The 56704-nt window shown below is 71.5% G+C and carries 56 protein-coding genes (1 of these 56 cut by a window edge); 33 read left to right on the top strand and 23 right to left on the bottom strand.

Annotated features, from left to right (window positions below; genetic code table 11):
- On the bottom strand, positions 1 to 205 hold the start of the coding sequence (locus tag IL992_RS08290) for a DUF1648 domain-containing protein (RefSeq protein ID WP_193202743.1). It extends 809 nt beyond the left edge of the window; the window shows 205 of its 1014 coding nt (coding positions 1–205); its start codon is at positions 203 to 205; the stop codon falls past the left edge of the window.
- Complete coding sequence (locus IL992_RS08285; protein ID WP_193202742.1) at positions 202 to 597, bottom strand: GntR family transcriptional regulator; 396 nt, start codon at positions 595 to 597, stop codon at positions 202 to 204. Before IL992_RS08285 ends, IL992_RS08290 begins: the two co-directional genes overlap by 4 nt.
- 136 nt (positions 598 to 733) lie before the next feature.
- Here IL992_RS08285 and IL992_RS08280 point away from each other — a divergent pair, with 136 nt between their 5' ends.
- The 5 genes from IL992_RS08280 to IL992_RS08260 all read left to right on the top strand — a co-directional run bounded on the left by IL992_RS08280 (position 734) and on the right by IL992_RS08260 (position 7137).
- Entirely contained in the window at positions 734 to 2254 is a 1521-nt protein-coding gene (locus tag IL992_RS08280) for a leucyl aminopeptidase (RefSeq protein ID WP_193202741.1), read from the top strand.
- Between the two features lie 153 nt (positions 2255 to 2407).
- On the top strand, positions 2408 to 3787 hold the full coding sequence (gene lpdA / locus IL992_RS08275; RefSeq protein WP_193202740.1) for a dihydrolipoyl dehydrogenase: 1380 nt from the start codon (positions 2408 to 2410) through the stop codon (positions 3785 to 3787).
- 33 nt (positions 3788 to 3820) lie between these two features.
- Positions 3821 to 5344: a 2-oxoglutarate dehydrogenase, E2 component, dihydrolipoamide succinyltransferase gene (gene sucB / locus IL992_RS08270; protein ID WP_193202739.1), complete on the top strand. Its 1524-nt coding sequence runs from the start codon at positions 3821 to 3823 to the stop codon at positions 5342 to 5344.
- 112 nt (positions 5345 to 5456) lie between these two features.
- Positions 5457 to 6347 (top strand): TIGR01777 family oxidoreductase, encoded by an 891-nt coding sequence (locus IL992_RS08265; RefSeq protein WP_193202738.1) that lies wholly within the window; start codon positions 5457 to 5459, stop codon positions 6345 to 6347.
- A gap of 34 nt (positions 6348 to 6381) precedes the next feature.
- The gene (locus IL992_RS08260; protein ID WP_193202737.1) at positions 6382 to 7137 is read left to right on the top strand and encodes a Type 1 glutamine amidotransferase-like domain-containing protein; all 756 of its coding nucleotides are present in this window, start codon (positions 6382 to 6384) and stop codon (positions 7135 to 7137) included.
- Here the strand turns inward: IL992_RS08260 and IL992_RS08255 are convergent.
- A complete protein-coding gene (locus IL992_RS08255; RefSeq protein WP_319018423.1) occupies positions 7047 to 8057 on the bottom strand; it encodes a transposase in 1011 nt (336 codons plus the stop codon). The genes IL992_RS08260 and IL992_RS08255 overlap by 91 nt on opposite strands.
- 146 nt (positions 8058 to 8203) lie before the next feature.
- Between IL992_RS08255 and lipB the strand changes: the two genes are divergently transcribed.
- The gene (gene lipB, locus IL992_RS08250) at positions 8204 to 8857 is read left to right on the top strand and encodes a lipoyl(octanoyl) transferase LipB (protein WP_079317754.1); all 654 of its coding nucleotides are present in this window, start codon (positions 8204 to 8206) and stop codon (positions 8855 to 8857) included.
- A gap of 3 nt (positions 8858 to 8860) precedes the next feature.
- Here the strand turns inward: lipB and IL992_RS08245 are convergent, their stop codons facing one another.
- Positions 8861 to 9148 carry a DUF6204 family protein gene (locus IL992_RS08245; RefSeq protein ID WP_319018422.1) on the bottom strand — a complete coding sequence of 96 codons (288 nt, stop codon included), beginning with the start codon at positions 9146 to 9148 and terminating at the stop codon, positions 8861 to 8863.
- Positions 9145 to 9798 (bottom strand): TetR/AcrR family transcriptional regulator, encoded by a 654-nt coding sequence (locus IL992_RS08240; protein ID WP_193202735.1) that lies wholly within the window; start codon positions 9796 to 9798, stop codon positions 9145 to 9147. The genes IL992_RS08245 and IL992_RS08240 overlap by 4 nt, the downstream gene beginning before the upstream one ends.
- A gap of 82 nt (positions 9799 to 9880) precedes the next feature.
- On the opposite strand from IL992_RS08240, the gene IL992_RS08235 reads away from it, so the two are divergent.
- The 4 genes from IL992_RS08235 to IL992_RS08220 all read left to right on the top strand — a co-directional run bounded on the left by IL992_RS08235 (position 9881) and on the right by IL992_RS08220 (position 13634).
- Positions 9881 to 11056 carry a M48 family metalloprotease gene (locus tag IL992_RS08235; protein WP_193202734.1) on the top strand — a complete coding sequence of 392 codons (1176 nt, stop codon included), beginning with the start codon at positions 9881 to 9883 and terminating at the stop codon, positions 11054 to 11056.
- A gap of 135 nt (positions 11057 to 11191) precedes the next feature.
- Positions 11192 to 12133, top strand: a complete 942-nt coding sequence (gene lipA, locus IL992_RS08230; protein ID WP_193202733.1) for a lipoyl synthase — start codon at positions 11192 to 11194, stop codon at positions 12131 to 12133.
- 29 nt (positions 12134 to 12162) lie between these two features.
- Complete coding sequence (locus IL992_RS08225; RefSeq protein WP_193202732.1) at positions 12163 to 12834, top strand: DUF4191 domain-containing protein; 672 nt, start codon at positions 12163 to 12165, stop codon at positions 12832 to 12834.
- Between the two features lie 5 nt (positions 12835 to 12839).
- A complete protein-coding gene (locus tag IL992_RS08220; protein ID WP_193202731.1) occupies positions 12840 to 13634 on the top strand; it encodes a class I SAM-dependent methyltransferase in 795 nt (264 codons plus the stop codon).
- A gap of 18 nt (positions 13635 to 13652) precedes the next feature.
- Here the strand turns inward: IL992_RS08220 and IL992_RS08215 are convergent, their stop codons facing one another.
- The 3 genes from IL992_RS08215 to IL992_RS08205 form a co-directional block, all read right to left on the bottom strand.
- The gene (locus IL992_RS08215) at positions 13653 to 14939 is read right to left on the bottom strand and encodes an ArsB/NhaD family transporter (RefSeq protein WP_193202730.1); all 1287 of its coding nucleotides are present in this window, start codon (positions 14937 to 14939) and stop codon (positions 13653 to 13655) included.
- A gap of 213 nt (positions 14940 to 15152) precedes the next feature.
- A complete protein-coding gene (locus IL992_RS08210; RefSeq protein ID WP_193202729.1) occupies positions 15153 to 15611 on the bottom strand; it encodes a CBS domain-containing protein in 459 nt (152 codons plus the stop codon).
- Between the two features lie 44 nt (positions 15612 to 15655).
- Positions 15656 to 15931 (bottom strand): hypothetical protein, encoded by a 276-nt coding sequence (locus tag IL992_RS08205; RefSeq protein WP_193202728.1) that lies wholly within the window; start codon positions 15929 to 15931, stop codon positions 15656 to 15658.
- 227 nt (positions 15932 to 16158) lie between these two features.
- Here IL992_RS08205 and IL992_RS08200 point away from each other — a divergent pair, with 227 nt between their 5' ends.
- A complete protein-coding gene (locus IL992_RS08200; protein WP_193202727.1) occupies positions 16159 to 17178 on the top strand; it encodes a HAMP domain-containing sensor histidine kinase in 1020 nt (339 codons plus the stop codon).
- 3 nt (positions 17179 to 17181) lie between these two features.
- Positions 17182 to 17838 carry a response regulator gene (locus tag IL992_RS08195; protein WP_193202726.1) on the top strand — a complete coding sequence of 219 codons (657 nt, stop codon included), beginning with the start codon at positions 17182 to 17184 and terminating at the stop codon, positions 17836 to 17838.
- A gap of 19 nt (positions 17839 to 17857) precedes the next feature.
- On the opposite strand, the gene IL992_RS08190 is transcribed toward IL992_RS08195, so the two are convergent.
- Positions 17858 to 18319 (bottom strand): RDD family protein, encoded by a 462-nt coding sequence (locus IL992_RS08190; RefSeq protein WP_193202725.1) that lies wholly within the window; start codon positions 18317 to 18319, stop codon positions 17858 to 17860.
- Positions 18320 to 18449: 130 nt separating this feature from the next.
- Between IL992_RS08190 and IL992_RS08185 the strand changes: the two genes are divergently transcribed.
- From IL992_RS08185 to IL992_RS08175, 3 genes are all read left to right on the top strand, one after another.
- Positions 18450 to 19484 carry a hypothetical protein gene (locus tag IL992_RS08185; protein WP_193202724.1) on the top strand — a complete coding sequence of 345 codons (1035 nt, stop codon included), beginning with the start codon at positions 18450 to 18452 and terminating at the stop codon, positions 19482 to 19484.
- Between the two features lie 169 nt (positions 19485 to 19653).
- Entirely contained in the window at positions 19654 to 21078 is a 1425-nt protein-coding gene (glnA, locus tag IL992_RS08180) for a type I glutamate--ammonia ligase (protein WP_193202723.1), read from the top strand.
- Between the two features lie 103 nt (positions 21079 to 21181).
- Positions 21182 to 21574 (top strand): hypothetical protein, encoded by a 393-nt coding sequence (locus IL992_RS08175; RefSeq protein WP_193202722.1) that lies wholly within the window; start codon positions 21182 to 21184, stop codon positions 21572 to 21574.
- 5 nt (positions 21575 to 21579) lie between these two features.
- On the opposite strand, the gene IL992_RS08170 is transcribed toward IL992_RS08175, so the two are convergent.
- On the bottom strand, positions 21580 to 22119 hold the full coding sequence (locus IL992_RS08170; RefSeq protein WP_193202721.1) for a winged helix-turn-helix transcriptional regulator: 540 nt from the start codon (positions 22117 to 22119) through the stop codon (positions 21580 to 21582).
- 122 nt (positions 22120 to 22241) lie between these two features.
- Between IL992_RS08170 and IL992_RS08165 the strand changes: the two genes are divergently transcribed.
- The 4 genes from IL992_RS08165 to IL992_RS08150 all read left to right on the top strand — a co-directional run bounded on the left by IL992_RS08165 (position 22242) and on the right by IL992_RS08150 (position 25216).
- On the top strand, positions 22242 to 23159 hold the full coding sequence (locus tag IL992_RS08165; RefSeq protein WP_319018421.1) for an NADP-dependent oxidoreductase: 918 nt from the start codon (positions 22242 to 22244) through the stop codon (positions 23157 to 23159).
- A gap of 85 nt (positions 23160 to 23244) precedes the next feature.
- Complete coding sequence (locus tag IL992_RS08160) at positions 23245 to 24363, top strand: SGNH/GDSL hydrolase family protein (RefSeq protein ID WP_226872560.1); 1119 nt, start codon at positions 23245 to 23247, stop codon at positions 24361 to 24363.
- 116 nt (positions 24364 to 24479) lie between these two features.
- The gene (locus IL992_RS08155; RefSeq protein WP_193202718.1) at positions 24480 to 24782 is read left to right on the top strand and encodes a hypothetical protein; all 303 of its coding nucleotides are present in this window, start codon (positions 24480 to 24482) and stop codon (positions 24780 to 24782) included.
- A gap of 35 nt (positions 24783 to 24817) precedes the next feature.
- Positions 24818 to 25216 (top strand): hypothetical protein, encoded by a 399-nt coding sequence (locus IL992_RS08150; protein WP_226872559.1) that lies wholly within the window; start codon positions 24818 to 24820, stop codon positions 25214 to 25216.
- On the opposite strand, the gene IL992_RS08145 is transcribed toward IL992_RS08150, so the two are convergent.
- Positions 25201 to 26547, bottom strand: a complete 1347-nt coding sequence (locus IL992_RS08145; RefSeq protein WP_319018420.1) for an MFS transporter — start codon at positions 26545 to 26547, stop codon at positions 25201 to 25203. The two genes, IL992_RS08150 and IL992_RS08145, sit on opposite strands and share 16 nt — an antisense overlap.
- A gap of 83 nt (positions 26548 to 26630) precedes the next feature.
- On the opposite strand from IL992_RS08145, the gene IL992_RS08140 reads away from it, so the two are divergent.
- Genes IL992_RS08140 through IL992_RS08130 form a run of 3 tightly spaced genes read left to right on the top strand, consistent with a single transcriptional unit; the run spans position 26631 to position 28734 of the window.
- A complete protein-coding gene (locus IL992_RS08140; protein ID WP_193202716.1) occupies positions 26631 to 27503 on the top strand; it encodes a LysR family transcriptional regulator in 873 nt (290 codons plus the stop codon).
- A gap of 4 nt (positions 27504 to 27507) precedes the next feature.
- Positions 27508 to 28122: a class I SAM-dependent methyltransferase gene (locus IL992_RS08135; RefSeq protein WP_193202715.1), complete on the top strand. Its 615-nt coding sequence runs from the start codon at positions 27508 to 27510 to the stop codon at positions 28120 to 28122.
- Between the two features lie 60 nt (positions 28123 to 28182).
- Positions 28183 to 28734, top strand: a complete 552-nt coding sequence (locus IL992_RS08130; protein ID WP_226872557.1) for a hypothetical protein — start codon at positions 28183 to 28185, stop codon at positions 28732 to 28734.
- A gap of 80 nt (positions 28735 to 28814) precedes the next feature.
- Here IL992_RS08130 and IL992_RS08125 read toward each other — a convergent pair whose 3' ends face one another.
- Positions 28815 to 29102, bottom strand: a complete 288-nt coding sequence (locus tag IL992_RS08125; protein ID WP_193202713.1) for a GNAT family N-acetyltransferase — start codon at positions 29100 to 29102, stop codon at positions 28815 to 28817.
- Between the two features lie 127 nt (positions 29103 to 29229).
- Here IL992_RS08125 and IL992_RS08120 point away from each other — a divergent pair, with 127 nt between their 5' ends.
- Positions 29230 to 30000 (top strand): neutral zinc metallopeptidase, encoded by a 771-nt coding sequence (locus IL992_RS08120; RefSeq protein ID WP_193202712.1) that lies wholly within the window; start codon positions 29230 to 29232, stop codon positions 29998 to 30000.
- A 50-nt stretch (positions 30001 to 30050) separates the two neighbouring features.
- On the opposite strand, the gene IL992_RS08115 is transcribed toward IL992_RS08120, so the two are convergent.
- Together IL992_RS08115 and IL992_RS08110 are read right to left on the bottom strand one after the other, a co-directional pair.
- Positions 30051 to 31646, bottom strand: a complete 1596-nt coding sequence (locus tag IL992_RS08115; RefSeq protein WP_193202711.1) for a multicopper oxidase family protein — start codon at positions 31644 to 31646, stop codon at positions 30051 to 30053.
- Positions 31639 to 32046, bottom strand: coding sequence for a hypothetical protein (locus IL992_RS08110; protein ID WP_193202710.1), 408 nt, complete (start codon positions 32044 to 32046; stop codon positions 31639 to 31641). Before IL992_RS08110 ends, IL992_RS08115 begins: the two co-directional genes overlap by 8 nt.
- Positions 32047 to 32154: 108 nt before the next feature.
- Between IL992_RS08110 and IL992_RS08105 the strand changes: the two genes are divergently transcribed.
- Positions 32155 to 33036: a LysR substrate-binding domain-containing protein gene (locus IL992_RS08105; RefSeq protein WP_226872556.1), complete on the top strand. Its 882-nt coding sequence runs from the start codon at positions 32155 to 32157 to the stop codon at positions 33034 to 33036.
- 79 nt (positions 33037 to 33115) lie between these two features.
- Complete coding sequence (locus tag IL992_RS08100) at positions 33116 to 33556, top strand: YybH family protein (RefSeq protein WP_193202709.1); 441 nt, start codon at positions 33116 to 33118, stop codon at positions 33554 to 33556.
- Between the two features lie 42 nt (positions 33557 to 33598).
- On the opposite strand, the gene IL992_RS08095 is transcribed toward IL992_RS08100, so the two are convergent.
- The 5 genes from IL992_RS08095 to IL992_RS08075 form a co-directional block, all read right to left on the bottom strand.
- Complete coding sequence (locus tag IL992_RS08095) at positions 33599 to 33961, bottom strand: ester cyclase (protein WP_193202708.1); 363 nt, start codon at positions 33959 to 33961, stop codon at positions 33599 to 33601.
- On the bottom strand, positions 33958 to 35196 hold the full coding sequence (locus tag IL992_RS08090; RefSeq protein WP_193202707.1) for an MFS transporter: 1239 nt from the start codon (positions 35194 to 35196) through the stop codon (positions 33958 to 33960). Before IL992_RS08090 ends, IL992_RS08095 begins: the two co-directional genes overlap by 4 nt.
- 79 nt (positions 35197 to 35275) lie before the next feature.
- On the bottom strand, positions 35276 to 36604 hold the full coding sequence (locus IL992_RS08085; RefSeq protein ID WP_193203091.1) for a hypothetical protein: 1329 nt from the start codon (positions 36602 to 36604) through the stop codon (positions 35276 to 35278).
- A gap of 133 nt (positions 36605 to 36737) precedes the next feature.
- On the bottom strand, positions 36738 to 39734 hold the full coding sequence (locus tag IL992_RS08080) for a bifunctional [glutamine synthetase] adenylyltransferase/[glutamine synthetase]-adenylyl-L-tyrosine phosphorylase (RefSeq protein ID WP_193202706.1): 2997 nt from the start codon (positions 39732 to 39734) through the stop codon (positions 36738 to 36740).
- Between the two features lie 269 nt (positions 39735 to 40003).
- Positions 40004 to 40705 (bottom strand): type 1 glutamine amidotransferase, encoded by a 702-nt coding sequence (locus IL992_RS08075; protein WP_193202705.1) that lies wholly within the window; start codon positions 40703 to 40705, stop codon positions 40004 to 40006.
- A 69-nt stretch (positions 40706 to 40774) separates the two neighbouring features.
- On the opposite strand from IL992_RS08075, the gene IL992_RS08070 reads away from it, so the two are divergent.
- Positions 40775 to 41632 (top strand): alpha/beta hydrolase, encoded by an 858-nt coding sequence (locus tag IL992_RS08070; protein ID WP_193202704.1) that lies wholly within the window; start codon positions 40775 to 40777, stop codon positions 41630 to 41632.
- 4 nt (positions 41633 to 41636) lie between these two features.
- On the opposite strand, the gene IL992_RS08065 is transcribed toward IL992_RS08070, so the two are convergent.
- Complete coding sequence (locus IL992_RS08065; protein WP_193202703.1) at positions 41637 to 42209, bottom strand: CGNR zinc finger domain-containing protein; 573 nt, start codon at positions 42207 to 42209, stop codon at positions 41637 to 41639.
- 83 nt (positions 42210 to 42292) lie between these two features.
- Here IL992_RS08065 and IL992_RS08060 point away from each other — a divergent pair, with 83 nt between their 5' ends.
- Both IL992_RS08060 and IL992_RS08055 read left to right on the top strand, forming a co-directional pair.
- Complete coding sequence (locus tag IL992_RS08060; RefSeq protein WP_193202702.1) at positions 42293 to 42817, top strand: DinB family protein; 525 nt, start codon at positions 42293 to 42295, stop codon at positions 42815 to 42817.
- On the top strand, positions 42814 to 44007 hold the full coding sequence (locus tag IL992_RS08055) for a MalY/PatB family protein (protein WP_226872555.1): 1194 nt from the start codon (positions 42814 to 42816) through the stop codon (positions 44005 to 44007). Before IL992_RS08060 ends, IL992_RS08055 begins: the two co-directional genes overlap by 4 nt.
- 125 nt (positions 44008 to 44132) lie before the next feature.
- Here the strand turns inward: IL992_RS08055 and IL992_RS08050 are convergent, their stop codons facing one another.
- Positions 44133 to 44915 (bottom strand): hypothetical protein, encoded by a 783-nt coding sequence (locus IL992_RS08050; protein ID WP_193202701.1) that lies wholly within the window; start codon positions 44913 to 44915, stop codon positions 44133 to 44135.
- 160 nt (positions 44916 to 45075) lie between these two features.
- Positions 45076 to 46437 carry a type I glutamate--ammonia ligase gene (gene glnA, locus IL992_RS08045; protein WP_193203042.1) on the bottom strand — a complete coding sequence of 454 codons (1362 nt, stop codon included), beginning with the start codon at positions 46435 to 46437 and terminating at the stop codon, positions 45076 to 45078.
- Positions 46438 to 46716: 279 nt separating this feature from the next.
- Here glnA (IL992_RS08045) and IL992_RS08040 point away from each other — a divergent pair, with 279 nt between their 5' ends.
- Positions 46717 to 48771 carry a sensor histidine kinase gene (locus IL992_RS08040; protein ID WP_319018419.1) on the top strand — a complete coding sequence of 685 codons (2055 nt, stop codon included), beginning with the start codon at positions 46717 to 46719 and terminating at the stop codon, positions 48769 to 48771.
- Here the strand turns inward: IL992_RS08040 and IL992_RS08035 are convergent, their stop codons facing one another.
- On the bottom strand, positions 48772 to 49734 hold the full coding sequence (locus tag IL992_RS08035) for an ArsR/SmtB family transcription factor (RefSeq protein ID WP_319018418.1): 963 nt from the start codon (positions 49732 to 49734) through the stop codon (positions 48772 to 48774).
- Between the two features lie 75 nt (positions 49735 to 49809).
- Between IL992_RS08035 and IL992_RS08030 the strand changes: the two genes are divergently transcribed.
- From IL992_RS08030 to IL992_RS08015, 4 genes are all read left to right on the top strand, one after another.
- Positions 49810 to 51015: an MDR family MFS transporter gene (locus IL992_RS08030; protein ID WP_319018417.1), complete on the top strand. Its 1206-nt coding sequence runs from the start codon at positions 49810 to 49812 to the stop codon at positions 51013 to 51015.
- Between the two features lie 173 nt (positions 51016 to 51188).
- On the top strand, positions 51189 to 53213 hold the full coding sequence (locus IL992_RS08025) for a sensor histidine kinase (RefSeq protein ID WP_226872554.1): 2025 nt from the start codon (positions 51189 to 51191) through the stop codon (positions 53211 to 53213).
- A gap of 83 nt (positions 53214 to 53296) precedes the next feature.
- Positions 53297 to 54787: a BTAD domain-containing putative transcriptional regulator gene (locus tag IL992_RS48250; protein WP_193202699.1), complete on the top strand. Its 1491-nt coding sequence runs from the start codon at positions 53297 to 53299 to the stop codon at positions 54785 to 54787.
- Between the two features lie 50 nt (positions 54788 to 54837).
- A complete protein-coding gene (locus IL992_RS08015) occupies positions 54838 to 56586 on the top strand; it encodes an NAD+ synthase (RefSeq protein WP_193202698.1) in 1749 nt (582 codons plus the stop codon).
- Positions 56587 to 56704: the final 118 nt, after the last annotated feature.

The raw sequence follows: 56704 nt of genomic DNA, 5'->3' as shown, positions 1-56704 counted from the left end.
GAAGGAGCACGAAGGCCGCGAACGGCATGGAGCCGTCGGGCCGCCCGGACTGCCCCCAGTGGGTGGCCAGCGGGTCGGGCAGGCGATCGGCGTACGCCAGCGGCACCGCCACGAGCACGACGCCGACCAGCACGGCCCAGGCCGAGGCCGCCACCAGGAAGCGGGTGCGGAAGCCGGTGACGGAGCGGTCGTGCGGGTCGGTCATGCCATCTCCTTGCCGGAGTCCTTGTCGAGGTCCTTGTCGAGGTCCTTGCTGACGTCCTCGATGAGGGCGACGACGTCGTCCGCCGTGAGGCCGTATTCGGCGGCCTCGTCGAGCAGGTCGCGCGCACGCGTCCTGAGCGCCTCGCGGCCGTCCGGCCGCCGCAGCACGGACACCCCGCGCCCGCGGCGGAACTCCAGCAGGCCCTCGTCCCGCAGGTCGCGCAGCGAGCGCAGCACGGTGTTCGCGTTGACACCCAGCGCGTGGGCCAGGTCGCGGGCCGGCGGCAGCCGATCGCCGGGCGCGACATCCCCGGCCCCGATCGCGCGCCTTATGGCGGCGGCCACCTGTTCGTGCAGGGGCCGCGGATCGTTGAGATCGAGCGTGAGCAACATGATGCTATTGACATTAGCACCATACGTCCGGAAGATCGCGATGGTGCTAGTTTCAATGGCATCATCGAGATTACCGATAGGTAGGATGAACCCTCGTTTATGCGTAGCCGAGTAAGCCCAGCTAGCATCGGCTCACGTGACCACAGTGCGCATAAACGCATCTGACGCGGTCTCCATCGAGACCAGTGCTCTCATAATCGGCGTCCACACGACCCCGGAGGGTCCACGCCCGGCTCCCGGAGGCGAAGGCCTCGACCAGGCCCTGGACGGACGACTCGCCGAAATCCTCACCACAATGGGGTTCACCGGCAAGGCCGAAGAGGTTGTCAAGTTCCCGACTCTCGGGGCGCTACCGGCGCCCGTCGCGGTCGCCGTGGGCCTCGGCGACGCTCCGCAGGACGGCTCCGAGAACGGCTACGACCTGGAAACCCTGCGCCGTGCGGCCGGAGCGGCCGTCCGCTCCCTCGCCGGCACGGCGTCCGCCGCGCTCGCGCTGCCCGCCCGTACGGCCGCCGAGGCGGAGGCCGTGGCGCTGGGCGGGTTGCTGGGCGCCTACGACTTCACCCGATACCGCACCGGCGGTGACCGCAAGCCGCCGGTCGGCGAGCTGACCGTCCTGTCCGGCGCGGCCGGCGCCGAGGATGCCGTCGCGCACGCGGAGACGCTCGCCGACGCCGTCATCCTCGTCCGCGACCTGGTGAACACGCCGCCGTCCGACCTGTGGCCCGCGCGCTTCGCCGAGATCGCCCAGGAGACCGGCGGCGAGGCCGGCCTGTCGGTCGAGGTGCTGGACGAGGTCAGGCTCAAGGAGGACGGCTACGGCGGCATCATCGGCGTCGGCCAGGGCTCGGTCAACCCGCCCCGCCTGGTCCGCGTCGCCTACAGCCACCCCGAGGCGTCCCAGAAGGTCGCGTTCGTCGGAAAGGGCATCACCTTCGACTCCGGCGGCCTGTCGCTCAAGCCCTCCGCCTCGATGGACTGGATGAAGTCGGACATGGGCGGCGCCGGAGCCGTGTTCGGCGCGCTCGTCGCGATCGCCCGGCTGGGCCTGCGCGTCAACGCGGTCGGCTACCTCTGCCTGGCCGAGAACATGCCCTCGGGCAGCGCCCAGCGCCCGTCCGACGTCCTGCACACCTACAGCGGCAAGACCGTCGAGGTGCTCGACACCGACGCCGAGGGCCGCCTGGTGCTGATCGACGGCATCGCCCGCGCCGCCGAGGACGAGCCCGACGTGATCATCGACGTCGCCACCCTGACCGGCGCCCAGATCGTGGCGCTCGGATGGCGTACGGCCGGCGTGATGGCCAACGACGACGCCCTGCGCGAGGAGATCGTCCGCATCGCCGGCGAGCAGGGCGAGGGCGCCTGGGGCATGCCGCTGCCCGCCGAACTGCGCAAGGGGCTCGACTCCGCGGTCGCCGACATCGCCAACCTCCAGCCCGAACGATGGGGCAGCATGCTCGCCGCGGGCATCTTCCTGCGGGAGTTCGTCCCCGCGGGCGTCCGCTGGGCGCACGTGGACATGGCCGGGCCCGCGTTCAACAAGGGCGAGCCGCACGGCTACACGCCCAAGGGCGGCACCGGCGCGCTGACCCGCACGCTCGTCGCCGTCGCCGAGCGCTACGCGGGGAACGGCACGTCCGCGCAGGCTGTTTAACCAGAAGAGCCCGTGCGGGCTGTTCGAAAACGGAAGACGGCTCCGCCGCGGCAGGCCCGCGCGGGCCCGGGCCGGGGCCACGATCTTCCGGGACAAGTGAAAAGATGCTGCCGGGTCCACCCGGCGGTGTGAATACGACCAAGGAGCATTCCAGTGGCTGATGGCAGCGGCCCCTACGACATCGTCGTCCTAGGTGGCGGTAGCGGTGGTTACGCCTGTGCCCTGCGGGCGGCCGAGCTCGGCATGAACGTCGTCCTCATCGAGAAGGACAAGGTCGGGGGCACCTGCCTGCACCGCGGCTGCATCCCCACCAAGGCGCTGCTGCACGCGGCCGAGCTCGCCGACCAGGCCCGCGAGGGCGAGTCGTTCGGCGTCCGCACCCGGCTGGAGGGCATCGACGTCCCCGGCGTCCACGCGTACAAGGACAAGGTGATCGGGGGCCTCTACAAGGGCCTGGCCGGGCTCATCAAGAGCAAGAAGATCACCGTGGTCGAGGGCGAGGGCCGCCTGGCCGGTCCCAACCGCGTCGTGGTCGGCGACCAGGTGTACGAGGGCCGCAACGTCGTGCTGGCGACCGGCTCGGTGCCGAAGTCGCTGCCCGGCCTCGACATCGACGGCGAGAAGGTGATCAGCAGCGACCACGCGCTGGTCCTCGACCGCGTCCCGTCCTCGGTCGTCATCCTGGGCGGCGGCGTCATCGGCGTCGAGTTCGCCAGCGTCTGGCGCTCGTTCGGCGCCGAGGTCACGATCGTCGAGGCGCTGCCGCACCTGCTGCCGCTTGAGGACGAGTCCAGCTCCAAGCTCCTGGAGCGCGCCTTCCGCCGCCGTGGCATCAAGTACGAGCTGGGCGCCCGCTTCGAGAGCGTCAAGACCACCGACACCGGGGTCGTCGTCTCCCTGGAGAACGGCAAGACCCTCGACGCCGAGATCATGCTCGTCGCCGTCGGCCGCGGTCCGGTCTCGGCCGGCCTCGGCTACGAGGAGAACGGCGTCGCGATGGAGCGCGGCTACGTGCTCGTCAACGAGTTCTGCCAGACCAGCGTGCCGGGCGTGTACGCCGTGGGCGACCTGATCCCCACGCTGCAGCTCGCCCACGTCGGCTTCGCCGAGGGCATCCTGGTCGCCGAGCACATCGCCGGGCTGAACCCGGTGCCGATCGACTACGACGGCGTTCCGCGCATCACCTACTCCGAGCCCGAGGTCGCGTCGGTGGGCATCGCCACGTCGGTCGCCCGCGAGCGCGGTCACGACGTCGTCGAGCTGAACTACAACCTCGCCGGCAACGGCAGGAGCAAGATCCTGCAGACCCAGGGCGAGGTCAAGGTCGTCGCCGAGCGCGACGGCCGGGTGCTCGGCGTCCACATGGTCGGCAGCCGGGTGGGCGAGCTGATCGCGGAGGCTCAGCTGATCTTCAACTGGGAGGCCACGGCCACCGACGTCGCCCAGCTCATCCACCCGCACCCGACCCAGTCCGAGGCCCTCGGCGAGGCCATGCTGGCCCTGGCCGGCAAGCCGCTGCACGTCCACAACTGAAGCCCTCCTAGCGAACGCGAGAGAAGACACACCATGCCGGTCTCCGTAACCATGCCCCAGCTCGGCGAGAGCGTTACCGAGGGCACCGTCACACGCTGGCTGAAGAAGGAAGGCGACCGCGTCGAGGCCGACGAGCCGCTCCTCGAGGTGTCGACCGACAAGGTCGACACCGAGATCCCTTCGCCGTCCGCCGGCTACCTGACCAAGATCATTGTTGCCGAGGACGAGACGGTCGAGGTCGGCGCCGAGCTGGCCCTGATCGACTCCGAGGCGGGCGCCGCTCCGGCCGCCGCCGAGCCGGCGGCGCCGGCTCCCGCTCCGCAGCCCGAGCCCGAGCCGGAGCCCGCTCCGGCCCCTTCTCAGGCAGCAGCGCAGGCGGCGGCGCCCGAGCCCGCCCCCGCGGCGCCGATCTCGTCGATCCCGCAGCCCGCGCCCGCCGTGGTGACGCCGCAGCCGGTGCCCCCGGCGCCCGCGCCGGCCCCGCAGGCTCCGGCCCAGCAGGCCCCGGCTCCGCAGCCGCAGGCGCCCGCCCCGGCCGCGCAGCCGAGCGAGCCGACCCCGCTGCCGTCGGCCGGCGAGAGCCCGTACGTCACGCCGCTGGTCCGCAAGCTCGCCGCCGAGCACGGCGTCGACCTCGACTCGCTGACCGGCACCGGCGTCGGCGGCCGGATCCGCAAGCAGGACGTGATCGAGGCCGCCCGCGTCCAGCGCGAGCAGGCCGCCGCCGCTGCCGCCGCGCCCGCGGCCCCGCAGGCGGCGCCCGCCCCGGCCCAGGCGCCCGCCGCCCCGGCCGCCGCCGCGCCCGCCGCGTCGGAGGTGCGGGTGGACACCACGCTGCGCGGCCGTACGGAGAAGATGTCGCGCCTGCGGCAGACCATCGCCAAGCGCATGGTGGAGTCGCTGCAGGTCTCGGCCCAGCTCACCACCGTGGTCGAGGTCGACGTCACCCGCATCGCGCAGCTCCGCAACCGGGCCAAGGACGAGTTCCAGCGGCGCGAGGGCGTGAAGCTGTCGTTCATGCCGTTCTTCGCCTTGGCCGCGGTCGAGGCGCTCAAGCAGCACCCGAAGCTGAACGCCACGATCAACAGCGAGACCAACGAGGTCACCTACTTCGACGTCGAGCACCTCGGCTTCGCGACCGACACCGAGCGCGGCCTGCTCGTCCCGGTGATCAAGAACGCCGGCGACCTCAACATCGCCGGGCTCGCCCGTAAGATCGCCGACCTGGCCGAGCGCACCCGCACCAACAAGGTGAGCCCGGACGAGATCACCGGCGGCACGTTCACGCTGACCAACACCGGCAGCCGGGGCGCGCTGTTCGACACGCCGATCCTCAACCAGCCGCAGGTCGGCATGCTGGGCACCGGCGCGGTCGTCAAGCGCCCGGTCGTCGTGGACACCCCGGAGGGCGAGGTCATCGCGGTCCGCTCGATGGTGTACCTCGCGCTCAGCTACGACCACCGCCTGGTCGACGGCGCCGACGCGGCCCGCTTCCTCACGACGATCAAGCACCGCCTCGAGGAGGGCCGCTTCGAGGCCCAGCTCGGCCTGGCGTAGCCGTACGCCCGGGGGCGGCGCGAGCCGTACCGCCCGGACGCCACTGGGGCCGTCCCGCGCTTCGCGGGGCGGCCTCCCTTCGTTTCCGGGTAGTGACCGGTGCGTGGAGACGATGACGACAGTGGTGACGGGCTCCTCGGGGCTGCTCGGAACGGCCCTGGTGCGCGCCCTGCGCGCCGACGGGCACGAGGTGCGCCGCCTCGTACGGCGCCCGCCCGCCGGGCCGGACGAGCGCTTCTGGGACCCGGCGGGCGGCGTGCTCGACCCCGGGGCGCTGGAGGGCGCGGACGCCGTCGTCCACCTGGCCGGCGCCGGGATCGGCGATCGCCGGTGGTCCGAGGCGTACAAGCGGGAACTGGTGAACAGCCGGGTCGGCGGCACGCGCACCCTCGCCGAGGCGCTGGCCCGCGCCGAGGGCGGACCGCGGGTGCTGCTGTCCTCCTCCGCGATCGGCTTCTACGGCGACACCGGCGACCGTGCGGTGGACGAGTCGGGGCCGGCCGGCGCGGGCTTCCTGGCCGATCTGGTACGCGGCTGGGAGGCCGCCACCGCGCCCGCGGGAGAGGCGGGCGTGCGGGTGACGCCGCTGCGCACGGGCGTCGTGCTCAGCGGCCGGGGCGGCGCGCTCGCCCGGATGCTGCCGATCTTCAAGATGGGCGCGGGCGCCGTGCTCGGCAGCGGCAGGCAGTACGTCTCGTGGATCTCCCTGCCCGACTGGGTGGACGCGGTCCGCTTCCTGCTCGCGCACGAACTGGCGGGGCCGGTGAACCTCACGGCTCCCGAGCCGGTGACCAACGCCGAGTACACCGCCGCGCTCGCGAAGGCGCTGCGACGCCCGACGATGCCGCTGCCGGCCCCGCGCCTCGCGCTGCGCCTGGCGCTCGGGGAGTTCGCGGAGGAGGCCCTGCTCGCCGGTCAGCGGGTGCTCCCCCGGCGGCTGCTCGACGCAGGTCACCGGTTCGCCCATCCCACCATCGGTGAGGCGCTGGCCGCCGTACTCTAAAGAGTCATTCGATCCGGGAACAGGAGTGATGCGCATGAGCCGCATCGGGCAGTCGCACATCGTCGCCATCGGAGGCGGATCATTCCGGCAGTCGGAGCGGTACGGGTTCATCGAGCCGACCGCGCTGCTGCGTTACGTCCTCGACCTGACCGGGCAAGACCGCCCCAAGCTCGGCCTGCTCGCCACGGCCACCGGCGACGACGCCGAGTGGCTGCTCAAGATGTACGGCGCGTTCGCCCGGTGGGACGTCGAGGTGAGCCACCTGACGGTCTTCCCGATGCCGAACGTCGAGGACCCCCGCGAGTGGATCCTGGAGCAGGACGCGATCTACGTCAGCGGCGGCAGCGTCGCCAACCTCGCCGCGCTGTGGCGGCTGCACGGCCTGGACGAGGCGTTCGCCGAGGCGTGGCGTGCGGGGGTCGTGCTGTCCGGGCAGAGCGCCGGCGCCCTGTGCTGGCACGTCGGCGGCAACACCGACTCGTTCGGGCCGAGGCTGCGGCCCTGGGCCGAGGGCCTGGGCCTGCTCCCCTACTCCTGTGGCGTCCACTACAACTCCGACCCTCAGCGCCGGGCGCTGCTGCACGAGTCGGTCGCGTCGGGCGAGCTGCCCGAGGGGTACGCCGCCGACGAGGGCGTGGCGCTGCACTACGTGGGCACGGAGTTCATCCAGGCCGTGACCACCGACCCCGAGGGATACGCCTACCGGATCGAGCGGGACGGGCCCGCCGTCAAGGAGCTGCGTATCGAGCCCCGGCTGCTGACCTCTACGCTGTCAGCCTCTCTTCCCTGAGGGGTCGAGCTTGCAGCTCCTCGCCGTGCATGGCGTGCACGGGTCAGGCCGCGTACGGCTGGCCGACGGCAGCCCTGCGGCCGATGTTGATCGCTCCACGAGTGGAGGTCGGCACGCTGAGCCTTGGTAACCGTGACCCGGTCGCGGATGCCTTCGAGGTCTTCGAGGGCGATCCCGGAGCGGGTGTCTTTGGCTTTGCCGACCAGATGCTTGCTGATGCGGTGATTGACGTCCCGGGCGAACCGGGCTTCCTTGCGGCGACGCTTCTTCAGCAGCCGCTTGGCGCTCTTGGTCCCCTTCGCCTGAAGACGGGCACGAAGGCGGGCGTTGCGTCGCCGTACGGCCCGCACACCCTTGCCACAGTGGACTTTCCCCTCGGAGTCGGTGGCCAGGTTGACGATGCCGAGGTCCACACCCAGCCACTCATCAGGCTCGTCCTCACGTGGAGGTTCAGGGACCTGGATCACTACGGCGAGGTAGAAGACCCCCTCGCGGTACATGAGATCAGCCTGTCCCCGCCTGGTCACCCCCGCGGTCACCGACCAGCGGCCCGGGTAGACCACAGGGATGATGACACGCCCACTCATCGTGAGCAGGCTGATCTGGTCGCGGCCCTTCCACGACAGAATCCGTTGGTCATAAGCGACCGCACCCAAGTCCCTGAAAGTGGGCTTGATGGTCTTGTCTCGCTTGTAGGCCTCACACGCCTTGGCGATGGCGCGGATGGCCATCTGCGCCGACAGGCCGAACTCGTGCCTCAGGTCGGTGTAGATGAGCTTTTGAACCGTCATCTTGTTGGCGGTGTGAAGGGCGAACGCGACCTCGGCGGCCCGGTTGGCGGCGGCGTTGCATGCCCGCATTGTCGCAAGCAGGCTCCTGGCCTGCTCGGCGCTGGGGGCGAGCTTCAGCACCTCCGTCACCAACACATTACTGAACGTAACAGTCGTTGGTTGCGAAAGGATCACAAGTGCAGGACCGTTCCGCGCTTCCTCCCGGCTTCAAAGGACTGGCCTTCCACGCTGTAGGTTCCTCCGTGAACGTGAAGGACGCGAAGGGGGCTGGGAACGTGAAGGGCGTGGCCATCGTCCGCCTGGGCGTCGACGTACCGTACGAGCAGGCGTGGACCCTGCAGCGGCGGCTGCACGCCCGGCGGGCGGCCGACGAGATCTCCGACCTGTGCCTCATGCTGGAGCACGCCCCCGTCTACACGGCGGGCAAGCGGACGCTGCCGCACGAGCGGCCGGTCGACGGCACACCGGTCATCGACGTGGACCGGGGCGGGAAGATCACCTGGCATGGTCCGGGGCAGCTCGTCTGCTACCCCATCATCCGCATCGGCGACGTGGTCTCCTACATCCGTCTGCTGGAAGAGGTCCTGATCCAGGTCTGCGCCGACTTCGGGCTGACGGCGCGCCGGGTCGAGGGCCGCGGCGGGGTGTGGGTGCCCGGCGACCCCGCGCACGGGCTGCCCGACCGCAGGCTCGGCACGATCGGCATCCGGGTCTCCGGCGGGGTCACCATGCACGGCTTCGCGCTCAACTGCGTCAACGACCTGAGCTGGTACACCCGCATCGCGGGTGACGACGCCGGGGTCACGTCGCTGGCGGCCGAGACCGGCCGGCGGATCACGGTCGACGAGGTCATCCCGTTCGCCGGCAAACGCCTCGCCGAGGCCCTCGGCGAGGAGCCGTACGACCTGTACGAGGAGGATCTCGCCTGACGGCTACGCGCCGCGGCCCTTCCGGCGGATCTTGATCTGGCGCATGTCGGTCACCGCGATCCGCAGGATCTCGTACGGGTGCCCGTGCGCGTCCAGCGCGGCCATCGCTCCCAGCGCGGCCTCGTCCTCGCCGTCGTCCGGCCCCGCGGGCACCTGGCAGCGGAAGGTGAAGGCGGACACGCTCGCGTCGTGGGTGAACGTGCCGTCCTCGGTGTAGGCGGCGCCGCCCGCCGCCGTCACGGCGGCCCGGCCGGCGTCGTCGAGACCCTTGAACTTTCCTCTGATCGTCACCCTGAACACGGTCGTCCCTCTCGTACGGCATAGGTGCGGACGCGCTCGCCCAGGAGGCTCTCGGCGACGTCGAGCAACTCCAGCACGGCGGCCGCGATGGCGTCCGGGCTCTCCCCCGCCGTCGTACGCCGCCCGATCTCGGCGTACACCAGCGAGTGGAGACAGCCGATGTGCCAGGCGACCACGCGCGGCAGCGGATCGCCGGCGTCGGCGCCGGTCTCCTCGGCCAGCACGACCGCCAGCGCGTCGGTCATCTGGCGGCCGAGGTCCTCCAGCCGGGCGGTCAGCGTGGGGGCGGCCCGCATCATCTCCAGCACGCGCCCGAATCCCGCGCTCAGCCCGACCGTGCGTTCGCGCCCGTGTATCTCCCGGCGCAGGCGCTCCAGCACCGCGACGGCCGCCGACCGGCCCGGCGGCCGCTCCCGCACGATGTCGGCCAGCCTCCGGGGCGACGCCTCCTCGGGCGGGAGCACCAGGTCCTCCTTGGCCTGGAAGTAGTTGTAGACGGTGTTCACGGAGACCTCGGCGGCCTGCGCGACCTCGGCCATCGTGACGTTGTCGAAGCCGCGCTCCACGAACAGCCCGACCGCCACCTCGGCGATGCGCTGCCGGGTCTGCCGCTTCTTGCGCTCCCGCAGTCCCTCGACCATTTCTGAACTCTACTGCAAACTTACAATCGATTGCAGTTTTTCGCGTCTCGCCAGCGGGTACGGCCTCGGACATACTCGCCGCATGAACCTCTCCTCACCCCCCGGCGAGGTCCGTGCCGCCCTGCTCCCCCGTGACGCCAGGAGGCGGTTCCTCCGGCTGCGGGGCCGGCGGCTGGACAGGCCCGGCCGGCCGGCCGCCAGGCTGGTCACCTTCGCCCTGTCGGCCGTCGTCCACGCGGTGACCGCCGCCATCCTGGCCGGCGGCGTCCTCATCGTCGTCAACTGGCACGGCAACGTGCTCGGCTGGCTGTTCGGCGGCGTGCTCGTCGCCATCGCGATCCTGACCAGGCCGCGGACGGTCCGGCTCCCGGACGGCGCACAGGAGGTCACCAGGGCGGAGGCGCCCACCCTGTTCGAGGCCGCAGACCGGATCGCCGGGTCCGTCGGCGCCGCGCCCCCGGCCGCGATCTACCTGCACGACCGGCTCTTCCGGTGTGCCCACCTGCGGGCGGGGATACGGCGACGGCCCGTACTGCTGGTCGGCCTTCCGCTGCTGCTCACCCTGACGCCACGCGAGCGGGCGGGCATGCTCGGCGCGGAGCTCGCGCGCGACGTGAGCGGCGACCCCGGCCGCGGCCTGCTCGTCCCGTCCGCACTCTCCACCACGGGAGAGTGGCGGCACGCCCTGATGGGCATGCGGGTGGACCGATACCGCGACTTCGGCGACCCCCATCTGGACGGGCACAGCGCCGTTCCGGGGGGCAGGATGGCGTCGCAGGCGATCGGCAAGGTCACCGGCTGGATTCTGGTGTGGCCGCTGTTCCTCACCGAGCTCGCACTGCGGCGGCTCGTCTCCGCCCAGTCGCAGTACGCCGTCTACTACGCCGACCAGGTCGCGGCCCGCGCCGTCTCGTCGCGGGCCGTCGTCGAGTACGCCGACGCGCTCACCATGGGGGAAAGCCGCCTCACCCCCGTGATGGCCGCCGCCAGGCGCGGGGAGACGGCCGAGGAGATCCGCCGTGCCGTGCTCTCCAGGGACGCCGACCCCGGCCTGCTGGCCACGCGCCGGGAGGACTCCCTCTCCGGGCAGGCCGCCTGGCAGGCGGAGCCGACGACGGCGCTGCGGGCCGTCCTCCTCGAGTCGGCCGGCGTCGACGAGGGCTCGGTGGGCCTCGGCTCCGGCGAGTCCGACCGGATCGACGCCGAGCTGTCGCGCCACCTCGCGCGGACGGTCCGGGAGCTGTCCCGGATCACCTGAAGGCAGGTAATAAGCTGGGCATGTGAACGAGCGTTCCGACAGGCACGCAGGCCCGCGTACGGCGCAGGGCCGCGTGCTCCCGCTCGGACCCCGGGCCCGCGGACCGCTGCCGCGGAGTGCTGTGAAGGAAGTCGCATGACCGTCGCTCCTGAAGGCCGAAAGCTCCTCCGCCTGGAGGTGCGCAACAGCCAGACCCCCATCGAGAAGAAGCCGCCGTGGATCAAGACGCGGCTGCGCAACGGCCCCAACTTCAACGAGATCAAGTCGTTGGTGAAGGGCGCGGGGCTGCACACCGTGTGCCAGGAGGCGGGCTGTCCCAACATCTCCGAATGCTGGGAGGACCGCGAGGCCACCTTCCTCATCGGCGGCGACCAGTGCACCCGGCGCTGCGACTTCTGTCAGATCGACACCGGCAAGCCGGCCGAGTACGACAGGGACGAGCCGCGCCGCGTCGCCGAGTCGGTGCGCCAGATGGGCCTGCGCTACGCCACGGTGACCGGCGTCGCCCGTGACGACCTGCCCGACGGCGGCTCCTGGCTGTACGCGGAGACCGCCCGGCAGATCCACGAGATGGTGCCCGGCTGCGGTGTCGAACTGCTCGTGCCGGACTTCAACGGCGACCGCGGCCAGCTCGAGGAGGTCTTCTCCAGCAGGCCCGAGGTCTTCGCGCACAACATCGAGACCGTGCCCAGGATCTTCAAGCGGATCCGGCCCGCGTTCCGCTACGAGCGATCGCTGGCGGTCATCGGTATGGCCCGCGAGGCGGGGCTGGTCACCAAGTCGAACCTCATCCTCGGCATGGGCGAGGAGCGCGAGGAGATCACCCAGGCGCTGCGCGACCTGCACGAGGCCGGATGCGACCTGGTGACCATCACGCAGTATCTGCGTCCCACCCCGCGTCACCACCCCGTGGACCGCTGGGTCAAGCCCGAGGAGTTCGTGGAGCTCCAGCGGGAGGCCGAGGAGATCGGTTTCGCCGGCGTCATGTCCGGCCCGCTCGTGCGCTCGTCCTACCGGGCCGGCCGCCTGTACCAGCAGGCGATCGCGGCCCGCGTGGGAGAGTCTCGTTTTCATTAAGTCAGCTCGGCGTTTGTATCCTTCAGACCATGGCGAAAGACGCAGCGGCTCCGGGACGCCTCAAGCAGCTCCGGATGGTCGCACAGATCATTCAGCAGGCGAACCCCAAGGGTATGCCGATCGTCTACGCGTCGGCTCTGGGCACGCTCGTCCTGTTCGTCGTCATCGGCGTGATCTTCAGCTGGACGTGGATCGTGTTCGGCGTCTTCGCCGCCGTACTGGTGGGGATGATCGTCTTCAGCCGGCTGGCGCAGAGGGCGCAGTATTCGATGCTCCACGGCCAGCCGGGGGCGACGTACGCGATCCTGCAGAGCCTGCGCGGCACCTGGTACGTCGAGGAGAAGCCGGTCGCGGTCAACCGCGACCAGGACCTCGTCTTCCGGGTCGTCGGATATCCGGGGGTCATCCTGGTCTCCGAGGGCCCGCCGAACCGGGTGCAGCGCATGCTCGTCGCGGAGAAGAAGCGCGTGCAGCGGGTCGCGGTCGACGTGCCCGTGTACGACGTCCAGTGCGGTGACGCGGAGGGCCAGATCCCTCTGGCCAAGCTCCAGCGGCACATGATGAAGCTGCCCCGCAACCTGAAGAAGGGCGCGGTGTCCGAGGTCAACAACCGGATGCGGGCCCTCACCCCGGCCATCCCGATGCCGAAGGGCCCCATCCCGAAGGGCGCCCGGATGCCGCGCGGCCCCAAGATGCGCTGATCGCGTTGGGCGTCGGAAGGCGGCCGGTCTCCCGGTCGCAGACCTCACGGGCCAACCGGGGCTGGTGGGACGGCGCGGCCGACGAATACCAGGCCGAGCACGGCGGCTTCCTGCGCGACGACGGCTTCGTGTGGTGCCCCGAGGGCCTGGACGAGGCCGAGGCCCGGCTGCTGGGCGACGTGGCGGGGCGCCGGATATTGGAGATCGGGTGCGGCGCCGGTCAGTGCGGCCGGTGGCTGCTGGCGCGGGGCGCGACGGTCGCCGGCCTCGACCTGTCCTACCGGCAGTTGCAGCACTCCCGGCGGATCGACATGTCCGCCGGGATGCGGCTGCCCGTCGTCCAGGCCGACGCCGAGACGCTGCCGTTCGCGGACGAGTCGTTCGACCTGGCGTGCTCGGCCTACGGCGCGCTGCCGTTCGTCGCGGACGCCGGGGCGGTGCTGGCCGAGGTGCGCCGGGTGCTGCGGCCGGGCGGCCGGTTCGTGTTCTCCGTCAGCCACCCCGTGCGGTGGGCCTTCCCCGACGATCCGGGCCCGGGCGGCCTGACCGCCGACCGGCCCTACTTCGACCGCTCGCCGTACGTCGAGTTCGGCGAGGACGGCGAGCCGTCGTACGTGGAGCACCACCGGACGATGGGCGACTGGGTGGGCCTGATCGCCGCCTCCGGCCTCGTCCTGACCGGCCTGACCGAGCCGGAGTGGCCGCCGGGCCACGACCGCACGTGGGGCGGCTGGAGCCCGTTGCGCGGCCGCCTGCTCCCCGGTACCGCGATCTTCCAGTGCGTCAGGGCCGCGTCGTAGGACCCGGCGGGGGCGGCGTCAGACGAAGTAACGCGCCCAGACGTACACCCAGGCCATCGTGATGCTCAGCGCGGTGACGAGGACGCCGTACTTGGTGAACTGCCAGAAGCCGATGCGGTGGCCGGTCCTGGCGGCGATGCCGACGGCCACGACGTTGGCGCTCGCCGCCACCGCGGTGCCGTTGCCGCTGAAGTCGGCCCCCAGGGCGAAGGACCACCACAGCGCCTGCCCCGTCCGCGGGTCCGGGGCCTGGGCGACCATCTCCTCGACGACGGGCACCATCGTGGCGACGTAGGGGATGTTGTCGAAGAACGCGCCGAGCACGCCGGAGCCGAACAGCAGCACCGTGGCCGCGAGGAAGTGGTCGTCGCCGAGCGCGCCGACGGCCCAGCCGCCGACCGTCGCGATGACACCCGTGTTCACCAGCCCGGCGACCATGACGAACAGGCCCATGAAGAAGACCAGGGTGCTCCACTCGACCTCGCGCAGGACCTCCGGCACGTCGGCGCGGGACACCAGCAGCATCACCCCGGCGCCCACCAGGGCGACGATCGACGGTTCCACGTGCACCACGGCGTGCAGGCAGAACCCGGCGACGACCCCGCCGAGCACGATCATGCACCGCGCGAGCAGGCGCGGGTCGGTGATCGCCCGCCGTTCCTGCAGCGCCATCACCGCGGCCACCCGCTCCGGCTGGTAGCGGAACGACTTGCGGAAGAGCATCCGGGTGAGCAGCACGAACACCACGAAGATGACGACCACGATCGGTGCCAGGTGGGCCAGGAAGTCGTTGAACGTCAGCCCGGCGCGGCTGCCGATGATGATGTTCGGCGGGTCGCCGATGAGCGTCGCCGCGCCACCGATGTTGGACGCGAGGACCTCGGCGATCAGATACGGCTGAGCCGGGATGCGAAGCCGGTCGCAGACCACCACGGTGACCGGCGCGACGAGCATGATCGTGGTGACGTTGTCGAGGAACGGCGAGGCGATCGCGGTGATGACCATGAGCATGACCATCAGCCGGTACGGCCGGCCCTTGGACTTCTTCGCCGCCCAGATGGCGAGGTAGTCGAAGACGCCGGTGTGCTTGACGACGCCGACGATGATCATCATGCCGAGCAGCAGGAAGACGACGTTCCAGTCGATGCCGGCGGTCTCGGAGAAGAACACCTCGTCGCCGGGGATCAGCCCCAGGACGGCCATCGCGCCCGCGGCGACGAGAACCACCTTGACCTTGTGCACCTTCTCCGACGCGATGAAGAGGAAGGCCACCAGGAAGATCGCGAAGGAGACGACCGCGCTCACGTGCGGCGCCCCGGGGGTCCGGCGGTGAGCGCACGGCGGCAGGAGTTCCGGTGCGGCGTCCCGGTGGGAAGGCGCCGCGACGACGACGGCATGGCGAAGCGGTGAATGATGAAACCTCCGGATCATGGACATGTCGCATGACGCGACGTGACAGACGCGACAGGGTCTGCGACCGAAGAGGGCGGGGGCGGCCCCGCGGCTCACTCGTGACGGTCAGTCGCCCGGCGGGAGAATCGCCAGGCTGGTGAGCAACCGCTCCAGCGTGATCGCCCCGGCCAGGGTTCCGTCGCGGCCGACGACCGCGACGATGGGGCTCCGGAGCCGGGTCATGACGGCGGCCACTTCGAGCAGGGTCGCGTCGAGGGGCGCCGTCACCGGCCTGGGCGGCTGGGACGGCAGGCAGTCTCCCACCGTTATGCCGGCCAGTTCCTGCCAGAAGCGGTCGGCGTGGGCCTCGTCGATGGCCCGGGCGAGCGCCGAATCCTCCTGATAGGCCCCGGGAACCGCGAGACGCAGAACCTGCGTGCCGGGAAGCACCCATCCCGGCCGCCTCCTGTCGTCCACCACGATCAACCCCGGCATCCGGTTCAGCACCATGATCCGTACGGCCCGGGCGACGGGGTCGTGGACGGTCACCGTCGGCAGGTTCACAACGACATCGCGCGCTCGCATCAGGTCATCACATCGATCGGGGAGACGTACGGTTCTCGGCATGGTCACCGGGCCGCTTCCGTGAACTCGGCGAAGCGGCGTTCGAGATGGGCGAGCCGATCGAGGACGGGCCTGCTGTGCAGGATGTCGGCGAGCTGGTCGGCCTCGCGCTGGTCCAGGTTGATCGCCTGCAGCAGTGTGTCGGGCTCCGCCGGGTCGTAGACGAGAAGCCGGCGACGGCCGGACTTCTCCACGAGCACGCCGAAGCGCCGGCCGTCGCGGGTGACACACTGGTGCACCACGGTGGCGATGCCGGGCAGGGTGGCGCGAGTCACGTCCATCTCAGGTCCCTCCGATCGGTGCCAGGGCCGGGATCAGGGTCCGTTCCGCCGCCATCGCGTCTCCCCTCCCGTCCGCCGTCGCCTCTGTTCCAGTCTTCGAGAGGGCGTGGGCCGGCACCATCGGGTCCGGCACCCATATCGGGAGAGGTATGACATGGAGGAACGCCCGCAAGATGGGGGGCACCCCGCATGGACATCCGCGTACGAGGACGAACAGGCTGTGAGCCGTGAACGAGCGCACCGACCCGCAGAGCGGCCGGCCCTCGAGGGCGCCGCGGTCGCGGCACCCGGGCAGGGCCCTGTTCTGGCGGCTGTTCGCGATCAACGGACTGGTCTTCACCGTCGGGACCTTCGTGCTCGCGATCTCCCCGGCCACGGTGTCCTCACCGGTCCTGCTGACCGAGATACCGGTCCTGACCGTGGGGCTGGCCCTGATCATCACGGCCAACGCGCTACTGATCCGCAAGAGCCTGGCCCCGCTCGACTCGCTCACCACCCTCATGCGGCGGGTCGACCTGCTGAGGACGGGCGACCGGCTCACCGACAGCGGCAACGGCGATCTCGCCCAACTGATCGGCACGTTCAACGAGATGCTCGAACGTCTCGAAGCCGAGCGCAGCGCCAGCAGCGCATACGCCCTGGCCGCGCAGGAGGGGGAACGGCGGCGGATCGCGCGCGAGCTGCACGACGAGATCGGCCAGAGCCTCACCGTGGCGCTGCTGGCGCTCAAGCGCGTCGTCGACCGGGCGCCGGAGGAGCTCCGGGAGGAGCTGTGCTCCGCCCAGGAGACGGTCCGTGCCAGCCTGGACGAGGTGCGGCAGGTCGCCAGACGGCTGCGGCCCGGTGTCCTGGAGGACCTCGGGCTGCACAGTGCGCTGAGCGCGCTCAGCAGCGACTTCTCGCAGGCGAGCGGGATCCCGGTCACCCGTGAGGTCGACACCGGCCTGCCCGCCCTCAGCGGAGAGGTCGAACTCGTGCTCTACCGGATCGCTCAGGAGGGGCTGACGAACGTGGCCAGGCACTCGCACGCCCGTCATGTGGAGCTGTCACTCAGGGAGGAGAGGGGACAGCTCACACTGCGCATCGCCGACGACGGGCGCGGGGGCGTCCACAAGGAGGGAGCGGGGATCCGCGGGATGCGCGAGCGCGCCCTTCTCATCGGCGCCCGGCTGACCGTCGACTCCCCGCCCGGCGGCGGCACGGACGTGCGTCTGGTCGTACCCCCGCACGCGGTGAAGGAGAGCTGAGCCGTGGAGAACCGCAGAACCCGCATCCTGCTGGCGGACGACCACGCGCTGGTCCGCCGCGGGCTGCGCCTGATCCTCGACGCGGAACCCGATCTCGTGGTGGTCGCGGAGGCCGCCGACGGCGCCGAGGCGGTCGAGGCGGCCCGCTCCGAGGAGATCGACCTCGCCATCCTGGACATCGCGATGCCCCGCATGACCGGAATCCAGGCGGCGCGGGAGATCTCGCGGCGCACACCCGGCATCCGCATACTCATCCTGTCGATGTACGACAACGAGCAGTACTTCTTCGAGGCGCTCAAGGCCGGCGCCTCGGGCTACGTGCTCAAGTCGGTCGCCGACCAGGATCTTCTGGAGGCCTGCCGGGCGGCGATGCGCGGGGAGCCCTTCCTCTACCCCGGCGCGGTCACCGCCCTCATCCGCGACTACCTCCAGCGCGCCCGGCAGGGCGAGCGCATGCCGGACAGCATCCTGACGCCCCGGGAGGAGGAGATCGTCAAACTCATCGCCGAGGGCAACTCGGCCAAGGAGATCGCGGAGACGCTCTTCATCAGCGTGAAGACCGTGGACAGGCACCGCGCGAACATCCTGCAGAAGCTGGGGATGCGCGACCGGCTCGAACTGACCCGCTACGCCATCCGCGCCGGCCTCGTCGAGCCATGACCGAGGCCGCCCCGCGGAGTCAGAGGTTGACGACCACCGTGCCACCGGCGCGGTCGTGCAGGCCGCGCCGGTCGCGGTCCCAGATGAGCGCGGGCACGGCGAGGCACAGCAGCAGCGTGCGCACCAGCACGCCGAAGAAGGACGGCCGCCCGCCGTCGAGCCCGGCCACGCGGATGCCGAACAGGCGCATCCCCAGCGTCATGCCGATCGTGCCGACCAGCAGGACGTACTCCGCGGCGAAGATCCCGAGGCCGACCGCACCGATGTCGTTCCCCTGGAAGTGCAGCAGGCCGCCGGCGATGGCCCAGGTGCACAGCAGCCAGTCGACGACGACGGCGCCGATCCTGCGCCCCCACCCCGCGACCGCTCCGGGACCCTGCTCGGGCAGGCCGAGGCGCTGCCCCGGATAGCCCAGGTCCACCCCGGCGGCCCGCGGGCCCCCCAACCAGGTCTGCGTCCAACGCGGCTGCCGGTCACTCATGGTTTCCCAGCGTATCGGGGAGGGTCACCGGTCTGGCGTCCGGCCGCGCAGCCGTACATCATGGGCAGGCTTATCGCATTAAATCCCGGTATCGTGAATCGTTTCCGACCTGAGCGCTTTGGAGGGAACCGTGCGGCCGGCGGACCCCGATGACATCGACGCGCGCTTCGAGGCGCTGGTCGCGCAGTTCGGCGAGGACGAGATCCGGCGGATGACCGCGGCGGCGGAGTCGGTCGCGTCACCGCCGGGACGGCGGCGCCGCCCGGCCGTGCTGGCGGTGATCGCGGGCCTGGTCGTGCTCGTGGGACTCGTCGTCGTCCTGCGGCCGGACGTCCTGGAGAGGCTCGGCATCGTCCGCCCGGCCTCCGGCGGTGAGGACCTGATGATCTCCGGTCCCGTGGTCGCCCGGCCCGGGCCCGTGCTGACGCCGATCCCCGACGGCGAGGAGGGCCTGTTCGACCATGGCCCCGTCCCGGCGCCGTCCGCCGGTCCTTTCGCCGGCACTCCCGCCGTCGACTACGCCGACGGGGAGCAGGGGCTGGCGATGCCCGCGGCCCGCGCGCTCGGCGGGCTCACGGACAAGGAGATCGGCCAGGCCCTGCAGCGCGTACGGCGGCTGCTGTCGGCCGCGCACCTCGATCCGGCCACCGTGCGGGGCGAGCGCCCGGAGGAGTTCGTCCGCCTGCTGCATCCCCGGCAGCGCGAGGAGTTCCTGCGCCACCTGGACGACAGCGGCCCCTCCGGCACCCGGTCGTGGCTGTTCAGCCTCGCCCCGGACGCGGCCGAGCCCTTGGGGGACGTCGTGAAGGTCTCCGGCGAGACGACGATCTCCGAGAGGGCCGGCGGAGGCGTCACGATCGAGACGGACTACCTGTTCGTCCACCCGGTCAGCCGCCCCGGCGCACCTCTGATCGTGACGAGGGTCGTCGAGCACCACAGGAGCAAGTTCTCGGCGTACCGGGAGGGCGGGAAGCTCGTCGTCTGGCTGGCCGCGGACAAGTCGGCGCTCTTCGGTGCGAATTGCGACCCGGATGACGGATTCGTTCACCCGCGCTTTCCCGGCGACCCGCGGGGAGCGCGGCCCTCCGGCGAGCCGGTCGACCCTTACGACCGCGCCTCCGGCGTTTCCGGCGGGCCGCGCTGCCCGGCCGCGTTGGGCACCTGACCTGGGAGAAGGCCGTACGATGGAGCCCGGGGAACGGCGGGCCGACGTTATCGCCGCGACCGCCCGGGTAGCGCTTTCCCTTAACACGCGCGAAACAATCGAGACATGGGGCGGAAACGGCATCGGCCTATTTTCGGGTTGCTAGCCCATGCCCCTGGGAGGTTCGAGAGTGTTCAACTCCGCCGATGACGTCCTCAAGTTCATCCGGGACGAGGGTGTGCAGTTCGTTGACGTCAGGTTCACGGACCTGCCGGGGACGACGCACCACTTCACCTTCCCGTCCGAGAACTTCGGTCCCAACGTCTTCACCGACGGCCTCATGTTCGACGGCTCGTCGATTCGCGGGTTCCAGGCCATCCACGAGTCGGACATGCTCCTGCTGCCCGACCCTTCCACGGCCGTGCTCGACCCGTTCCGTCAGCACAAGACGCTGAACATCAACTTCTTCGTGCACGACCCGCTGACCGGCGAGGCCTACAGCCGCGACCCGCGCAACGTCGCGCGCAAGGCCGAGGAGTACCTCAAGGGCACCGGCATCGCGGACACCGTGTTCTTCGGCCCCGAGGCCGAGTTCTACATCTTCGACGACGTCCGCTTCGAGACGAAGCAGAACGCCGGTTACTACTACATCGACTCCATCGAGGGCGCCTGGAACACCGGCAAGGCCTCCGAGGGCGGCAACCTGGGTTACAAGCCCCGCTACAAGGGCGGCTACTTCCCGGTCCCGCCGATGGACCACTTCACCGACCTGCGCTCCCAGATGGTGCGCAACCTCATCGAGGCCGGCATCGAGACCGAGATGCAGCACCACGAGGTGGGCACCGCAGGCCAGGCCGAGATCGACTTCAGGTTCGGCACGCTGCTCGAGACGGCCGACAAGCTGATGCTGTACAAGTACATCATCAAGAGCACGGCCATCCAGGCGGGCCGCACGGTCACGTTCATGCCCAAGCCGATCTTCGGTGACAACGGCTCCGGCATGCACTGCCACCAGTCCCTCTGGAAGGACGGCGAGCCGCTGTTCTACGACGAGGTCGGCTACGCCGGTCTGTCGGACATCGCGCGCTACTACATCGGCGGCCTGCTCAAGCACGCCCCGTCGCTGCTGGCCTTCACCAATCCGACGGTGAACTCCTACCACCGCCTGGTGCCCGGCTACGAGGCCCCGGTCAACCTGGTCTACTCGCAGCGCAACCGCTCGGCCTGCGTCCGCATCCCGATCACTGGCTCGAACCCGAAGGCCAAGCGCATCGAGTTCCGCGTACCGGACCCGTCCTGCAACCCGTACTTCGCCTTCGCCGCCATGCTCATGGCCGGCATCGACGGCATCCGCAACAAGATCGAGCCGCCGGAGCCCGTCGACAAGGACCTGTACGAGCTGCCGCCGGAGGAGGCCCGTAACATCCCGCAGGTGCCGGGCTCGCTGGAGAAGGTGCTCGACGCGCTCGAGGCCGACCACGACTACCTGCTGGAGGGCGGCGTGTTCACGCCGGACCTCATCGAGACCTGGATCTCCTACAAGCGCGAGAACGAGGTCGACCCGATCCGTCTCCGCCCGCACCCGCACGAGTTCGAGCTCTACTACGACGTGTGATCCGCTGACCTGGGCGGGGAACGCCCGCCCGGGACACGCGACGGCATCGTGACGAAAGGCCATCGGCCGCCCTCCACCAGGGCACGGCCGATGGCCTTTTCGCATGCGCGATCCCCCGCTCGCTACCGCCGCGGAGACGCTGTTGGATTGGAATGATGACTTCGTGGCTTATGACCTTTATTTCTGGAAGTCCACGACCGGCGAGGCAAGCGAGGTCTGCGATCGGCTGGCCGACGAAGACGTCCAGGGCGTAGACCCCAGTCCGGACACGCTCCTGTTCAGAGCCGAGGTATTACGACGCTGGCCAGACCTGGCGGACCACATCTCACCATGGGCTCCGGATCTGGGTTGGCGTCAGCCGTGGGGCCGGGAGGACCTTGGTGCGTACTTCGTTTCGCTCACCTTCCCCCACGACTGTGCCTCGCAGACACTCACCGATGTCGTGACTCTGGCCCATGAGCACTCTCTCGTGGTCTACGACCCGCAACACGTCTGAATGCCTCAGTGCAACCGCAGCGAGAGCGCGCCGACGACGCACTGCCGCCGACCCGGCAGGCCTGCGCGCCGCCGCACTGCTGCCCTGATGATGGCCGGCGTTCGGGCGAGGCGGGTGTCGTAGTCCCCGCGGTTGGCGAGCACTTCGTCCATGCGCGCCTCAGCCCACACGTTGATGCCGCGCACCACGTGGTGGAGGGAGAGACCGAGGTCGGTTAGCTCGTAAGTGACGGTGACCGGCACCGCCGGGGTCACAGCGCGGGTGAGCAGGCCGTCGCGCTCGAGGGAGCGCAGCGTCTGGGTGAGCGTCTTCTGGCCAACTCCAGCCAGTCGGCGCGACAGTTCGGAGTAGCGCATCGACCGCGGCTCACCGGAGCAGTCGACTCCGGGGCGATACGGGCCATCGCTGCCGAGCGCGGCCAGGATCAGCGCAACCCACTTGTCGGAGATCCGGTCGAGCAGCCGGCGGCTGGGGCAGTTCGCCAGGAACGCGTCGTAGTCCCCCTTCGCCTGTGCCCGCTTCTGGGCCCCCGTCCTCGTCGGCATCGACCGCTCCTTTCTACCGAGAGGTGACTTACACACTTCGAAGTGCGTACTTCCCATAGGAGAGTTACGCGCCCATAGTGATGCGGGTCAACAGTCGGACACAAGCCACGAGGAGCGAAACCGTGAGCACCGCCACCTTCCGCACCGCCGTCGTCCGCACCCCAAGCGGGCCCGACTCGATCGAGATCATCGACGTTCCCGTCGTTGAGCCCGGTCCCGGCGAGGTCCGGGTGAGGATCGCCGCCGCGGCGGTCAACCCCGTCGACCTCGGGGTCGCGCGTGGCCTCTTCCACTCCATGGGGCTGATCGACCAGCCCGAACGCACCGGCCTGGGCTGGGACTTCGCCGGCACCGTCGTCGCCACGGGCACCGGCGTGGACCTGACCGTCGGCACTAGGGTCGCCGGCCTGGTAGACAGCTTCGACCGCGACTTCGGCACCTACGCCGAGCAGCTCGTCGTGCCGGCCGCCGGCCTCGCCGTCGTTCCCGACGTGCTGGACCTGATCACGGCGTCGACGGTGCCGCTGAACGGGCTGGCCGCCGTCCAGATCGTCGACCTGCTCGGCGACGCGTCCACCGTCGGCAACCGGCTGCTGGTGACCGGGGCGGCCGGTGCGGTCGGCGGGTACGTCGTCTCGCTCGCGCAGGACCGCGGCTGGCAGGTGACCGGGCTGGCCAGGGCCGAGGACGAGGAGTTCGTCCGCGGCCTCGGCGCCGAGTTCACCACGCACGCCCACCCGGGCTGGGACGCGGTCGCCGACGCCGCGGCGCTGCAGGAGCAGGGTCTGGCCCTGGTCCGCGACGGCGGGGCCTTCGTCGGCGTCCAGCCGAGCGCCAAGCCGGCCACGGAGCGCGGGATCACCGTAGATGTCGTGGTAGCACGCCCCGACGGCGCTCGTCTGGGCGACCTGCTCGCCCGCACCGCCGCCGGCGAGCTGCCGGCCCGGGTCCACGCGGTTGTGCCGCTGGGCCAGGTCGCCGATGCCCACCGGGCCATGGCCAAGGGCGGGGTGCGCGGTCGGTACGTGCTCCAGCCCTGAGCAGCTTGTCCACCCAGGCGCATACGCGCTTCAGCTGTCCTTCGCCTGAGCGGCGCTATTCCTCATGACAACGAATGGAGCGAGCATGATCTGGACCGCCGGCTTCCGCACCGCGGTGATCAGTCCCTACGAGCAGATAAAGCTCACCGAACCGCGTGGCTTCGCCGACCAGACGGTACGTCAGGTAATCCACATGGCCGGCGGCGGAGAACTCCTTCGCGTACGCCTGACGAACCGGTATGGCCGTACCCCCTTGGTCATCGCCGCCGCGGGGGCCGCTACCGAGCACGGACAGGCCACCCTCACCTTCGACGGCGCCGAAAGGGTCACCGTCCCGCCGGGAGAAGAGGTAGCCAGTGACCCGATGGATCTGCCCGTCACCCCCGGCGCCGACCTGTTCCTCAGCCTCTATTTCCCTGAGGAGACAGGTCTGGCCACCTATTCCCACATGCCCATGGAGGCCGCTCACATAATCGGCGGCAACCATGTCACGTCTCCCAGGCTGCCTGGTGCCGAGCGGGTCGAAGCCAGGTTCTACCTCTCAGGCGTCGACGTGCTCACCTCGGACGACACCGCGATCGCCGTGGCGTTCGGCGACTCCTGGTTCGAAGGGGTCGGTTCCACGACTGGCGCGAACAACCGCTCCGTGGACTTCCTCAACCGGCGCCTCAAGCGCGGATGGGTCGTCAACCAGGGCATCGCCGGAAACCGCCTACTGCGGGACGAGGTGGGCGAGCACGGGCTGGCGCGCTTCGATCGTGATGTTCTCTCGATTCCCGGCGTGACCCATGTCCTGGTGCACTTCGGCATAAACGACCTCGGCATCCCCGGCATGTCCGGCGAGCCTCCCGTCACCTCCGGCGCCCTCATCGAGGGCTTCAAGGCCCTGGCCGACCGCGCGCACAAGGCCGGCCTGAAGATCCTCGCCGCCACCATCGGCCCCTTCGCAGGCGCCATCTACCCCGGGATCAGTACCCCTGAGGGCCTTGCCGCCCGACGCGAAGTGAACGACTGGATCCGTACCACCGACACCTTCGACGCCGTTTTCGACGTAGCCCGAGCTGTGGAAAACCCCGAAGCTCCCGACTACATCCACCCTGCTCTGGACAGCGGCGACGGCATGCACCTCAACGACAAAGGCGCCCAAGCCATGGCCGACGCCGTAGACCTGGAAACCCTCATCCTTGAGAAACCTCGTCCTTGACCGCCTTCATGACAGGTCCGAGCTGCCAAGCCCCGGATGCCGGATCCGCCCGGCTAACCTGAGCCGGGATCTCGCTCGGTACGACGGGATCTGTCGCGCGAGAGGTGGCTGGTGGAGTGCGGTACTTCCGGCGAGGGTGGGACGAAGATCGCGGGGACGAGTACGCGCACTGGGGCACCTGCACGTTCTATCTGGCGCTCGACCACGAGGGGTACGCTCACGTGCAGGTCGAGGCCTATGCCGACGGCACCGTGATCGCCTACGACGCGCATCACGACGAGGATGAGTACGGGGGCCTGACCTACGATCATTTGGATCTCGACGAGTTCACTCCGTACGAGATCGACGAGCGGGAGTTCCGCGAGGAACTGAGCCGCCTGCGACCGATGAACAGGCGGGCTCGTGAGGCACTCGACTGATCGCAGACGAACGACCGGATCGAAGGTGGTGGGTGATGGATCTTTCCGATCTGGAGGGCCTGCGTCTGGTCGCGGTGACCGCGGCCCTGTTCACCCACACGTCCGACGCCCCCGAACTCCTGCACGTGTGGCTCCATCTGGAGACGACGACCGTCGTGGTCCGTGACACCGCCGACTGGGCTCTGCACATCACGCCGGACGAGCCAGGAGAGAGCTACACGATGGAGGAGCTCGGCAGCCGTGTGGACATCGTGCCCGCCCCCGCCGAGGTGCCCTTCGTACGGCATGTCGGCGAGCGGCTTGTCCGCGTGACCAGGGGATTCGACGCCGAGGATCCCACCCAATGGGTGGAGGCGGAGTTCGTCTTCGAGACGGGACGCGTGATCGCGGAAGCCTTCGGAGGCGACCTCCGCCTGCGTCATGGGCTGCGGTGACGGCGAGACCTGGACAGCACGAGCCGACCTGAGATCAGGCCTGCCCGCCGGCCTTTGGCCACGGGCCCGGCGCGCTCGCTGTGAGCGGCGAGCCGGGCTGTTCTATCCGACGCGAGGGCGGGGGTCCTGCGCAGCAGGAGGGCGAGGGCGCCGGTGGCGGTGAGCAGGAGTACGGCGAGGGCGACCACGCCCGGCCAACCGGCGTCCGTCCAGGCGCGGCCCGCGAGGCTGCCGAAGACGGAGGACCCGAGGTAGTAGGTGAACAGGTAGAGCGACGCGGCCTGCCCTGTGGACACCCCTCCCGCGTACGCCCGGGCCGGGACCCATCCGCTGGCCACCCCGTGGACGGCGAAGAACCCCGCGGTGAGGAGCGCGAGTCCGAGGACCACGACCGGCAACGAGGACGGCAGCGTGACCAGCGCGCCGACGACGGCCAGCACGCAGCCCACCGGCGTCACGGTCCGGCGTCCGTAGCCGTCCGCCAGCCGCCCGAACACGGCGGAGCTGACGGAGCCGATGGGATAGACGAGGAACATCAGGCCGGCGGCTCCGACACCGAGGTGGAACGGCGCGCCCGCGAGCCGGAAGCCCAGGGTGTTGAACACCGCGACCAGGGCCCCCATCGAGCAGCCGCCGATGCCGTACAGCGCCAGCAGTCCGCGGTCCGACACCGCGCGCAGGCTGCCGCGGAGCAGGGCGCGTACGCCCGCCGGGGCCGCGGCGAAGCGACGGGAGGGCGGAAGCAGCACGCGTACGGTCAGGGCGCACAGCAGGCCGAGCAGGGCGGCCGCGGCCAGGGCCCAGCGCCAGCCCGCGGCCTGGGCGACCGCGCCGGTCAGGAGGCGACCGGCCATCCCGCCCAGCGCCGTGCCGCCGACGTACAGACCCGCGGCGCGGGCGTGTGTGGACGGGTGCAGTTCCTCGCGCAGGTAGGCGGTGGCCACCGCGGGGAGCCCGGCCAGCGTGATGCCCTGAAGTGACCGCAGGACCATGAGCGCCGGCCAGCCAGGCGCCAGCGCGCACGCCGCCGCGACGACGGCGGACGCCGTCAGCGACAGATGGATCAGCCGGGTGCGTCCGACGACGTCGGACAGAGGGCCGGCCACCAGCAGCGCGACGCCGAGCCCGAGCGTGGTGAGCGACACGCTCAGCGTGCTCTCCGCGGTGGACACCCCGAACTGCGTGGCGAGCTCGGGCAGGATCGCCTGAGTGCTGTACAGCAGCGCGAAGGTCGCCACTCCGGCGGCGAACAGCGCCACGACAACCCGCCGATACCCGGTGGTCCCCGGCAGATGCCCTTCCGCGGCAGAGGTCTCAAGAACAGCGGTCACCCCAACGACTGTGCGCTTCCTGCCGCTATGCGTCCAATGCCGCAAACAGCCGAATCCGATACGCGATGCGTATGATGTCGGGCATGCTGCTCCGGGACCTGGCCTGGCTGGTCGCCCTCGCCGACCACCAGCACGTGACCGACACCGCCGCCATCCTCCGCACCAGCCAGCCGACGCTCTCGCGCGCCCTCGCCCGCGTGGAGGCCGAGCTCGGCACCCGGGTGTTCGAGCGCGCGCCGGACGGCGTCCACCTGACGCCCAACGGGAGACTCGTGGTGGCGGCCGCACGCGACCTGACGGCACGCTACGAGCAGTTGCTGGCCGATCTGCGGAGCCTGCTCGACCCGGACACCGGGGTGGTACGCCTGGCCTTCCTCGACTCCATCGCCACCTCCCTCGTCCCGCGGCTGCTGCGCTCCTTCCACGAGCACGCTCCCCGGATGCGCATCCTGCTGCGCCAGGAACCGGCGCACGAGATCGTCCAGGACCTGCGCACCGGGGCCGCCGACCTCGCGATCACCTCTCCACGCCCGACCGGCGACTTCGGCTGGCACCCCCTGCAGGAGGAGCGGCTGGTGCTCGTCGTGCCGCCGAGCCACCGGCTACGTGATCGGCAGGAGGTGGAACTCCAGGAGTTGGCGGACGAGGAACTCGTCACCACGCCGGTCGGCTTCGGTTACCGCGCCCTGGTCGACGCGCTGCTGCGCGACGCCGAGGTGTCCCCGGCGGTCTCCTTCGAGAGCCAGGACCTCGCGACCATCGAGGGCCTGGTCGCGGCCGGGCTCGGCGTGGCCATCGTGCCGGAGCCCTTCGCCGGCCAGTCCGGCACCGTCGGCGTCAGGATCGCGGCGGAGGCCGCCCGCCGCACCATCGGCCTCACCTGGCGTACGGACCATGCCCTGGCCGCACCCGCCACCCGCTTCCGGGACTTCGTCATGACGCCTGCCCTACGATGATCCGATGCGCCAGGCAGACTCGGAACCGTACTGGAACACCAACGTCGCCCGGCACCCGGGCATCCTCAGCGCCGTCCCCGAAGGGTGCGGCGACGCGCTGGACGTCGGCTGCGGGGACGGCCTGCTCGCGCGGAAGCTGACCGCCCGGGCCAAGCGCGTCACCGGTGTCGACAGCTCGCCGGAGATGATCGCGCGCGCCCGCGAACTGTCCGCCGGTCAGCCGGAACTCACCTTCGTCGAGGGCGACTTTCTCACCGCCGCCCTGCCCGTCGAGGGGTACGACTTCGTCTGCTCGGTGTCCACGATCCACCACATGGACTTCGACGCGGCCCTCATCCGGATGCGCGAATCGCTGCGCCCCGGAGGCACGCTGGTGGTGGTCGGCCTGGCCCGCGAGGCCTCCCCCGCGGAGTGGGCGGCGACGATCGCGGCCGCCCCCCTCGTACGGATCACGAAGGTGCTGCGCCGCGCGCGGGGGCCCGAGGGGATGCCGGTGGCCGAACCGCGGATGAGCTACGGGCAGGTGCGGGCCGCGGCACGCCGCCTGCTGCCCGGCGTGCGCTACCGCCGGCACGTGCTCCGCCGATACTCCCTGACCTGGACGAAGCCCGACGGCTAGGTGTCCACGGATTTCCGGAATCTCAGGTTCTGACGGGGATTGCCGGGCCAGGATGCGAGGATGGCCGGCAATGTGACGCATGGGGATTGGTGGTGGCGCCTGGTGCTCACCACGCCGATGGCCGCGGCTTATGCCCTGACCATCGTCGCCGCGGCTCGCCCCGGCGGCAGCTTCATGTTGTTCTTGGTGGTCGTACCCGCGTGGTGCCTGTCCGGGCTGATGTGGGTGGTGCTCCTCTTCTTCCGCGACTACAGGCGCAGTTTCTGGGCCCTCGTGCCGCCCCTCGCCGGAGCCCTCACCCTCGCACTGGTGAGCTTGGACATCCCCATGAAAGTGGCCTTCCTGGTCTCCGAACCGGCCCTCACCCGCTACGCCCGGTCGCTGCCGGAAGACGAACGCTGGGCGAGCGTGAGAGAACGCGTCGGCCTGTTCTCCATCGACGGCGTCCAGCGCTGGAACGGCGCCACCCAGCTTCGTGTGGCCGACTCCGGCGGCATGCTCGAGCAGTGCGGCTTCGCCTACCTGCCGGTCGGTGACGTGCGCGTTCTCGACGTCTCCAGCGCCGAGCGCCTGTCGGACGGCTGGTACGCGGTCTGCGTCGACTTCGACTGACGCCGTCCCGGTCAGGATCCCCCTCGTCCGTGCGGAGGAAGTGCGTCTCCAGAGGATCCGTCACCGGGCCGGCCGATGGGTCAACGGCGCAGGGCCCGGCGGTAGCGGACCTCGGTCAGCGGGAAGCCGTCCGACTCGTCCCGCTGTACGGCGCCGACGACGGACCCGTCCGCCTCCGCCACGAGGACCTCCGTACGCGGCGGGGAGGACTCCCCCAGCAGCCGGTTCCAGACGGGCAGACGCGTGGCCGGAGTGAGGCCGTCGAGATACGCCTGGGGCATGAGCCCCGGGTAGGCGGCCTGCCACGACCGGACGTGGACGGCGGCGATCGCCTCCGCGTCCGCCGGTTCGGCGCGTCTGATGACCATGCCCGTTCCATATCCGCTTCGGCTGCCGGCGCACCGTTATACACCTCACTGCCACGCGCGAACTAAGCGGATCGATATTCACAAAAAGGCTTCCGATGGACTTTTGCGTGGCCTAGCCTCGTCGTCCGTGAAACTCGCCAAGATTGCGCTCGCCGGTTCGGTGGCACTGGGGCTCGTCCCGGCCGTCTCCGGCACGGCCGCCGCCCACCCGGTCAAGAACGGGACCCTCACCGACAACCGCCTGTACGGCGCGGGACCCTTGCCTGCCACCGACTGCCGGGAAAGACCGGTCAAGAAGATGGACGTGAGGTCCGCCAAGGCCTATCTGAACGAGATACTGACTTGCCTCACCGACTCATGGACAGCCGAATTGACACAGGCGGGTCTGAAGAAGTCCCCAGTGAAGCTCACGTACGCCACCAAGATGCCGGCGAAGTACTGCGGCGCCAAGTGGCGCAAGGGCGATTGGGACGGCTACTACTGCGACGCGTCGCACACCATCCTGATCGTGCTTTCCAAGGACCTCTTGGAGGAGCCGGGGGATCTCTACCTGTTCAACCTGCTGGCGACGCAGTACGGGGAGCACGTGCAGAACGTCTCCGGCATCTACCGGGCCTGGTACAAGCTCGATTACCGGAACAAGTCCGAACTCGCCGAGCAGACACGGCGATACAACCTGCAGGCCGACTGCTTCGCCGGAGCCTCCCTGCGCAGCGTGTGGAAGTCCTTCCGGCGTGACCGCGAGGACTGGGACGATCTGCTCTTCTATCTGCGCGGCTGGGCGGGCAAGTACAACGGGAACAGGAAGTCGATCACCTACTGGGCCAACGAGGGGTTCAAGTCCGGCGACCCCGGGGCCTGTAACACGTGGACCGCTCCGTCCTCGAAGGTGGCCTGACACCGCCGCGGCCCTGCGTAGCCGTAGCTGAGACGCAGGGCCCGGGCGGCCTAGACGATCTCGAGGTTGGCCATCATGCCCATGTCCTCGTGTTCGGCGTTGTGGCAGTGGAAGAGGTAGCGGCCGCGATAGCCGTCGAACCGGGTGATGATCTCCACCGCTTCGCCGGGCCGTAGCGAGACGGTGTCCTTGAGTCCCGCGTCGTGGGGCAGCGGCGGCCTGCCGCTGCGCGAGAGCACCCGGAAGCCGACCAGGTGCAGGTGGACGGGATGGTGGACGTCGGCGACGAGCCGCCAGACCTCGACGTCGCCGAGCCGGGTGGTGACGTCGGTGCGGGCGGGGTCGAACGGCAGGCCGCCGATGAGCCAGCCGTGGCCCGCGTGCATCCGCCCGGCGCGGAAGGCGAAGTCGCGCACCCTGACGGCGTCCGAGCGCCGCCAGGCCGGCAGGTCGGTGGACAGGGTGCGGGGGACGCGGCTGTCGTCGGCGGCCTTGCGCGCGACCCGGAAGGCCATCACGTCGCGGGTACGGCCGGAGCCGAGCCGGTTGACCACCTTGACGAGGCCGCCGATCGGGACGCCGGAGAAGTCGACGACAACGTCGTAGCGTTCCGCGGGTGCGATCGGCAGCAGCCTGTGGACGACCGGGGCGGCGAGCAGTCCCTGGTCGGCGCCGATCTGGACGAGGTCGAGGCGGCGCCCGTCGCCGGTGACCGCTTCGAGTTCGTAGTGGCGGGCGTTGGATGCGTTGAGGACGCGCAGCCGGTAGCGGGCGGCGTCGACCTCGTGCACGGGCCACGGCGCGCCGTTGACCAGGATGACGTCGCCGAGGACCCCGGCGAGGTACGGCTCGCGGACGCCGGACCGTACGCGCAGGGTGGGGTCGAGGGCGGGGTAGGCGAGGCTGCCGTCGGCGGCGAAAGCCCTGTCGGCGATCATGAGGGGCAGCTCGCGCGGCCCCGCGGGCAGGCCGAGGGCGTCCTCGGCGTCGTCACGCACGATGTGCAGCCCGGCCAGGCCCCGCCAGATCGCGGGGGCGGTGAAGTCCATCCGGTGGTCGTGATACCACAGCAGCGTCGGCCGCTGGTCCAGTGGGAAGGTGTAGTCCCGCGTCAGCTCGGTCACCACGGCCCTCGGGTCGTGCATGCCGTGCCCGAAGCCGTGCCCCATGTGCTCGGAGTGCTCCTGTCGGCCTTCGGGCAGGAGCAGGTCGGTCGGGTATCCGTCGGAGGCCGCCGGAGTCCGGCCGCCGTGCAGGTGCACGACCGTCGGGACGGGCAGCTCGTTGCGGTGTGACACGATGACCGGCCGGCCGCGGCGCGACTCGATCGTCGGGCCCGGGAAGGTCCCGTCGTACGTCCACATGGGCGTCGTGACCCCGGGCAGGATCTCCGCGCTCGCTTCGCGCTGGGTGATCTCGTAACGATCGGCGCCGCCCGAGGTGGCGACCGGCTTCAGCACGGCGGGAACGGGCAGCGGCACCTGGAACGGGGGCGGCAGCGGTACGGCGCTGCGCAACTGGGCGCCGGTGATCGACGGCCGGCGGGCCAGCGCGGCCGCGCCGGCCAGCCCGGTGGCAGCCATCAGCCCGAGCGCCCCACCGATGCCCAGCGCCTGCCGCCTGGTCACGCCACGGCTGCTACGCATCGGCGGCCCCCTGACGCAGGAGAGGCCGCCGCCACACGTCGATGAACTGCACCACGACCGCGACGACAGTCGTCACTCCCAGCGGGAGGTGCAACCACAACGCTCCGTCCAGCCCGGCGAAGTACTGCACCGTCTCGGCCGCCACCACGGCCGACGTGGCGAGAAACGGCCACGCCTGGCGCAGCCGGACCCAGACCACGATCGCGACGATCACCTGCAGGTATCCGATGGAGGTGACGACGTCGGCGCCGGCCGAATGCAGGCGCAGACCGACGTAGTCACCGGTCAGATACACCCCGGCGAAAACCGGCTGACCGGCGATCGCCACCGCGTGCGCACTGACGACGGCCCGCAGCGTCCATCCCGCGGGTGTCGTCCGGGGCGCGGCCACGGTGAGCATGTGGATCCCTCCTCACTCCGTTCTCGTTTCGCGAACGACGGCGACACTATGGCTTAAGAGTTATCTTGTCTAAGATCAATATTGCTATGTTGTTATGCCTGAGGAGTCATGATGGAGCTGAGCACCCTCAAGCAGTTCCTGGTGGTGGCGCGACTTGAGCACCTCAGCCGGGCGGCCGACGAGCTTCACGTCGCCCAGCCGTCGCTGAGCCGTAGCATCGCCCGGCTGGAGAGCGAGCTGGGCGCACCGTTGTTCGACCGGAGCGGCCGCCTGCGGCTCAACGACGCGGGCACGCTCTTCCGCGATCACGTCGAACGCGCCCTGGGCGAGCTCGAAGCCGGACGACGCGCCGTCGCCGAGGCCACCAGCGAGGGCGTGGGCACCGTGCGGCTGGCGTCGGAGACCTTCCTCACCCTCACCGGCCCGCTGGCGGCCTACAAGCGAGCCCATCCCTCCGTCGAGATCGAGCTCCACTGGTCCCTGGCCGAGGACATGGCCCGCCGCCTGCGGGCCCAGGAGGTCGACCTGTGTGTCGCCTCGCAGCCGATCCACGCCGAAGGCCTGCAGTCGGTGCAGCTGTTCGAGGAGGCCGTGGGGGTGTGCGTGCCGCTCGATCACCCGCTGGCGGGCCGTACGTCCGTGAGCATCGACGAACTCGCCGACCAGCCCTTCATCACCGCCCGAAAGGGACACTGGCTACGCCGGCTGCTCGACCGGCTCTTCGCCGCACGAGATCTCACCCCGAAGATCGTCTGCGAGAGCGACGAGCACAGTGCCATCGCCGAGCTGATCAAGGCGGGACTCGGCATCGGTCTCGTCCCCGCCTTCGCCCGCCGCGCCGACACGCCTGCCCCCATCGCCTGGATCGCCGTCGACAGCCCCGACTGCCGTCGCACCGTCACCCTGCACTGGGGCGCCGGCAGTCACCTGTCGGCCGCCGCCCGGCTCATGCGCACCACGATCACCGGCTGGAACTGGATCACGCTGTGACACCTCACATTCCGGGGTGCTGTCCGGTCGTATCAGTGAGAAGCCAACAAGCCGCACCGGATGAAAGGAATCGGTAGCGATGCCTACGCAGCGCGAAGAAGACGAAGCCAAGATCAGGCAGCAGATCGACAAGATTGTCGAAGGAATCCGGGCCAAGGATCTCGAAGGCCTGAGGAAGCTCTACGCGACGGACGTCGTGTCCTTCGACGTCGAGCCGCCGCTGCAGCACGTAGGGATAGACGCGAAACTGAAGAACTGGGTGAACGCGTTCGAGTTCTTCCAGGACGTGAATTACGAGGTCCGCGACCTGACGATCACCGTGGGCGACACGGTGGCGTTCGGCCACTGCTTCGGCCGGCTCAGCGGCACGCTGAGGAACGGGACGGCGACGAGCGGCATGTGGGTCCGGGGCACTTTCTGCTTCCGGAAGACCGACGGTGATTGGCTGATCGCGCACGACCAGGTTTCCGTCCCGCTCGACATGTCGAGCGGCAGGGGTGTGACCGACCTCGAGCCCTGACGAGTCGCAGAAGCCAGGGACACCGCGGGCGGTGGTGCCCGCTCACCTGCCGGTGTCGCGGTAGGTCCGCATCTCGGCGAGCAGGCCGTCCCGTACGCGGATGAGCCAGACCAGAGGGGTGCCGTCCGCGTCCTGGCCGCGGCCGGCATTGCCGACGACCGCCACCAGATCGCTCTCGCCCAAGACGGCGTCGATCCGGAACCGGAGATCCGGCTGCGCGCCGCGGATCCGCTCGATCGCCTCTCGCACGCCCTGCGGCCCGGCCACCTCGGGATGCGCGTGGTCGACCCAGTCCGGGCTCAGGATCTCCTCGGCCGCCGTGGCGTCGCCGGTGTTCCACATCTCGAAATAGCGCCTCGCGAGCCGCCGGGAAGACCACGGCCGGTCGTCGTCCATCATGTTCATTTCACATCCAACTCTCGTACGGGTGACAGGAACAGCAGGAGCGGCCACAGCAGGGTCGCGCCGCCCAGGATGATCAGGGCGGGGCGCAGGCCGATCCAGGCGCCCAGGGCGCCGGCCAGGAGCGGCCCGAGCGGCAGCAGGCCCGCCTGCATGAAGTGGGTGGAGCCGTTCATCCGGCCGAGCATGCCGGGCGGGCACAGCAGTTGGCGCGCGGTCTGGGCGGCGGTCATCTGGACCATCCCGGCGGCCGTCAGGAAGGTGAAGACCAGCCCGACGGTCCATTGGCCGGCCAGGCCGGGCGGCACGAGGGGGGTGACCAGCTCGAAGGGGGCCGACAGCAGGGCGCCCAGGACGATCACGCGGCCCATGCCGAACCGGGCCGTCACCCGCCCGGCCACCATGCTCCCGGCGATCCCGCCGACGAGGCTCAGGCCGTAGACGAGCCCGGCCGCCCAGGGGCTCCAGCCCAGCTCCCGCACGACGTACAGCAGCCACATCGAGCTGATCCCGCGCAGCAGCACGGCGCTGACCGCCCCGGAGAGGGCGAGCACGCGCAGCACCGGCTGGGCGAGCACGAACCGCAGCCCCTCGGCGATCTCGCCGAGGAAGCGCCCGCGGTGCGGAGTGCGCTCGGGCTTCGGCTCCCGCAGGCGCATCGACGCCAGGGCCGCGGCGCTCACCGCGTAGGAGAGGGCGTCCGCGGCGACCGCGCGGGCGGCGCCGACCAGGCCCACCAAGAAGCCTCCGACGCTCGGCCCGGCCATTTCGGCCAGGCCGCGCGCGGTGTTCATCTTGGCGTTGGCGTCGGTGAGCCGGTCCCCGCCGAGCAGCACCGGCGTCAGGCTGCCGGCCGCGGTGCCGAAGACCACGCCGAGCGCGCCGACGACCAGGGTGACCGCGTAGAGCTGGGCCATGGTGACCCGGCCCGCCACGGCGGCGATCGGCACCGACGCCATGACCAGCGCGGATCCGGCGTCACAGGCGATCATGAGACGCCGCCTGCGGTGACGGTCGGCCAGCACGCCGGCCGGGAGCGAGACGACCAGCGCGGGCAGCGTGCTCATGGCTCCCAGCACCGCCACCTCGAACGTGGTGGCGTGGAGCCCGGCGACCGCGACCATCGGCAGGGCGATCCAGCTGATCTGTGAGCCGAAGAGGCTCACCGTGTGGCCGCTCCACAGCAGCATGAAGTCCCGGTGCCGCCACAGTGACCCGGCCGGCTCTCCCCCACGCACCCGGCTGACCGTACGCACGGAGATCCGGCCGCCGCAACCGGATATCGCGGCCTCAGGGCGCGGCATGCGGCGGCGTAGGTCAGGAGGGGGTGGAGCCGGGGGTCCGGGGGCGCAGGCCGCTGACGCGGCGCAGGATGTCCCACCAGAACGGCGCGCCGAACAACAGGGCGATCAGCGTGATGAGGAACCCCGGCCAGTGGCCCGGCGACGTGAGGCGCTGCCACCAGTCCCCGCCATGCCACGCCCACGCCGGGCCGTCGGCGGCGTCCATCGTGACGCTCACCGGAGCGTGCGTGAAGATCTTCACGAACGCCGGGGTGCTCAGCACGTCGGTGACGCACGCGTACGCGTCCTGGCCCGGCTCGCACTGCTCACGTAGCGGTTCCAGCGCCTGGGGGCCCGCCTGGCCGAAGGCGGTCACCGCGCTGCGGTAGGCGTTGTCGCGCAGCAGGGTCTTGCCGTACTCCAGGGAGTCCATGCTGAACACCAGAGTCACGACGAGGCCGAGCGCGACGAGGACCCAGCGGACGTAGCGGCGGTAGAGCAGGCTGAGCCGCTCCATCTCGCCGTCGAACCAGTCCTCGACGCCGCGCCGGAACGCCTCAAGGTCGTGGCTCGCCCTGTCCCACACGGCCTTGAGCGGCCGGGAGAAGGGGCTCTTGAGCGCGTCGAGGTCCCGCATGAGGGCCTCCACGCCGCCGTGCTCGGTGGCGATCTCCATGATGGCGACGGCGAAGCGCGCGGGCGGGATGTCGGCGATGCTCGTCCTTCCGCGCTTGGCGTGGTCGATCTCCTGCAGTCGTTCGTGGAGCAGTTCGGCCATCGACTTGCCCTGGCCCGGCGGCAGCACGCCACCCGCCGCGCCGTCCGCCGCCGGGTCCACCGTGAGGACGGCGGTCTCCTCGGGGTCGGCCTGTCCCGCCGCATGCGCCGGGTCCGCCGACGCGTCCGCCCGGGTCTCGGCCGAAGCCGTCGCCTGCTCGGCCGTCATCTGTTCCGCGGCCACGGAGTCGGCGGCGGCGGCGAGCGGCGGGCTCTCCACGGGCGGCGGCTGCCGGCTGAACGCGGGCCGCGGGTCCCGGCCGAACGGCAGCCGCGCGAACACCCCCAGCACGCTGGCGGGCAGGCGCGAGCGGCCCTCCTCCGGCGACCCCGCCTGCGTCAGCGGCGTGCGCGCCCTGCGGCCGAACCTCTTGAGCGCGTCCAGGATCCGGTCGAGCCGGGAGGTCCCGTCCGCCGTCTCCGCGCCGTCGAGGGTGTCGCGCAGGTACGCCCACAGGAACTTGCTGCGGATTCCGAGCAGCCTGACGATGCCTTCGTTGATGCCGCTGACGAGAAGCGACAGCAGCAGGAAGGCCAGGATCAGCCCGATGGCCAGATCGGCGTAATACGAGATCAAAGAGATCACCCGCACCCGTTGATACACGTTACGGGGTGCGATGGCAACGCTCCGATCCGCACACATATGCGTCATACGGAACAAGCATCGCGCGAAGGCGGCAATCCCCTCGACCCGATCGGGCCCCCCGGCCCGATCGGGCTCAGTCCTCGTAGAAGACGCGCTCCACCACGGTCCTGGCCCGCCGGGTGGCCCGCCGGTAGTCCTCGACGAAGTCCTCGGTGCCCTCGGGCGGGTAGCCGAGCGCCCGCGCGAGCAGCACACGCTCCTTGACCGGGGTGGGGATGCTGTCGGCCGCGCGTCCGCGCACCAGCATGAGGGCGTCGCGGATGCGCGAGGCGAACAGCCACGCCTGCGCGAGCACCTCCTCGTCGGCCGGGTCGAGCAGGCCCTCCCCCGCCGCCGCGCGCAACGCGTCCAGCGTGCGCGTCGTACGCAGAGCCGGTACGGCTCCCGCGTGCCGCAGCTGGATGAGCTGAGCCACCCACTCCACGTCGCTCAGCCCGCCCCTGCCGAGCTTGGTGTGCAGGGCCGGGTCGGCCCCGCGCGGCAGCCGCTCGGCCTCCATGCGCGCCTTGAGCTTGCGGATCTCGCGTACGGCGTCGGCCGAGATGCCCTCGGCCGGGTAACGCAGCGGGTCGACGAGCGCGACGAACTCGCGGCCGAGTTCGGCGTCGCCCGCGCAGAACCGGGCCCGCAACAGCGCCTGGGCCTCCCAATGCGAGGCCCAGCGGTCGTAGTAGGCCCGATAGGAGGCGATCGTGCGCACGAGCGGCCCCTGCCGCCCCTCCGGCCGCAGGCCCGCGTCGATCTGCAGCGGCGGGTCGGGGGCGGGCCGCGCGAGCAGCCTGCGCGTCTCCTCGGCCACCGCGTGGGCGGCGTCGGTGGCGTCCCGCTCGGCCACGCCCGGCAGCGGCGCGTGCACGAACATGACGTCGGCGTCGCTGGCGTAGGAGCTCTCCAGGCCGCCCAGGCGGCCCATGGCGATCACGGCCATCCGCGTCGGGAACGGGGCCCGCCGCTCCAGCGTGACCTTGTTGATCGCCGTGTCCAGCGCCGCCTGGATCGTCACGTCGTTCAGCGACGAGAGGGCCTGGCCGACCTCCTCGATGTCGATCAGCCCGGACAGGTCGGCGCAGGCCGTGCGGAGCAGTTCCCTGCGGCGCAGCGCCCGGACGGCGGCGACGGCGGTCTCGGCGTCCTCCGCGTGGCGGCCCACCGCGGCGGCGGCCTCGGCGGCGAGCGTCGCGGCCGGCCGTACGGCCAGCTCGGTGGGCGAGCCCAGCATCGCGACGGCCTCGGGGGCGTGCAGCAGCAGCCCGGTGACGTACTTGCTGGTGCCGAGCAGGTGGGCGAGGCGCTCGGCCACGGCGGTCTCGTCGCGCAGCAGGCGCAGATACCACGGCGTGGTGCCGAGCTTGTCGCTCACCTGGCGGAAGCCGAGCAGGCCGGCGTCGGGGTCGGGGGCGTCGGCGAACCAGCCGAGCATGACCGGCAGCAGCGTCCGCTGGATGGCCGCCCGGCGGGAGACGCCGCTGGTGAGCGCGGCGATGTGACGCAGCGCGCCCTCGGGGTCGGCGTAGCCGAGCGCCTGCAGCCGCGCGGTGGCGGCGGCCGCGGACAGGCGGGCCTCGGTCTCCGGGAGGCGGGCGACCGCCTGCAGCAGCGGGCGGTAGAACAGCTTCTCGTGGAGCCGCCGCACCTCCAGCGCGTGCCGCTTCCAGGTGGTGGTGAACTCCCCCACCGGGTCGGTCGTCATGCCGAGCCCCCGGCCGAGCCGCCGTAGGTCGGCGGTGTCCGACGGCACCACGTGGGTGCGGCGCAGCCGGTGGAGCTGGAGCATGTGCTCGACCTGGCGCAGGAAGGTGTAGGCCTCGGCGAGCGCCTTGGCGTCGTCGCGCCCGACGTAGCCGCCCCTGGAGAGGGCGGCGAGGGCCGACAGCGTGGCCCGGCGGCGCAGCAGCGGGTCGGAGCGGCCGTGCACGAGCTGGAGGAGCTGTACGGCGAACTCGATGTCCCGCAGTCCGCCCGGCCCGAGCTTGATCTGCCGGTCGGCCTCACCCGCGGGCACGTGCGCCTCCACCCGCCGGCGCATGGCCTGCACGTCCTCCACGAAGTTGGGCCGGGCGGCGGCCTGCCAGACCAGCTCGTTGACCGCGGCGACGTACTCCTGGCCGAGCTCCAGGTCGCCGGCGACCGGGCGCGCCTTGAGCAGCGCCTGGAACTCCCAGGTCTTGGCCCACCTGCGGTAGTAGGCCAGGTGGCTTTCCATGCTGCGCACGAGCGGGCCCATCTTGCCCTCCGGGCGCAGGTTGGCGTCCACCTCCCACAGCGCACCCTCGGGGGTGCTCGCCGAGCAGGCCCGCATCATGCCCTGCGCGAGGCGCGTGGCGGCCTGCAGCGCCTTGGTCTCGTCCGCGCCCTCCTTGGGCTCGGCCACGAAGACGACGTCGACGTCGGAGATGTAGTTCAGCTCGCGGGCCCCGCACTTGCCCATGCCGATCACGGCCAGCCGTACGTCGCCCGCGTCGGCCACCTCGGCCCTGGCGATGGCGAGGGCTGCCTCCAGCGCGGCCGAGGCGAGGTCGGCCAGCGCGGCGGCGGCCTCGGCGAGCGTGCACTCGCCGGTCACGTCCCGCGTGGCCAGGTGCAGCAGGCGGCCCCGGTAGGCGACGCGCAGCGCCTCCATCGCCGGCCCGGACGTGCCCGGCCCGGCGGTGACCCCTTCGGCCGCGGGCTCGGCCTCGTCGGGGTCCGCCCCGACCGCGAGCAGCATCTCCTCACGCAGCTCGCCCACCGTGGGCCACCGCGTCCACTGGATCGACGGCAGGCACTCCGGATGCCGTACGACGTGCTCGCCGAGCGCCGCGCTGAGCCCGAACACGCCGAGCAGCCTGCGGCGCAGGTCCGGGTCGGCGCGGAACGCCCCGAGCACGCTCGGGTCCCGCTCGACCAGGCGGCTGAGCGTGGTCAGCGCCAGATCCGGGTCGGCGGCCCTGACGAGGTCGTCGAGCAACGCGAAGTCGCCGACCGCCTCGGGGCCGAGCTCGTCGAGCAGCCGTTCGGCCCGCGCGCCGTCGGCGAATCCGAGCGCCGCCAGGCGCCCTGCCGTCGTCTGTATCCGAGGCGCGGTGTTCACCGTTCCTTCCTCCACCCCGACGTCGATCACGTCGGCCCCCCGAGACGAACCTTCCCAGTAACCGTACACATGGGTCGGAAGCCTCCTCGCAGAGATCGGCCCACCGCCGGGGAGCCGACCTCGGATCTCGCCGCCCGGCACGTGCCGGGCTCAGCGCACACGCTAACCCTCCGCGTTGTGCGCGTCCTTAGCGGTTTCTCCGCGTAATCGGCCCATCACGGGTTCTCCCCGCGCGCCCCTCCGCCCATGTCGGCCCGTGTCAGCCCATGTCAGCGCCGGGTGAGCTGGACCGCGAACGCCTCGGCCAGCGGCCTCCAGGTCGCCCGCAGTTCGTCCCCGGCCGCCTCGACCTGCGCGTTCAGCTCTTCGGCCCGTTCCGGCGGCAGTTCCCCGCCGCCCGTCCAGGAGGCGAAGATCGCGGGCGTGGCCTCGGGGTGGAACTGCACGGCCCAGGCCCGGTCGCCGAGCCGATACGCCTGGTTGGCGTACCGCGCGCCGGTGGCCAGCCGTACGGCGCCCTCGGGCAGGGTGGTCATGGCGTCGTAGTGGTACTGGATCGCCCGGACCGGGCCGCCCGGCAGCGCGGACAGCAGGGGGTCGGCGGCGGCCTCGGGCAGCGGCTCGATCTCCCCCAGGCCGATCTCCAGGCCCGCGTCGCCGCGCTCGACGGTCCCGCCGCAGGCCATGGTCATGAGCTGGGCGCCGAGGCAGATGCCGAGCGTCGGCACGCCCTCGTCGACGGCGCGGGCGAGCAGGTCCCTGGTGGCCGGCAGCCAGCCGTACCCCTCGTCGTCCCAGGCCGCCGCGGAGCCGCCGAGGACCAGCAGCCCTCCGGCGGCGCGTCCGGGCACCGGCTCCCCCTTGTACGGCCGGACGACCTCGGCCTCGACTCCGGCGGCCTCCAGCCACCCGGCGAAGAAGCCCAGGCCGGCGTCGGCCTCGTGCTCGATGACGATCAGACGTTCACCCATATGGCAGAGCTTAAAGACACATAACGTGACAGGCGATACCTGCGAGGGTCGTACCGTACAGTCCGAACCATGAACATCGATGAGGTCGCCGTCCCCGGCGGACGGCTGCGGATCGCCCGGTTCGGCGACGGTCCCCGCCTGATCATCGCGGCGCACGGCATCACCGCCTCCCTCATGGCGTGGCGGGCGGTGGCCGAGGCGCTGCCGCCCGGCTGGTCGCTGGTCGCCGTGGACCTGCGCGGGCGCGGCCACAGCGCCGATCTGCCCGGCCCATTTGGCCTGGACCGGCACGCCGAGGACCTGGAACGGGTCGCCGAGCACGTGGGCGCGGACGGCACGAGCGTGCTCACCGGGCACTCCATGGGCGCCTACGTCGCGGCCCTGCACGCCGCGCACCGGCGCTACGACCGGGTGGTGCTCGTGGACGGCGGCCTGCCGCTGCCGCTGCCGCCCGGCGCCGACCCCGACGAGGTGCTGGAGGCGACGCTCGGCCCGGCCATCGTGCGGCTCTCCCAGACCTATCCGAGCGTGGACGCCTACCTCGACTTCTTCCGCGCCCATCCCGCGCTCGCCCATGACTGGTCCCCGCTGATCGAGGAGTACGTCCGCTACGACGCCACCGGGCCGGACGGCGCCGTCCGCTCCCGCGCCCGCGAGGACGCCGTACGGCAGGACGGCCGCTGGCTGCTCACCGAGCACAAGGCGATCGGGACGGCGCTGAAGGCCATCGAACCGGCGCCGCTCCTGCTCCGCGCGCCGCGGGGGCTGCTGAACCAGGACGTCGGAATGCTCCCGGACGACCTCACCGCGCGATGGGCCGCCGTCCTGCCCGGCCTGCGCGACGAGGTCGTGCCGGACTGCAACCACTACACGATCCTGTTCGACCCCCGCTGCGCCGCGGTCGTGGCCGCCCGCCTCACCGGATGAGAGCTCATCCCTTCTTGCGGACACGGTAGTTGGCGGCCTTGACCCGGTTGCCGCACTCCTCCATGCCGCACCAGTGCCGGGTGCCGCCTCGCGATCGGTCGACGAACAGTCGGGTGCACTCGGGGCGGGCGCACTCCCGCACCCGCACCGAGCCCATCACCGGGCCCATCACCGGGCCCATCACCGGCGACATCCCCGCCAGCAGCGTGGCGGCCGACCGGGCGACCTCCGCGCCGATCTCCGCCGCGCCTCCGTCACGCGCCAGACCTCCGGGGCCGAGCGTCAGCCGCGGCGGCGCGGCGGAGGCCGCCCGGTTGAGCACGCCGAGATCCTCGCCGGGCCAGGGGCGGCCGTCCAGCGCTGCGGCGACGAGCCGGTAGACCGCCTCGCGCAGGCCGCGCAGCATGCGCAGGTCCTCGCCGTCGAGTGCCGGCTCCCGGGTGAGCACACCCGCCTCCACCGACCATCGGGCCAGGTCACCGGGCGTGCGCAGCAGTTCCTCCGGATGGGTACGGCGCCACTTGAGCGTGCCGGCGAAGTCCAGCGCCAGATTGCCGCCGACGAAGACGAAGTCCACGTCACCACCTTGGCAGGTGACAGCGGGCTGCGGCAAGCGCTATCGTCACCGCCTGAACCAGTGACGCGGCATCGGAGGCCGTGGTGATCGACAACGACGACTACCTCTACTTCGCCCGCCGGGCCCTCGACGGGATGACCGGCATCGTCGCCGAGCTCGGCGACGACCTCGCCAACGTCCGGCCGCCCTTCCCGGGCGCGAACTCTCCTTACGCCCTGCTCACCCACTGCCTGGGCGTGGTCTCGTACTGGGCGGGCGCACTCGTGGCGGGCCGGGAGGTGGTCCGGGACCGCGACGCGGAGTTCGCCGCGGCCGGGCCCGTCGGCCCCCTGCTCGAACGGGCCGCCGCCGTACGGGACCGGCTGGCGGTGGACGTGCGGGCCGCGCGGCCGGCCGAGCCGCTGCGGGGCACGCCGCCCGCCGCGTTCCTCGGGCCCGCGCGCGAGCTGACCCAGGGGGCGGCGCTCCTGCACGTGTACGAGGAGCTGGCCCAGCACCACGGCCAGATGGAGATCCTGCGCGACTGGATCGTCGCCTGCGCGATCACTCCCGGGATCGGCTCCGAGATCCACCCCGGGATCGACTCCGGGACGAAAGGACAATCATGACCCGCGACCCCTTCTCCCACGTCGACGTCGACCGGCTGCGGTCCGGGTACGGCGTCAAGTGGGGCTCCCTGGCGCCCGGCGTCCTCGGCGCGTGGGTCGCCGACATGGACTTCGGCGTGCCGCCGGCCGTACGGGAGTCCGTGATCCGGCTGGCCGAGCGGGAGGACTTCGGCTACCCGTTCTGGCGGGGCGAGGACCCGGTGGCCGAGGCGTTCGCGGAGCGGATGGCCGCGCGGCACGGCTGGACGCCGCGGCCGGGCCGCGTCCGCGTGCTGACCGACCTGATCCAGATCCTCCAGGTGATGGTCGAGCACGCCACCCGGCCCGGCGACGGGGTGGCGATCCACGTGCCGTCCTATCCGCCGTTCCTGGCGAGCATCGCGCGGGCGGGGCGCCGGATCGTGCCGCTGCCCATGACGCGAACCGGACACGGCTGGGGCTTCGCGGCCGAAGGGCTGGCCGATCGGCTGCGGGCGGCGGGCTGCCGCATGCTGGTGCTCGTCAACCCGCACAACCCGACCGGCCGGGTCTTCACCCGGGAGGAACTGGAGGCGCTCGCCGAAGCGGCCGAGGAGCTGGACCTGGTGGTCGTCTCGGACGAGATCCACGCCGACCTCGCCTACGCGCCGCACCGCCACATCCCGTTCGCCTCGCTCGGGCCCGCCGCGGCGGCGCGGACGATCACCGCGACCTCCGCCACGAAGACGTTCAACATCGCCGGGCTGCGCTGCGCCGTCGCCCACATCGGGCACGACGGCGTGTGGGAGGCGCTGGCGCGCATGCCGTACGACTACTTCGGCACGCCGACCATGGTGGGCCGGGCGGCCACGGTCGCGGCGTGGCGGGAGTCGGCGGACTGGCACGCGGACCTGATGCGGACGCTGGAGCACAACCGGCGGACGATCGAGCGGTGGGCCGCGGACCTGCCGTGGGACCTCGGCCACCACTCGCCGCAGGCCACCTACCTGAGCTGGTTCGACTTCACCGGCACGCCGCTCGGGGGCGTCGCCCCCGCCGAGCGCCTGGAACGCGAGGCGGGGGTCAAACTGGCCGAGGGCACCGAGTTCGCGCAGGAGACGCCGGTGGACACCGCCGGGTTCGCACGGCTCAACTTCGCCACGAGCCCGGCGGTCCTGGACGAGATCCTCGGCCGCATCAGGGCGGCCGTGTCCGGCGGATCGTCCTCCTGAGCGAGGCTCCACCTGCCGGGTGGTCGCGGGTCACCGGGACCACCCGGCCGGGCCCGTCACTCGCGGGGCGGTGCCACCCGCCGGGGCGGTGTCACTCGCGCAGGGCGGCGGCCGGCCGGGCGATGTCACTGACGGGGCAGGATCCAGGTCGCCTTGGCGGCGGCGACGAGCGTGCCGTCCACCTCGTAGACCGCGCTCGTGCCGAACAGCTTGCGGCCGTCGCGGCCCTCCGCCCGGGCCACGACCGAATACCTGCCCAACGGGTAGACCCGGCGGAAGACCTGCCCGGTCAGCCGCCCGAGCAGCGGGGGCTGGATGGGCCGCCGATCCGGGAAGCTGCGGTAGTGCGCCCATCCGGTGACGCAGTCCAGCGCCGCCCAGACGATCGAGTCGGGGACCACGCCCTGCTCGTCGGTGACGTTGAACGGCACCCGCCAGCCGGCGGCCACGAGCTCGGCGCCCTCCGCGGGGGCCTCCACCGGATCCTTCGCCGGGTCATTCACTGGGCCGGGGAAGATCCGCAGCCCGTCGCCCGGCTCGCGCAGACCACAGGCGAAGCAGCCCGCGATGGCGTGGCCGTGCCTGCCGGGGAAGCCCGCCTCCGCGCGGGCCGCCTCGGTGAACCGCACGAACGGCGGTGGCGTCAGCGTCTCGGCGACGGGGATCGCCTCGACGAGGTGGCTGTCGCCCTGGCTGAGGACGACGGCGTTGCCGACGTGCTCGACCGGCAGGTCGGTCTCCAGCGGGACCGGTCTACGAAGGGTGACCTCCACCGGCGAGTCGTGACCGCCCCCCGTCAGCGTGCCGGCGAGGGTGCCCGCGATCCATCCGCCGTTGGCGGTGCCCTCGGGTCCCCGGAAACGCTTCGGTACGGTCAGAACGGTCTGCAGCCCCGCAGCCGCCGTCATATGGCCCACGCCCTCCCTGGATCACGTCTTGATACGGCTCACCCGTAAAAGTCGTAACAAGTGAACCGATTTTACTGTTCCGGCGTAGGGACCAGCCAAACAGACGAGAGTGTCAGGAATATTTGCCGCCTGTAACGCCGCAGTGACGCAGTGATCTCCGTCAGAGCACGGGCAGGTAGCGGCCGAGTTCGTACTCGGTCACCTGACGGCGGTAATCCTGCCACTCCGCGCGCTTGTTGCGCAGGAAGTAGTCGAAGACGTGCTCGCCCAGCGTCTCGGCGACCAGTTCGCTGTGCTCCATCGCCACGATCGCCTCGTCCAGCGACTGGGGCAGCGGCTGGATGCCGAGCGCCCGCCGCTCCGCGCTGGTCAGCGCCCACACGTCGTCCTCGGCGCCCGGCGGCATCTCGTACCCCTCCTCGATGCCCTTCAGCCCGGCGGCCAGGATGACGGCGAAGGCGAGGTAGGGGTTGCAGGAGGAGTCCACCGACCGGAACTCGATGCGGGTCGAGCCGCCCTTGTGCGGCTTGTACATAGGCACGCGCACGAGGGCGGAGCGGTTGTTGTGCCCCCAGCAGATGTACGCGGGGGCCTCGCCGCCGGCTCCGGCGATCGCCTCGGCGCCGCCCCACAGCCGCTTGTAGGAGTTGACCCACTGGTTGCACACCGCGGTGATCTCCGCCGCGTGCCGGAGCAGGCCGCCGATGAACGACCGGCCGATCTTGGACAGCTGGTAGTCGGCGCCGGGCTCGTAGAAGGCGTTGCGGTCGCCCTCGAACAGCGACATGTGGGTGTGCATGCCGGACCCTGGGTAGTCGGTGAACGGCTTGGGCATGAACGAGGCCCACACGCCCTGCTCCAGCGCCACCTCCTTCATGACCAGCCGGAACGTCATGATGTTGTCGGCCGTGGTCAGCGCGTCGGCGTAGCGGAGGTCGATCTCCTGCTGGCCCGGCGCACCCTCGTGGTGGCTGAACTCCACCGAGATGCCCATCGACTCCAGCATCATGATGGCGTTGCGGCGGAAGTCGTGGCCCGCGCTGTGCGGCGTGTGGTCGAAGTAGCCGCCCTCGTCTATGGGCTGGGGCTTGTCGCCCTTCTCCGGCCGGTTGCGGAGCAGGAAGAACTCCACCTCGGGGTGGGTGTAGAACGTGAAGCCCATGTCGGCCGCCTTGGCCAGCGTCCGCTTGAGCACGAAGCGCGGGTCGGCGTGCGACGGCGAGCCGTCCGGCATCAGGATGTCGCAGAACATGCGGGCGGCGCCCGGCGACTCGCTGCGCCACGGGAGGATCTGAAACGTCGACGGGTCGGGCTTGGCCAGCATGTCCGACTCGTAGACCCGCGAGAAGCCCTCGATCGCCGAGCCGTCGAAGCCGATGCCCTCGGCGAAGGCGCCCTCCAACTCGGCCGGCGCGATCGCCACCGACTTCAGGAAGCCGAGCACGTCGGTGAACCACAGCCGGATGAACCGGATGTCTCGCTCTTCGAGCGTGCGGAGGACGAATTCCTGCTGGCGGTCCAAGGCGTACCTCACGGAGTTACAGGTCTGGTCGCCTACCAGTCTGCCCTCTGAGTGTTTCACAGGGGTTACGACAGGGTGTGAGCCGCCTGTCCTGCGGATCACCGCGGACCCGGGACGGCGACGGCGCCCGGAGGGACGGACCGATACGGTGACGAACATCACACCGAACAAAACTCGTGGCCGGGTCGTCGTTGCTGTTGATCCGGCGTTGATCGCGTGTCGACCCGCGCGCCTTACCTTCCCGGCATGCCGGTGCACAATCCGAAGGAGCCCCCGTCCGTGGCACGACCGCTGCTCGACTCCGCGGAACCCCGGCTGCGGCGGCTGCGGGCGCTCGACTGGCCGGGCCGGGTGCTGGCGCTCGGGCCCGCCGTCGCGGTGGCGATCGCGGGCGTGGCGATCTGCCTGGAACTGGCCGACATCTGGGTGACCGCCCAGTTGCCGGACGCTCCCTACACGCCGCTGCCGTTCGCGCCCGAGGACGTCGCGGGCACCACGTTCCCGATCTTCGGCGCGCTGCTGGTGATCTCGCGGCCCCGGCTGCTGCTCGGCTGGCTGCTGTGCCTGGGCGGCCTGGGCTCGGCCGCCAACATCCTCGCCGCCAACACGGCGGCCCTGCTCGTCCACAACGGCGGCCATCCGCTGGTCCACCCGCTCTGGGTGTTCGCCGACGGCGTGTGGAACCTCACGACGTACGCGCTCGGGGTGCTGCTGCCGCTGCTCTATCCCACCGGGCGCATCCTGTCCAAGCGATGGTGCGTGCCCGGGGGCGTGACCGCCACGGCCCTCGCCCTCGACTGGCTGTGCTCGCTGATCGCCCCGTCGAGCGTGCGCACCGGCTACAACGCGCTGGAGGTGGCGGCCTTCGCGCCGTACTACCAGGGCACCCGGCAGGTGATGCACACGGTCGTCGCGGTGGGCATGGCGCTGGCGTTCTCCTCGCTCGTCGTCCGCTTCAACCGGGCCGACGGGATCGAGCGCCGCCAGATCCTGTGGCCGCTGGTCGCCATGGCCGGGGTGGTGATCCCCTGGGTGATCGGCTCTCCGGTCTGGTGGACGGCCTCGCTCACGCTCCCCCTGGTGCCGGCCGCGATCGCGGTCGCCGTGCTGCGCTACCGGCTGTACGGCATCGACACGCTGATCAGCAGGGCCCTCGTCGGCGCGGGCCTGGTCGGCGTCGTGGCCGCCGTCTACGTGCTCGTCGGAGCGGGCTCCAGCCTGGTCCTGTCCGGCGTCGACCGGTTCGCCGGGCTGGCCGCGGCCCTGTTCGCCGGCGCGTTCTTCCACCCCATCCGCAACGGCCTGCAGCGCCTCGTCGACCGCGCGCTGTACGGCAGGGGCGGCGACCCGCTCGCGCTCGCCGCCGGGCTGCGGCGGCGGCTGCAGCACGCCGACCCCGCGCACGCCCTGCTGGCCGCCCTGGAGGTGCTGCGCGAGGGCCTGTCGGTCACCGGCATCGCGGTGGAGATCGACGGGACCGTCACGACGAGCGGGCGGCCCGGTCCCGTGACGCGGGAGATGCCGCTGGTCTGGCACGGTGAGCCAGTCGGCCGCCTGCTCATCGGCCCGCCGGGCGGTCGCCGCTTCCCCGCCGCCCACGACGAGCGCGTGATCGCGGTGCTGGCGCCGTACGTCGCCGACGCCGCGCACACCGTGTCGCTGACCACAGCGCTGCAGCGCTCCCGCGAGCGCATCCTGACAGCCCGGGAGGAGGAACGGCGGCGGCTGCGCCGCGACCTGCACGACGGGCTCGGGCAGACGCTGGCGTCGATGGCGATGACGATCAACATGGCGCGCCACAGCCTGGAACGGTCCCCGGAGACGGCCGACTCCCTGCTGCGGGACCTGCGCGAGGGCATGAACAGCGTCACCGCCGACGTCCGCCAGCTCGTGTACGGCCTGCGTCCCCCCGCGCTCGACGACCTCGGCCTGGCGGGAGCCGTACGGGCCCTGGCCGAGGAGGCGCGCCCGGGCCTGGCCGCGGGCGAGGACTCGGTGGCCGAGGTCGAGGTGACCGGGGACATGACCGGGCTGCCCGCCGCCGTGGAGGTGGCGGCCTACCGCATCGTGCAGGAGGCGCTGACCAACGTGCGCAAGCACGCGCGGGCCCGGCGCGTGCGGCTGGTCCTGCACAGGAACGGCGAGCTGCGGGTCGTCGTGGCCGACGACGGCGTGGGACTGCCGCCGGGCCGCAGGTCGGGCGTGGGCATGACCTCGATGGCCGAGCGGGCGGCCGAGCTGGGCGGCACCTGCGCCGTCACCTCCGAACCCGGCCGCGGCACGACGGTCACCGCGCGGCTGCCCGCCGTGCCCGCCCCGCCCGGCCTGGGGTGATCAGCAGACCGCGGCGAGCGACTCTCCGACGGGTGTCCGCCGATAGAGCACCTCGCGGCCGAGCCTCCGCCGCGCCACCAGGCCCGCGTCGGACAGCACGGCGAGGTGCTGGCTGACCGCGCCCGGCGTGAGGCCGAGCCGCCGGGCGAGCCGGGTGGTCGAGCCGGGCTCGGCCAGCGCGGTGAGCACCTGCGCCCGGGTGCGGCCGATGAGCGCGGCCAGCGCCTCGGGCGTGCACGAAGTGCCGTCCGACCACAGCGTCCCGACGCCCCGCGCCGGGTAGCACAGCATCGGCAGGTAGGGCTCGTACATCACCCAGACATCCGGCCAGGAGAAGGCGCTCGGCACGAGGACGAGGCCGTCCCCGCCGAGGTCGCCGTCGTAGGCGCAGTTCTTGACCGTGACGAGCCGGTCGCCGTGCCAGGCGACGTCCGGGTGCAGGTCGGCGAACAGCTCACGCACTCCCCCGGCCGCCAGCGTGCGGGCCCGCCACATGACGTCGGCCTCCAGCAGCGCGCGGATACTGGGCCAGAACTCCTCGAACGCGATCGTCCAGTACTCCCGCAGCTGGTCGGCCACCCGCCGCACGCCCTCCGCGGGATCGTCGGCGAACCGCCGCAGCGCCGCGGGATCGGGCGTCTGCACCCACACCATTTCCTCGTACGCCGTGTCGGGTGGCGTGGCGCGCACCCGCTCCAGCTCGGCGGCGAAGTCCGGCAACGGGGTGTCGGGCGGCGGAGTGAGGAAGTCGGGGATGTAGCCGCTCGCCGGGACCAGCGCGAACAGGTCGGTGAGATCCACCTCGCGCAGGCGCGGCCCTACGGCCCGCAGCCACGGCAGGTGCAGCGAGTGGCGGCCGGGTGCGCGCAGCACCCGGAGGCTGGCCACCAGCTCCCACATCGGGGAGAACGCGAAGCGCAGCCGCGCCACGTCTTCCGGCGTGAACCGCCACTCCACCGGCACGGCCGCTCCCCCCACGTTTCAGCCAGGGCTAAAAGATTGGCATGGCACATCCCGATTGTCCAAGGGTGGACGTCTGTGACCACTGTGATTAACAGGACGGGCTTCCTCCGGTCGAGGACCGGCGGCCTGCCCCGTCCGTTCTGGGTGCTGTTCGGCGGAACGTTCGTCAACCGGCTCGGCACGATGGTGGAGCCGTTCATCGGCATCTACCTCACGCAGGCGCGCGGCGTCTCCCTCGCCAACGCGGGGCTGGTCATGACGATGTTCGGCGTGGGATCGCTGCTGTCGCAGCCGGTCGCCGGATGGCTGGCCGACCGCCTCGGGCGCCGGGTCACGCTCACCGGCGGCATGGTCGCCACGGCCGTCACCATGGTCGCGCTCGGCTACACGACCAGCGTGCCGGGGCTCGTCGTGGGGATGCTCGTGCTGGGCATCGTGGTGGACGCCTACCGGCCCGCGTCGCAGGCGATCGTCGCCGACCTGGTGCCGCCCGAGGACCGGCCTCGGGCGTTCGGGCTGCTGTTCTGGGCCATCAACCTCGGCTTCTCCGTCGCGATGGTGGCCGGCGGCTGGCTCGCCCGTTCGGGCTTCACGGTGCTGTTCTGGGTGGACGCCGTCACCTGCCTGATCTTCGGCCTCCTGGTGTGGCGGGCGATCCCGGAGACCCGCCCGGCCCGCGAGGACGCGCAGCCCGGCCGGTTCGCCGACGTGCTCCGCGACCGGCTCATGCTGGCCTTCGTGCTGGCCAATCTGGCGTACGCGCTGGTCTACCTGCAGGCGTACAGCACGCTGCCGCTCGCCATGACCGGGCAGGGGCTGCCCACGAGCGCGTACGGCATGGCGATGGCGGTCAACGGCCTGCTGATCGTGGTCGTCCAGCCGCTCACGAACTCGTGGCTGGCCAGATTCGATCCGTCGAAGGTGCTCGCGGCCGGGTTCGCGCTCGTCGGGTTCGGGTTCGCGCTGACCTCGCTGATGTCGTCCGCGGCCGGGCACGCGGCGGCCGTGGCCGTCTGGACGCTCGGCGAGGTGCTCACGGCCGGGATCCCCGGCGCCATCGTCGCGGCGCTCGCTCCGCCCCACCTGCGCGGGCGTTACTCGGGCCTGTACGGCCTGGCCTGGTCGGCCGGCTCCCTGCTCGCTCCCCTGGTGGGCACCCGGCTGCTGGCCGCCGCCCCCGGGCTGGTGTGGCCCCTGTTCGGCGGCCTCGGCCTGCTCGCGGCGGCGGGCCAGCTCCTCATCGGCCGCGCCGTCCGCCGCCGCTCCGCCCAGACGGCGTAAGCCCTCAGGGATTGGGGCGCCGCTGCGCCGGGCTGAAGCTCCGGTCCTCGCGAAGCCCGCTCCGCTGGGCCTTCGCTGCGGTCCTCCCTCCCGCCCGCTCCGCTCCTTACCTCTCAACCAGCTGGCCGTTTCCTGGTCAGAGCGGAACGGGACAGGACATAATCCATCCCAGGATGGACGAGAACCCCCCAGCCTTTCCCGCGCGGGCGGTGGCCTGGGTGATGGCGGCCGTGGCACTGGTCCTGACCCTCGTGGGGGTGCTGGTCCAGATCCGGATCCCCGCGGAGTGGCAGCCGCACCCCCCGCTGACGCCGGACTTCGGCGTCGCGCTCACGTTCCCGCTCACGGGAGCGTTCCTGGTGTCCCAGCGGCCCCGGTTCAGCACGGCGTGGCTGATCTGCGTGGGCGGCCTGCTGGGATCGGCCAACGTGGCCTTCACGGCGCTGATGTTCCATTGGGCGTCGCAGGGCGACATGGGGGCGGCCATCACGGCCCGGGCGATCCAGCTGACCTGCTGGGCGGTGTCGGGACTGCTGCTGGCGGTCCTGGTTCCGCTCTACTCGCCCACCGGGGCGCTCCCCTCCCGCGGCTGGCGCGTGGTCGTCGCCGCCGGTGCCGTCGCCACCCTCGCCGAGGTGGTCCTGGGGCTGCTGCGGCCCGACCCCGATCCCGCGGACTACCCCTGGCCGATGGTGATCCACAACCCGCTGCAGGTCAGAGGCCTCGTCCCGTATTACGGCACGGCGTGGGACGTCCTGCAGTACGCGATCCAGGTCTGCGTGGTGGCGGCGCTGGCCTCGCTCGTGCTCCGATTGCGGCGCGCCGATCCCGTGACGCGGCGGCAGATCGCCTGGCCGCTGTCCGTCTTCGCCGTGTACGTGGCGCTGTACCTGCTCGGCCCTGCGATGTGGCTGCCCGCGACGCTGTGGACGGCGCTCATCCCGTTCGCGATCCTCTTCGCGGCGCTGCGCTACCGGCTGTACGGCATCGACACGGTGATCAGCCGGACCTTCGTCACCGCCGGGCTCCTGGGCACGATCAGCGCCGTCTACTTCGGGGTCGGGGCGGTCTCCAGCCTGGTCGTCTCCGGATATCACCAGGTGGCCGGGCTCGCGGCGGCGCTGTTCGCCGGCGGGTTCTTCCAGCCGCTGCGCCGCGTCCTGCAACGCGTGGTCGACCGCGCGCTGTACGGGAGGGTGGGCGATCCGGCGCTGCTCGCCGAACGGCTGACGCAGGAGGTGCGGCGGGCCGACCCCGCCGACGCGCTCGCGTCGGTGGTGACGGTCGTGCGCGAGGGCCTGGCCGTGGAGGGGGTCGCCGTCGAGATCGCCGACGGCAGGCCGCGATACGTCGAGAGCGGCCAGGCCGGGCCGTCGCCCCGCGAGGTGCCGCTGGTTTGGCACGGCGAGCCGGTGGGCCGGCTGCTCGTCGGCCCGCCCGGGGCACGGCGCTTCGCCGCCGCCCACGACGAGCGGGTGCTCGCCACGCTGCTCCCCTACGTGGCCGACGTGGCCCACGCCGTGCGGATGGCCGCCGACCTCCAGCGCTCGCGCGAGCGCATCCTCGCCGCCCGCGAGGAGGAGCGCAGGCGGCTGCGCCGCGACCTGCACGACGGGCTCGGCCAGACCCTCGGCGCGATGGCGATGACGATCAACATGGCCAGGATCAGCCTGGCCAAGTCCCCGGACACGGCCGACAACCTGCTGCGGGACCTGCGGACCGGCATGGACGCGGTGGCCGGCGACATCCGCGAGCTCGTGTACGGCCTGCGGCCCCCGGCCCTCGACGACCTGGGGCTGGAGGGAGCCGTACGGGCGCTGGCGGAGGAGACGCTGCCCGCGGGGACGGACGGCGTCGAGGACGTCTCGGTGCGGGTGGACGGCGACCTGGCCGGGCTGCCCGCCGCCGTGGAGGTCGCGGTGTACCGCATCGTGCAGGAGGCGCTGAACAACGTGCGCCGCCACGCGCGGGCGGCCCGCGTCGAGGTCCGCGTCACGCGCTCCCCCGCCGGGGACGGCGGCGGCGAGCTGCGGGTGACGGTCGCCGACGACGGCGTCGGCCCGCCCGCCCGGCTGCGCGCGGGGGTCGGCCTGTCCTCGATGCGCGAGCGCGCGGCCGAGCTGGGCGGAAGCTGCGTGGTCACCGCGCCCGAGACCGGCGGCACGGTCGTCGAGGCCCGGTTCCCCCTCACCGCCTGAGCGCCCGCGCCGTCCGCCTCGTGACCCAACCGAGAGGCGCGTGGCACGACCGGGAGGGCCACTGCCTCTACGCTTACCGTGCGATGGTGACTTTTCGTGCTCTTGGGCCGTTCGAAGCGATTTCCGATGGCGAGACGCTCGACCTGGGCGGCCAGCGGCAACAGGCCGTGCTCGCCCGGTTGCTCGTGGCCGGAGGGCGCGCCGTACCGGTGAGCGTGCTGATCGACGAGCTGTGGCCCGGCGAGCCGCCCGCCCAGGCGTTGTCCACGATCCAGGGGTACGTCTCCCGGCTGCGGCGGGCGCTCGAACCGAACCGCGCGCCACGCGAGGAGGCCGGCGTCCTGGTGTCGGCCCCGCCCGGCTACGCGCTGCGGGCGGACGTCGATGACGTGGACTCCTGGCGCTTCGAGCACCTGGTCAAGAGCGACCACGAGAGCCCGGCCGCGACGCTGGAGCGGATGGAGACGGCTCTCGCCCTGTGGCGCGGGCCCGCGCTCGCCGGGTTCCAGGAGCTGGCCTGGGCGCAGGCCGAGGCCACGCGGCTGGACGAGCTTCGCCTGCTCGCCGTGGAGCGCCGCGCGGACGCCGCGCTGCGGCTGGGCCGCACCGGCCCGATGATCCCCGACCTGGAGGCGCACGCGTCGGCGCACCCGCTGCGGGAGGAGGCCTGGCGGCTGCTGGCGCTCGCGCTCTACCGCGCCGGACGGCAGGGGGACGCGCTCGGCGCGCTGCGGCGGGCCCGTGAGGCGCTGCGCGACGAGCTCGGGCTCGACCTCGGCCCCACCTTGCAGCGGCTCGAGCAGGACATCCTCGTCCAGGCGGAGCATCTGGACGCCCCCGACCCGGCCGCAGGCGGGCCGTCGAGCGGGGCCTCCGAGGCCGCGCCGTCCGCGCCGGATGAGAGGGCGGCCGCCCGGGCGGCGGCCCTGCGCGTGCTGATCGCCGACGACCAGGCGCTGGTGCGCACCGGTCTCAAGGTGATCCTCGACAGCGAGCCGGGGCTCGACCTCGTCGGGGAGGCGGAGAACGGCGAGCAGGCGATCGCGCTCGTCCAGTCGGTGCGGCCCGATGTGGTGCTCATGGACATCCAGATGCCGCGCCTGGACGGCCTGGCCGCGGCCCGGCGGATCCTCGCGGCGGAGGCGCCGCCAAAGGTGATCATGATGACCACCTTCGGCACCGACGAGAACCTCTACGCCGCCCTGCGGGCCGGCGTGAGTGGCTTCGTGCTGAAGACCTCCGCGCCCGAGCAGCTCATCGCGGCGATCCGGGCCGCCGTCGCGGGTGACGCGCTGCTCGACCCGGCGGTCACCACACACCTCATCGCGGCCTTCGCCGGGCGGCGCGACCCGGCGGCGCCGGAGGGCCTTTCCGACTCCGACATCGACCTGATCAAGCTCGTCGCCCGGGGCTTCACCAACCGGCAGATCGCGATGACGCTCGCCGTGCCGGAACAGGAGGTCGCCGACGAGGTCACGGCGCTGCTGCGCGGCCTCGGGCTGGTCGACCGCGCCCAGCTCGTGGTCCTGGCGTACGAAAGAGGGCTGGTCAGCCCGGGGTCGCCCGGCACCTGACCCTTATCGTCGCTTTGACGACAACTAATCGGACACCTTAGGGTGGGACCGTGGCTCAACTGCGTATCGCTCTCGCCCAGACCAATCCGGTCGTCGGTGACATCGCCGGCAACGCCGACATGCTCGTCGAGTGGACCCGCAGGGCCGCCGAGCGCGGCGCGCACCTCGTGGTGTTCCCCGAGATGTTCCTGACCGGCTACCCCGCCGAGGACCTGGTGCTCCGGTCGTCGTTCGTGGAGGCGTCGATCACGGCGCTGTCGAAGGCGGCCACGCGACTCGCCGACGAGGGGCTCGGCGATCTCCCCGTCGTGGTGGGCTACCTCGACCGGGCCGACCTCGCCCCGCGCGTGGGACAGCCCAAGGGCGCCCCGCTCGACGCGGTCGCTCTGCTCCACGAGGGCCAGGTCGTGACGAAGTCGGCCAAGCACCACCTGCCGAACTACGGGGTGTTCGACGAGTACCGCTACTTCGTGCGCGGCGACCGCCTGCCGATCTTCCGCCTGCACGGCGTGGACGTCGCCGTGGCCGTGTGCGAGGACCTGTGGCAGGACGGCGGTCCCGTGTCGGTGGTCGCCGAGGCCGGCGCCGGCCTGCTCGTCGTCCCCAACGGCTCGCCGTACGAGACGAACAAGGACGACGTGCGGCTGGAGCTGTGCGCGCGGCGGGCCCGCGAGGCGGGCTGCGCGCTCGCCTACGTGAACATGGTCGGCGGCCAGGACGAGCTGGTCTTCGACGGCGACTCGCTCATCGTGGACGCCTCCGGGGAACTGGTCGCCCGCGCGCCGCAGTTCGAGGAGGACCTGTTCGTCACCGACCTGGAGCTCCCGGAGGGCACGGGTGAGCTCGGCGAGTCCCGCCACGACGCCCACGACGGCACGGTCATCACGGTCGAGCGGGTGCTGCTGTCGGCCACGCCGGTCGAGCCGTACGAACCGGAGGCGCCGGTCGTCGCCGAGCGGCTGGACGACCTGGCGGAGATCTACAACGCGCTCGTGCTCGGCGTGCGTGACTACGTGCGCAAGAACGGCTTCCGGTCGGTCATCCTCGGCCTGTCCGGCGGCATCGACTCCGCCCTGACCGCGACGATCGCCGCCGACGCCGTCGGGCCGGAGCGGGTACACGTGGTGCTGATGCCCTCGCGTTACTCCTCGGACCACTCGATCACGGACGCGGAGGAGCTGGTGCGCCGCCAGGGCCTCAACTCCCAGGTCGTCCCGATCGCCGACATCGTCTCGGCGTTCGAGAAGGAGATCGAGCTGCACGGCCTCGCGGCCGAGAACCTGCAGGCCCGCGTGCGCGGCATGCTGCTGATGAGCCTGTCGAACGAGCACGGCCACCTGGTGCTGACCACCGGCAACAAGAGCGAGCTGGCCACCGGCTACTCCACGCTGTACGGCGACTCGGCGGGCGGGTTCGCGCCGATCAAGGACGTGCTCAAGAGCGTGGTCTGGAAGCTCTCGGAGTGGCGCAACGCCCAGCCCGGGCAGCCCCCGATCCCGGAGAACTCGATCACCAAGGAGCCGAGCGCGGAGCTGCGGCCCGACCAGCGGGACACCGACTCGCTCCCGCCGTACGAGGTGCTCGACCGGCTGCTGCGCGACTACGTCGAGCGGGACATGGGCCGCGACGAGCTGGTCGCGGCCGGGCACGACCCCGAGCTGGTCACACAGATCATCCGCCTGGTGGACCTGGCCGAGTACAAGCGCCGCCAGTACCCGCCGGGCCCGAAGATCACGCCCAAGAACTTCGGCCGCGACCGCCGCCTGCCCATCACCACCCGCTGGCGCGAGCGCCTCTAGGTGTACTGACCACGGACGTTGGTGACGTCGGTGGAGAAAAGCGACCTTGAGGTTGCATGGGTGAGGGCTTTCGTGGCTCGGTGTGTAGCGACCAAACCGCAGCACCGACCAGAAAGCC

This window comes from Microbispora sitophila, assembly GCF_014892245.1.
GTDB lineage: Bacteria > Actinomycetota > Actinomycetes > Streptosporangiales > Streptosporangiaceae > Microbispora > Microbispora siamensis.
The sequence above is the reverse complement of the archived record's forward strand: the minus strand, read 5'-3'. Positions and strand labels throughout refer to the sequence as shown.

Bases quoted from the DNA above. Each gene is read 5' to 3' on its own strand.
- IL992_RS08285 (WP_193202742.1), bottom strand. From the start codon at position 597: ATGTTGCTCACGCTCGATCTCAACGATCCGCGGCCCCTGCACGAACAG.
- sucB (WP_193202739.1), top strand. From the start codon at position 3,821: ATGCCGGTCTCCGTAACCATGCCCCAGCTCGGCGAGAGCGTTACCGAG.
- IL992_RS08265 (WP_193202738.1), top strand. From the start codon at position 5,457: ATGACGACAGTGGTGACGGGCTCCTCGGGGCTGCTCGGAACGGCCCTG.
- IL992_RS08260 (WP_193202737.1), top strand. From the start codon at position 6,382: ATGAGCCGCATCGGGCAGTCGCACATCGTCGCCATCGGAGGCGGATCA.
- IL992_RS08240 (WP_193202735.1), bottom strand. From the start codon at position 9,798: ATGGTCGAGGGACTGCGGGAGCGCAAGAAGCGGCAGACCCGGCAGCGC.
- IL992_RS08235 (WP_193202734.1), top strand. From the start codon at position 9,881: ATGAACCTCTCCTCACCCCCCGGCGAGGTCCGTGCCGCCCTGCTCCCC.
- lipA (WP_193202733.1), top strand. From the start codon at position 11,192: ATGACCGTCGCTCCTGAAGGCCGAAAGCTCCTCCGCCTGGAGGTGCGC.
- IL992_RS08225 (WP_193202732.1), top strand. From the start codon at position 12,163: ATGGCGAAAGACGCAGCGGCTCCGGGACGCCTCAAGCAGCTCCGGATG.
- IL992_RS08210 (WP_193202729.1), bottom strand. From the start codon at position 15,611: ATGCGAGCGCGCGATGTCGTTGTGAACCTGCCGACGGTGACCGTCCAC.
- IL992_RS08205 (WP_193202728.1), bottom strand. From the start codon at position 15,931: ATGGACGTGACTCGCGCCACCCTGCCCGGCATCGCCACCGTGGTGCAC.
- IL992_RS08190 (WP_193202725.1), bottom strand. From the start codon at position 18,319: ATGAGTGACCGGCAGCCGCGTTGGACGCAGACCTGGTTGGGGGGCCCG.
- IL992_RS08175 (WP_193202722.1), top strand. From the start codon at position 21,182: ATGCGCGATCCCCCGCTCGCTACCGCCGCGGAGACGCTGTTGGATTGG.
- IL992_RS08170 (WP_193202721.1), bottom strand. From the start codon at position 22,119: ATGCCGACGAGGACGGGGGCCCAGAAGCGGGCACAGGCGAAGGGGGAC.
- IL992_RS08160 (WP_226872560.1), top strand. From the start codon at position 23,245: ATGATCTGGACCGCCGGCTTCCGCACCGCGGTGATCAGTCCCTACGAG.
- IL992_RS08150 (WP_226872559.1), top strand. From the start codon at position 24,818: ATGGATCTTTCCGATCTGGAGGGCCTGCGTCTGGTCGCGGTGACCGCG.
- IL992_RS08140 (WP_193202716.1), top strand. From the start codon at position 26,631: ATGCTGCTCCGGGACCTGGCCTGGCTGGTCGCCCTCGCCGACCACCAG.
- IL992_RS08135 (WP_193202715.1), top strand. From the start codon at position 27,508: ATGCGCCAGGCAGACTCGGAACCGTACTGGAACACCAACGTCGCCCGG.
- IL992_RS08130 (WP_226872557.1), top strand. From the start codon at position 28,183: ATGGCCGGCAATGTGACGCATGGGGATTGGTGGTGGCGCCTGGTGCTC.
- IL992_RS08125 (WP_193202713.1), bottom strand. From the start codon at position 29,102: ATGGTCATCAGACGCGCCGAACCGGCGGACGCGGAGGCGATCGCCGCC.
- IL992_RS08115 (WP_193202711.1), bottom strand. From the start codon at position 31,646: ATGCGTAGCAGCCGTGGCGTGACCAGGCGGCAGGCGCTGGGCATCGGT.
- IL992_RS08110 (WP_193202710.1), bottom strand. From the start codon at position 32,046: ATGCTCACCGTGGCCGCGCCCCGGACGACACCCGCGGGATGGACGCTG.
- IL992_RS08105 (WP_226872556.1), top strand. From the start codon at position 32,155: ATGATGGAGCTGAGCACCCTCAAGCAGTTCCTGGTGGTGGCGCGACTT.
- IL992_RS08100 (WP_193202709.1), top strand. From the start codon at position 33,116: ATGCCTACGCAGCGCGAAGAAGACGAAGCCAAGATCAGGCAGCAGATC.
- IL992_RS08095 (WP_193202708.1), bottom strand. From the start codon at position 33,961: ATGAACATGATGGACGACGACCGGCCGTGGTCTTCCCGGCGGCTCGCG.
- IL992_RS08075 (WP_193202705.1), bottom strand. From the start codon at position 40,705: ATGGGTGAACGTCTGATCGTCATCGAGCACGAGGCCGACGCCGGCCTG.
- IL992_RS08070 (WP_193202704.1), top strand. From the start codon at position 40,775: ATGAACATCGATGAGGTCGCCGTCCCCGGCGGACGGCTGCGGATCGCC.
- IL992_RS08055 (WP_226872555.1), top strand. From the start codon at position 42,814: ATGACCCGCGACCCCTTCTCCCACGTCGACGTCGACCGGCTGCGGTCC.
- IL992_RS08050 (WP_193202701.1), bottom strand. From the start codon at position 44,915: ATGACGGCGGCTGCGGGGCTGCAGACCGTTCTGACCGTACCGAAGCGT.
- IL992_RS08025 (WP_226872554.1), top strand. From the start codon at position 51,189: ATGGACGAGAACCCCCCAGCCTTTCCCGCGCGGGCGGTGGCCTGGGTG.
- IL992_RS48250 (WP_193202699.1), top strand. From the start codon at position 53,297: ATGGTGACTTTTCGTGCTCTTGGGCCGTTCGAAGCGATTTCCGATGGC.